Source organism: Aeromonas sp. s8 (genome assembly GCF_040907785.1).
GTDB classification, from domain to species: domain Bacteria; phylum Pseudomonadota; class Gammaproteobacteria; order Enterobacterales; family Aeromonadaceae; genus Aeromonas; species Aeromonas veronii.
On the sequence record NZ_JBFOCL010000026.1, the window covers coordinates 1 to 56,438 of the forward strand.

Genomic DNA, 56,438 nt, shown 5'->3' on the forward strand with positions numbered 1-56,438 from the left:
CCATGCCGAACTCAGAAGTGAAACGCGGTAGCGCCGATGGTAGTGTGGCATTCGCCATGCGAGAGTAGGACACTGCCAGGCACCCAATTAAACAGCGATGTGAAGAATCACGTCACTGGCTGCGAGGATGACACCTCACTGACGCGGCAAACAATTTAGCGCAAGCTAACCGAATGCGGAGCGGTAGTTCAGTCGGTTAGAATACCGGCCTGTCACGCCGGGGGTCGCGGGTTCGAGTCCCGTCCGCTCCGCCACTAATTTGAAGGCCTTCCCTACTGGGAAGGCCTTTTTGCTATGGGTGGTTTTTGCCCAGTGGCTCACCGATTTACGCACAGGAACTAACACAAAACTCGCTCTCACGACCGGGCTTTTGTATTTTTAGTGCGTTATATCGCCAATGTCAGGCTTTTACCTGTCGGAAGAATGGCCAGATAGCCGATTATTCCCACCATTTTCTGGCTATATCCGAGCCCTATCAGTTTCATTCACAGCAATTTGAACGACTCTGCAGGTGGTCAACTCAGCCTTCTGCCGCTTGCCGACTACAGGGCGGTTCCATATTGACCACCCCCTCTTCCATTTGCACGTCGATCTTGAAGCCCTGCAGCTTGGCTGGGTTGGGAATACCGAGATTGCCGGATTAATCAGGTACCGTTCAAGCAAAGAGGCCTTCCCGACGGGAAGGCCTCTTTGCTTTATCTATCAACTGATTACCATCACTCGGTCGATTTATCAGGGCTTCTCTTTGTTGCCAATGCTCAGGCCGAGCTTGATGGAGAGGGCTGCCAGTAGCAGCAGCATCATGATCAGGGAGAAGAAGTTGCTGCCAAGCTCTGGGTATTGCACCTTGAGCAGCGCGGAGTGGCCGAAGACACCGATAAAGAAGCAGAGCAGGGTGCAGATGGGAGTGTTGCCCACCATGGGTTCATGGCGATAGTGCTGGAACAGCTGATAGGCCGCCAGCCAGAGGGCAATCAGCGGGAAGAAGGAGAAAGGCACGACCGAGTTGGTCAGCACGGCCAGAGAGGCATCGCCACAGATACCAATCAGCATGGCCATGACGAGCGGTTTTTTCGGGATCATAAGCTGTTCAGTCATATCGTTCTCCATCCTGTGGTCATGGGTGAGGTTCACGGCGCTTCTGGTTTTGTACCTCGGCGCCCATGGCGATCATCCGCAGTTGGCGAATTGTTCGGTCGGAGAGTGCACGGCACTCTTCGCTGGTCATGTCGAGTGCATCGGCACCGGCACTGAAGACGATGGTGACCATGGCTTCTGCCTGGATGTAGGCATCTTCCCGTGGTGCTTCTGTGGTGGCTTCCAGATAATCGGTCAGCTCTGCGATAAAGTGCTGGATTTCGCGAGCCACCGCCTGACGAAAGGCGGCCGAGGTGCCGGAGCGTTCCCGCAGCAGCAGCCGGAAGATGTTGGGGTTGTTCTCGACAAACTCCATAAAGGTTTGCACCGAGGTGCTGATGACACTGCCACCACCGGCAATGCGCTGGCGTGCCTGGCGCATCAGTTGGCGCAGGGTGAGACCTCCTTCGTCAACCAGGGTCAGGCCCAGTTCCTCCATATCGCGAAAGTGGCGATAGAAAGAGGTGGGCGCGATACCCGCTTCGCGAGCGACTTCCCGCAGGCTGAGATTGGAGAAACTCCGATTGGCGCACAGTTGGCTGAATGCAGCATCGATCAATGTACGCCGAGTTTTTTCTTTTTGTTGAGCGCGAATACCCACGAAATCAGTCACCTTCAGCTTAACGAGGACAAATGATAACCCGAAGGCGCCTCAGGATCAGGTTTGTATCCTACTTTTTTACCATTGACCGTGAGGAAATCACCATAGAAAATGGCTAACAGCTGTTCGCTGAAAGGATGCAATGAGATGGCCAGACCCCCCATTATTTTGACTAATACCCTTCTGTTTTCCCTCTCCGGGATAGTGGCGTTGATTGTCGTACCCTGGTACGGCATGAGCCACGGTTACGATCTCTGGCAGTGGGCCAGTTTCCTGTTGTTGTTCTGCCTTAGTGGTCTCTCCATCACCGCAGGCTATCACCGGCTCTGGTCGCACAAGGCCTACAAGGCGCACCTCGCTTTACAGTGGTTGTTTGCCATCGGCGGTGCGTTGGCGCTACAGAATTCGGCCCTGCACTGGTCGGCCGATCACCGCCGTCACCATCGTCATGTGGATGACAACGATAAAGACCCCTACAGCGCGGGGCGCGGTTTCTGCTATTCCCACATCGGCTGGATGCTGCGGGAGCATCAGGGAGATCGCTATGGCGATTACAGCAATGTGCGTGATCTGCAGAACAACCCGGTGGTCGCGTTTCAGCACCGTCACTATCTGACGCTGGCACTGGCGGCTAATCTGGGGCTGCCGCTGCTGCTCGGCCTGTGGCACGGGGATATGCTCGGCATGTTGCTGTTGGCGGGCGTGCTAAGAATGGTGATGACTCACCACACCACCTTCTTCATCAATTCGCTGGCCCACATCTGGGGCAGTCAGCCCTATACCGACCACAATACCGCTCGCGATAACGGCATCCTGGCTTTTTTCACCTTTGGCGAGGGGTACCACAACTTTCACCACCTGTTCGAGAATGACTACCGCAACGGCATTCACTGGTGGCAGTTCGATCCGACCAAGTGGTTGATCCGGCTCGCCTCCTGGTGCGGTCTGGCGGGGGATCTCAGATCCTCGCCGGAGGAGCGTATCGAGCAGGCCCGGCTGCAGATGCAGCTGAAACGGGCACAAGCCAAGTTGCGCAAGCAGGAAGATCGCGAACTGTGGCAGGCGCTGCTGCAGGAGGAGTACGACAAGCTGAGCCAGCAGTTGCAACACTATTACGCCAGTCGCAAGCGGCTGCTGGAGCTGCGCAAGCGCAAGGCGCTGGCGCGCTATGACCGCCTCAGGCTGCAACTAGAGTACCGGGCTCTGCGGGATGGCTTTATCGCAGGTAAACGCAACTGGAGTCGTTTGCTGGCAGGTATTGCATGATGCCGTCCGGTTATCACAGAGACTAAAAGAGAAGACCGCCTGCTGGCGGTCTTCTCTTTGGTATGCGTGTTAGAACGGACTAGTTGGCTTGGCTCTGCTGTTGCTGCAAATGATCCAGTGCCTGCTGCTCCTGCTGGCTGAGACCCAGTTGTTCACAGGCCTGCTCAAAGCTGATCCCCAAATGGCACATCATGATATCGATGGCGGGCAGATAATTCTTCATAGCTTCTTCCATGGTGATCCTCCAGACCCGTCACTTATGCCCTGAACCACTCGGGGCGGCAATTAGACTTTAGGCTTAGTCTGTCCATTTGATCAGCACCCCTGCCACTGGGGTAGGGAATTTGTTACCCTGCATCATGATAAAAACGGTTGCCGTATGACTGCGAGCAACAGGTGAGGAGCAGGGCATGTTATTGAGTTTCTTGATCATCGCTTCAGGTTGGTGGCACATCCGTGCTGCCTACGGTTCAGACAGCCGCCAGTTCTATATCAGCAAGCCGCTGACCATGCTGCTTATCATCGCGTTGGCGTTCGGCTACCAGAGTTATGACCACGATGGCTCACACGCCTGGATCCTGCTCGGCCTTTGTCTCTCGCTGGCGGGCGATGTGCTGCTGATGCTGCCAAGTGATCGCTTCATTCAGGGGTTGGCGGCATTTCTTGTCGCGCATCTCTGCTATATCGTCGGCTTTGCCCAGGGGCCGCTGTTGCTCAATCTGGTGGATGGTTTGCTGCTGTTGCTGATCGCCGGCATGGTATTCGGCCTGCTGTGGGGCAAGCTGGGGGAGATGCGGATCCCGGTCTTCTGCTACATGCTGGTGATCATCGGTATGGCCTGGGTGGCTGCCGGTGCCTGGCACGCCTCTCTCACTGCCGGTTCGGCCGCCGCTCTGGTTGGGGCACTGATGTTCCTCTTCTCCGACAGCATGCTGGCGCTCGATCGCTTCCGCCGCCCCTTTCCCCACGCTCGAGCTTGGGTGATGAGTAGCTACTTCGCGGCGCAATTCCTGATTGCGGGGTCGCTGGCGGGATAACGTCTTCTGGTTGAGTGCAGGTAACAGATAACGAAAAACGGGCATTGGCCCGTTTTTCGTTTTATGCCCGGCGTTTTTCACGCCTCTAGCGGTGCGGCATCCGCAGCCCGTGGGGCGGGGGATTTGAGCAACAGCATCAGTGCGCTGGCGATCAGCAGGAAGATCCCCATGATGTAGAACACCTGGTTGTAGGCCATGATGGCCGCTTCCCGGTCGATGGTATTGGCCAGCATGGCGTGGGCTTGCTGCTGGGCAATCTCGGGGCCTGAACCCTGCGCCATCATGCTCTGGGCCAGTTGCAGCAGATAGCTCTGCCCCTCGATACTGCTGGCGGCCAGAGTGCTGCCAATCTGCAGCACATGGGTGCGGGTATCGTTGTCGAGCATGGTCGCGATGATGGCGATACCGAACGCACCACCGAGGTTGCGCAGCACGTTGAGCAGGGTCGAGGAGGAGGGGATCTCGTCGTGGCTCAGGCTGGCGGTGGCGACCAGGGAGAGCGGCACCATGATGAAGGGCTGCCCCAGCGCCCGCACGATAAGCGACTGGATCAGCTGCGGCCCGGCGTAGTCGGCACTCATGTTGACGTTCATAAAGCAGCTGACGGCGAAGATCAGGAAGCCGAAACTCACCAGATAGCGCGGGTCTATCTTGTGGGTCAGCCTGGGTACCAGCGGTAGCACCAGCAGTTGCGGCAGCCCCATCCACATCAGTACCTCGCCGATTTCCAGCGCGTTGTAGTTGTGGATCTGGGTCATGTAGAGCGGCAACACATAGATAGATCCCATCAACGCCATGCCGAGGATCAGATAGGCGAAGCAGGCCAGCGCGAAGCGCGGGTTGTGCAGCAGCCGCAGATTGACCAGCGGGTGACGGCGGATCAGCTGGCTGATAACGAAGAACACCAGCGCCACCGCCGAGATGACCGCCAGTCGCACGATGAAGCTTGAGCCGAACCAGTCCTCCCGGTTGCCCTCTTCCAGTACCACCTCCAGCAAGCCGAGGCCAAGCGCCATGGTGACAATCCCGATGAGGTCTACCCGCTTGATCACGGCCCAGTCCACTGGTTTTTTATCAAGCCCGTGGGCCAGCATGGCCATCACCAGCAGTCCCGGTGGCACGTTGAGATAGAAGATGTAGTGCCACGACATCTGCTCGGTGAGCCAGCCGCCGAGGGTTGGGCCGATGGCGGGGGCGAAGGTGGCGCAAAGGCCAAACAGCGCCATGCCGGTGGCCCGCTTCTGTAACGGCAACAGGGTGACGATGAGAGAGAAGGCCATCGGGATCAGCGCCCCGCCGGTGAAGCCCTGCAGCGCCCGGAAGACGATCATGCTGGTGAGGTTCCAGCTGAACGAGCAGAGCACGGAGGCGGCGATAAACGCACCGGTGGTCCAGAGTAGGTAGCGGCGCACGCTCAGCCCCCGGCTCAGCCAGCCGCTCAGGGGGATGGCGATCATCTCCGCCACCAGATAGGAGGTGGAGATCCAGGAGCTTTCGCTCAGGGTGGCCGACAGGGCCCCCTGAATATCCTTCAGGGAGGCATTGGTGATCTGGATATCGAGGATGGCCATGAAGGCGCCGATAAGCCCCCCCATGACCGCGATCCAGTTGCGACGTGGAATGGGTTCCATCAGTTGGCAGCCACCACGGGATCAGGAGTGCGGGTATCCACGATCACTTCGGTCGAGAGACCCGGCAGCAGCTTGCCTGCCAGCGGGCCCGGCTCGGGGATGCGGATCTTCACCGGTACCCGCTGCACGATTTTGGTGAAGTTGCCGGTGGCATTCTCCGGTGGCAGCAGGGCGAACTTGGCGCCGGTGGCTGGGGCCAGGCTGTCGATGACCCCCTCGACCGGTTGATCCGGGTAGGCATCGAGCACCACTTCGACCTTCTGGCCCGGCTGCATATGGGCGAGCTGGGTCTCCTTGAAGTTAGCCTCGACCCACACCTGCTGCAGCGGCACCAGGCTGGCGACCTGCATGCCGGACTGGACGTAGAGTCCTTCCCGCAGGCTGCGCTTGCCGATGATGCCATCGGCCGGCGCCCGCAGCTCGGTATAACCTAGCTCCAGCTTGGCCTGCTCCAGTTGTGCTTCGCTCAATGCCAGCTTGGCCAGATTCTGTTTGCGCTCGGCATCCAGTACCAGCAGTCGTTCACGGGCCGCCTGCAGGGCGGCTTGGGCCTCCCGGGCTTGCGCCTGATTGACCTGCAGGCCGGCCCGCACCTCGTCCAGACTGTCTTGCGAGCTGTAGTGGCGCTGGTTGAGCTGACTGATCCGGTTGACCTGCTGGCTGGCGCGCAGCTGTTCGGCATTGGCGGAGGCGACCTTGGCCTCGGCCTGCTGGATCAGGCTCAGTTGTTGGGTGCGGGTGGCAGCCAGATTTTCGGCCGTCGCCTGATTGAGGCGCAGGTCGGCTTCCGCTTCCGCGACCCTGGTCTTGTATTCGCGATCATCGAGCCGGGCGATCAGCTGGCCCGCTTTGACCGGCTGGTTGTCGGTAACCAGTACTTCGCGGATATAGCCGGGCAGCTTGGAGCTGATCCCGGTCACTTCACTTTGCAGATAGGCGTTGTCGGTGCTTTCAAAATAGCGGCCGTGAAGATACCAGTAACCGGCGAACAGCAGACCGAGCAGCGCCAATATCATGGCTGCCAGCAGGGGAATTTTCTTGTGTTGACTCATTTTTGTGATTCCTGAACTTAAGGGGCGCAGGCTAACACTGGTCAACTGTTTCGATTAGTATTGGTTCACGAGATATACAGTTTCACTGGTGCAACAATGGATCTCAATGCCGCGTTAATTCTGGTGCGTATCGTCGACAAGGGCTCATTTACGGGGGCCGCCCGCGAGCTGGGGATGACCAAGGCGATGGTCAGCCGCCGCATCGCCGAACTGGAACAGCGGCTCGGAGTGCGTCTGCTCTATCGCTCCACCCGTCAGCTCACCTTGACCGAGGAGGGGGAGAAGTACTACCTGCACTGCAGCAAGGCGGTCGATGCCCTGACCGAAGCCGAGCTGATGCTGAGCGCCAGCCAGCAGGAGGTGACCGGCACCCTCAAACTGGCGGTGCCCATCGAGACGGGGCAACTGGTGGTCGGGCGCTTGGTCGCCAAGTTTTTGCAGGCCTATCCCGCCCTGCAGGTGGAGCTGGAGCTGACCAACCGGGTGGTGGATCCCATCAGCGAAGGGCTGGATGCGGTGGTGCGGATTGGCGACATGAGCGACTCCAATCTGGCGGCGCGCCGACTCTGGAGCACCGGGAGGCTGCTCTGTGCCAGCCCGGACTATCTGGCCCGCAGCCCGGTCATCGAGCGGCCGGAGGATCTGGCTAACCTCGAGCGGGTGACGGTGAGCAGCGGGTTTCTCGCCTCTCACTGGTGCTTCGAGCTGGATGGTAGAGAGGTGCTGGTTGACCCCCCATCCCGTTTTCGGGTCAATAATATTACCTGTGCCCGGGAGGCTGCGAAGGCGGGGCTGGGGTTGGCCTCGTTACCCGCTATGCTCTGTCAGGATGAGCTGGCCAGCGGCGAATTGGTGATCCTGCTGCCAGAGTGGCAGCAACCCAGGGTGCCGATTTATTTGCTGTTTCCGGAGCGGCAACTGATGCCGCGCAAGTTGCGGGCATTCATCGATTTCATGATTGAGAACGGCGCCGAGTTTGGCATCGACAAGTTGTTGTAAGGGGGAGCTATGGATAACTGGATCAATCTCTATCGCGCCTCACACACCCTGGAGGCGCACGCGTTGAAAGGGGCGCTGGAGGCGGAAGGGGTGCTGGTGCGCCTCAATGGCGAGGGGCTGTCTGGCGCCCTTGGCGAGCTGCCGGTCGACATGTTGCAGGTGACCCTGATGGTGCGGGCCGAGGATCGCAGCAAGGCAGGACGGGTCATCGAGCGTTACCAGCAGCGTCAGGGTAACGGCTGGCTGTGCGGCCAGTGCGGGGAGGAGAACGGCGCCAACTTCGATGTCTGCTGGCGCTGTCATCACGATCCCCACGACAGCTGATCTTTCTTCCGCTAGCGCGGCGGGAACTCGATATCTTCTCCTGCGCTGGCATCGTGATAGGTCGCCAGATCCAGTTCGTTTTCGCTGCGGGCGATTAGCACCGACACCAGAATATCCCCCGAAACATTGACCGTGGTGCGCGCCATGTCGAGGATCCGGTCAATGCCCGCAATCAGTGCCACCCCTTCCAGCGGCAAGCCCACCGCCGTCAGGGTCAGGGTCAGCAGCATCAATCCGGTGCCCGGGGTGCCTGCGGTGCCGATACTGGCCAGGGTGGCGATGCTGATGATGGTCAGATAATCGACCATGTGCAGATCCACCCCGAATGCCTGAGCCACGAACAGCGCAGTCACTCCCTGATAGAGGGCGGTGCCATCCATGTTGATGGTGGCGCCGATGGGCAGCACCTTGGCTGTGATGGCGGGAGAGACTCCCAGCCGCTTCTCGGCGCAGGCCAGACTGATGGGCAGGGTGGAGTTACTGGAGCTGCTGGTGAAGGCCACCGCCTGAGCGTCAACGATGCTCTTGAAGTAGTGCAGCGGATTGAGCCGTGCCAGCAGGAGCAGCAGGGTGCTGTAGACCCCGAGCACGTGCAGCAGGCAGCCGAGGTAGACGGCGCCGATCACCTTGAGCAGCGGCAGCAGCAGGTCGAGACCGTACTTGCCGGTCATCCAGGCCATCAGGGCGCAGACACCGTAAGGGGCGAGCGCCATCACCATCTGGGTCAGTTTGAACATCCCCTCGGCCAGCGATGTGAAGAAGAGGATGGCGGGACGGCCACGGCGACCGCTGGCATTGAGGGCGACCGCCAGCGCCACCGCAAAGACGATCACTTGCAGGATCTTGCCATCCACCATCGCCTGTACCGGGTTGCTCGGTACCAGATGGCTCAGCACGCTGGCCAGGGTGGGTGGTTCCGACATACCGACCCGATCATAGGGGCCCATGTCGGCACCCATGCCGGGTTCCAGCAGCCAGCCCATCATCAGGCCGATGCAGATGGCGATGGCGGTCGAACAGAAGTAGAGGCAGATCGCCTTGCTGCCGATGCGATCGAGGGCCTTGCCCTTGAGCAGCGAGGTGAGACCGGCGATGACCGAGCAGAAAATGAGGGGCACCATCAGCATCTGGATGGTGTTGACGAACAGGACGCCAAGGGGCTTGAGCAACAGGGCTTGCTCTTCAAAGCCGACGCCCAGACCCACCCCTGTCAGCATGCCGATCAGGGTCTTGAGCCAGAGTGGTCGGCGGGTCCAGATCTGCCAGGGCTTGAGAGCCTCTCCATGGAACAGCATGACGCCAATATCCTTATACATTGTCTGCGATGGCCAAAAAGGGGCGCCAGTGTAGCGATCCCTGACGCGGGTTGCCACATTATCGACAAAGCGGTGGCGGTGACCACTCCCCTGACCAGGAAATGCGCAATTTATTGGCCTATATCAAGATCCCTCCGGACGGGGAGATATTTAATTGGCATTAAATATGTTCATTATTGAGGTGAGAGATGTCGCAATCGGTTCATGGTCACGAAGTGATGGAGATGATGTTGGCACAAGGGGGGCAATTTACCCGTGCCAGCCTGAAACAGGCGATGGCCGAGCGGTTCGGTGCCGAGGCCCGTTTTCATACCTGCAGCGCCAGCGAGATGGATGCGGAAGCGCTGATCGACTTTCTGGCTGCTCGCGGCAAATTCATCGACTCGGCCGAGGGTTTCCAGACCCGTGCCGACAAGATCTGCAACCACGGTTAATCCCGCTGCGAGCGCATCATGGCGCTCGCTCAATTCTTCGCCCTTTGCTATATTTCGCCCCCTCTCTTTTCCCTATTCAGGGCGTAGCCCGGGCGTTGTATGGATACTTTCTCTGCCGCAGTCATGCTGTTTCTGATCATGGACCCGCTGGGCAACCTGCCGGTCTTCCTCTCTATCCTGCGTCATATCGATCCCAAGCGCCGCCGCAAGGTGATGGTGCGCGAGCTGCTCTTCTCGCTGGCCATCATGATGCTGTTCCTGTTCGTCGGTCAGCAGATCCTCGGTTTCCTCAACCTGCGGCAGGAGGCGGTCAGCATTGCTGGGGGCATTATCCTGTTCCTGATCGCCATCAAGATGATCTTCCCGAGTGAGGGGGGCGTGACCGGGCTGGCGGCGGGCGAGGAGCCCTTCCTGGTGCCGATGGCGATCCCGATGATCGCCGGTCCTTCTATCTTGGCTTCTTTGATGCTGCTGGCCAATCAGGAGCCGGCCCGGATGGTGGACTGGTCGCTGGCGCTCTTTATGGCCTGGGCCGCCAGCGCGGTGATCCTGATGTTCTACGAGGTATTCAACAAGCTGCTGGGTGAGCGGGGACTCACTGCGGTGGAGCGGTTGATGGGCATGCTGCTGGTGATGATCTCGGTTCAGATGTTGCTGGACGGGGTACATCACTATCTGGCGGTGACCGGTCAGGGCTGACCGGTTTACATACCGAAATAAATGAAACGGGGCTACGCAGAGCCCCGTTCTTTTTTTCCTGCCGAGAGGGCGTGCCGTCACCCGTGAGTGGTCGCAGCGGGTTCCAGTTTGCTCATGATGAGGGAGAGCAACAATTCCCGCAGCCAGCGGTGGCCCGGATCCTCGCTGTGACGCTGATGCCAGATGAGCAGATGGGAGATGCTGTCCAACCCGATGGGCAGCGGCAACTGCAACAGCGGATAGACCTGGGTGGCGTGGCGGGCGTAGAGCCTGGAGAGGGTCACTATCATGTCGGAGTGCATCCCCATCCGCAGCGCCGCCTCGAAGGAGGGCACGGTTGCCTCGATACGCCGGTAGAGATCCTGCTCCGCCAGCTTGTGATCCAGCATCCAGCGGTCCCGTCCCTCGCAGTAAGTCTGCACATGGGGATAACTGAGGTAGTGCTCCAGATTCCAGTTGGGCTCTCGCAGCGCGGGGTGGTGCTGCTGCACCAGACAGGTGAGATCATCGACCGCCAGCACTCGCTGACAGATGCTGTCGGGCAGGGTATCGAGCCGATAATCGGAGCTGATGCAGTTCTCCCGCACCGCGAAGGCGATGTCCACCTGTCCCTGACTCATCTCGGTCAGACTGTTCTCGGTCCACTCCTCGTAACGCAAGCGGATCCTTGGTGCCTGCCGCTTCAGCTCGCTCAGGTAGAGCGGGGCAAACAGGGTGAAGGCGCTGTCCATGCTGGCGATGACGAACTCCCGCTCCGAGCTGGCGGGGTCGAACTCGGGCGGCTGGATCAGGTTATCCAGCGACAGCAGGATGGGTTGCAACTGCTGTTGCAGAGCAAGGGCGCGGCCGGTGGGTTCCAGCCCGTAGGCAGAGCGGATGAAGAGGGGATCATTGAAGGTATCGCGCAGACGGCCGAGGGCTTTGCTGACGGCGGACTGGCTCAGATGAAGGCGGCGTGCCGCCTTGCTGCCGTTGCGCTCCTCCAGCAGCACCTGCAGGATAATCAGCAAATTGAGGTCGATGCGACCCAGTTGTTCCAGCAGCATGATATGAATCCTCTTCAATTCTAAGATGAATTTATACCATTTGTTTTCATATCTTGGCGATCTTATCCTCGAATGGTCTCAGGTTCGCATGAACCACTGGTACAGGATGTAGCGGTTGAGGGGACATGTAGCACAATCAATATGGCGACCTTTGGGTCGCCCTATTTTTTGGCTATGATTTATTTGCTCACTTGCACCTGCCTTGATTTTGCCCAACAATCCCTGCGCTCTATTTTGATACAAGTAACAGATATCTCTTTGTGAGGGAGCATCCCTATGGGACTCGGTGGAATTCATATCTGGCATATGTTGATCCTCTTGCTGGTCGTTGTGCTGGTCTTCGGCAGCAAGCGTCTTGCCAGTGCAGGTGAGGATCTGGGTACCGCCATCAAAGATTTTCGCAAGGCGATGCGTGACGACGCAAATCATCCGAAATAAGCAGTAGGAGTAGAAAATGTCTGTAGACGAGAAAGTTGAACTGAACGAAACCTGTGACAGCTGCGGCTGTTTTGCCGAGATCGGCACTATCATCGGCGAAGGCGACGATGTGATGGATCTGGTGATTGAAGCCGCTGCCGAGGCTGATGCCCGCGCCAAGCTGGCTGCCTATGAAGCACTGGCCAAACAGGTCACTGCCGAAGCTCAAGTGAGCAGCGAACTGACCCAGGGCGCCAACGGCGTGATCCTGAAAGCCCGCCTGCAATTCACCTGCACTGCTGAAAAACTGATTTTCGAAATGCGGGCCCGCTCTATCTGAGTTGTCTGATAACGCGGCAGGTTTGCCTGCCGTGTTGACCCTTCTGCTGTGGGTCGGCGTTCTATAGTTACTCTATCCCACAGACGTTTTTGCCCGGCGCGAGTCGGCCAACAGAAGGCGTAAACATCATGACGCAGCGATGGATCTCTGCCCCCAATCCCACCCTCTATCGTGATCCGTGCTGCCAACAGGCAGCAGGTGTGACGTCAGCACAGGGGCAGCCATCGTGATGCGACGCTGGATCTGGGCTCTGCTGGCCCTCTGCTGTTTTCCCCTGCTCGCGGCTGAACTCAAGCCACAGCGTCTGCCCCAACCCGGTGACCTCGAAAGCATTCTGCAAAAGCACGAACTCAGGGCTCTGGTGGTCTATGAGCGCGGCTTCTACTTTCTCGATCGCGGCGCCCAGTACGGCATTCTGGTCAATCAGCTGCAAGGGTTCGAGCGCTGGCTGAACAAGACCTATCTCGCCAAAGAGAAGGTCAAACTCAAGGTGGTCTACATCCCGGTGCGGCAGGACAAGCTGCTGGACTATCTGACCGAGGGGCGCGGCGATCTGGTGGCGGCGACCATGACGGTGACCCCGACCCGGCGTGAACAGGTGGCCTTCTCCCGGCCGCTCATCTCTTCCATCGAGGAGTGGGTGGTGAGCCAGCAGAGCCTGCCCGCCTTCAGCCGCATTACCCAGCTCTCCGGCAGGCGGGTCTGGGTGCGCGCCAGCTCCAGCTACTACGAGAGTCTGCGCCAGCTCAACTGGCTGTTTCGCGAATTGGGGCTGCCCCCCGTCTATATCGAGACGGTGCCCGAATACCTGCAGGATGGCGATCTGCTGGAGATGGTGGCCGCTGGCATTATTCCCCTGACGGTGACCGACAGCTACAAGGGGCGGATCTGGCTGGGTGGCATGATCTCCGGCCTCAAGGCCCACAAGCTGATCCCCCTGCGCAGCAACGGCACCAGTGCCTGGGCGCTGCGCAAGAACAGCCCCGAGCTGCTCAAGGCGGTCAATGGCTATCTGGCGAGTGTCAGCCGCAACAGCCTTTACAGTGACATGACCCTGCGCCGGTTGCTGGTTCGCAGCGATCAGATGAGCAATATCCTGGCGCCGGATCCTATGGGGCGCCTCGCGACCATTCGCAAGGTGTTGGAGAAGTACGCCAATCAATACGATCTCGACTGGCTGATGCTGGCGGCGCTTGGCTACAAGGAGTCCGGCCTCAATCCCAAGGCGCGCTCGCCCAAGGGGGCCGTGGGCCTCATGCAGTTGCTGCCCAGTACGGGGCGGGAAGTCGGCATCAACGGCGCCAGACTCACCACGCTGGAGGGAAATGTGGAGGCCGCCTGCCGCTACATGCGGTTGATCCTCGATACCTACTTCAATGATCCCAAGCTGGATCGGCTCAACCGCCACCTGTTTGCCCTCGCCGCCTACAACGCCGGGCCAAACCGGGTGCAGGCGCTGCGAGGCAAGGCGGAGAAGTTGGGGCTCGATCCCAACGTCTGGTTCGGCAACGTGGATCAGCTGGTGGCCAACGAAGTCGGACAGGGGCCGATCAACTATGTCGGCACTATCTACAAGTACTACGTGGCCTATCGTTTCAGCCTGCCCCAGATCGAGGGCAAGGCTGCCGCTATCGAAGCGGCTCAGCCCTGAGCCGGTTGACCGGCAGGGTCGCCTGCACGGTCGGCAATTGCCAGCCACCGTCCCTGTGTTGCAAAAACCAGTGGGCGGGGCCGGTGGCCGGGATGAGATCTGGCTGGCTGAGCTGGCCCAGATAGCGCAACATCGGGGTATCATGCAGTTCCATCAGCAACTCCTTTTGAATATGTGAAGAGGCTCGCCAGCGTTATGACACCCGGCCATGACAGCAGGATGACACCATGATCCCCGGATCCTTTGCCCTGATCGATGATCCTCGGTTGGCACTCAAGGTGCGCTGCCACTGGATCCGCCATGCCCGCGAGCGGATCCAGGCGCAGTACTACAGCTGGGAGGAGGACAGTAGCGGCAAGTTGCTGCTGAGCGAGCTGCTCCACGCCGCCCGGCGTGGCGTCAAGGTACAGCTGCTGGTGGATGATCTCTATGCCGGTGACAACCGCTTTCTGGAGATGGTGGCTCACTACCCGGGGATCGAGGTGCGGCTGTTCAACCCCTTCTGGCTGCGTGGCTGGCGCCCGCTGGCACTGCTGCTGGAGGGGCTGCTCAGCTTTCGCCGCATCAACCACCGGATGCACAACAAACTGCTGCTGGTGGATGGCAAGCTGGCGCTGATTGGCGGGCGCAACATCGGCGATCGCTACTTCGGTCTGGATCCGCAAGCTCCCTTCGTGGATCTCGATCTCGCCTGTCAGGGGGGGCTGTGCCAGCAGATGGCGCAGGGGTTCGAGCAGTTCTGGCACAGCCGCTGGAGTCACCCCATCCGCCATCTGCTGCGCCGCGAGCTGCTGCCCGCCGAAATAGAGGTGGTCAACGACTTCCTGTTCACCATGACGGATCCGGCGGTAGCGACGGTCTACGATCTGCCCGCGGCGCTGTTTGACGAGAGCGATGTGCCGCTGCAATGGCATGAGGGGCGGGCCGAGGTGTGGTTCGACCGTCCCGGCAAGGGCCTTATATCCCGTCCCACCACTGCCCGTCAGCTCTGGCGCCAGCTGGCTGACAATCCCGGCTCGCTGGGGTTGGTGACCCCTTACCTCATCCTTACTCGCGGGTTCCGGCACCGTCTGGCGCGGCTGCGCCAGCAGGGGGTCGCCATCGACATTCTCACCAACTCGCTGGCCAGCACAGATGTGCCGCTGGTCTATGGCGCCTACCAACGTTATCTAGGCTGGTTGCTGCGGCGCGGGATCCGGGTCGCCGAGTTTAACCATGGCCACGGCAGCCTGCACGCCAAGCTGATCCTGCTGGGAGAGGAGCGGGCGCTGTTTGGCAGCCTCAACCTTGATCCCCGCTCGCTGTTTCTCAATACCGAACTGATGCTGCATTTGCATTGCCCGCCGATCTGCGAGGCGCTGCGAATGTGGCTGGCTCGCTGGCAGGAGCAGGCCGGTGGATTGCCGCGCAAACCCGAAGGGTGGTCAAGGCGGCTGATAGCCCGCCTGAGCGACTGGTTGCCACTGCGCCGTTGGCTGTAAGGTGGCACATTTTTTGTGCGAGATCTCGCAAAGCCTTGTAAGCCATTGCTGATACCCTTTGCGGGTGAATAACCACGCATGAATCTATCTTGCTGTTTTATAACGATTTAGTGGTGATGATAAGGCTGTTTTTTGTACTCTGATGTGAATGGAATGGGCATAAAAACGTTTTTTATTTTGTTTTTATGCGTAATATTTCAGTTGCAAGGACAAACACGGCGGCTTGTCTGCCGTGTGGACGAAGGTCGTAACGGGTTGCTGGCCAGTTGCATCGCTGCAATTGGCGCTCACTTCAGATGGGTCGCGAACTATCGGGAAGTGAAACAGAGACCCGGCGTGGCCGGACTCCAATATGGAACATGCTATTTGCGAGGGGGTGACATGGACATGTCACCCCACTTTTTTGGCCGCTCGCCACCGTTTACCTTTTTCCATGACTGTTGCTCATCGCAAGAGCCGCAGAGGGCAAGGCAATAAAAAGAGGGCCGCAATAGCGGCCCTCGGTCTCATCTGCCCGGTGGGTTAACCGGCCTTGACGCTGCGGCGACGCTGCAGCCAGACGATCGCCCCGAACAGCAGGAAGCCCGGGATCCACATCCACTCCTTGGTCCAGCGCTCGGTCGGCGCCTTGACGGTGAGGATCTCCTGATCGAACTCCAGTCCCATGGTGGCGGCCGGGCTGCCAAAGGCGACGTTGTCGATCAGCGTCTTGCCATCCTGCTCATAGAGGCTCAGCCCCAGATTGGCCAGCCGCTCTTCGCCATTTGCCCCATCCGGTACGGCGACCAGCAGGGTGAACTTGCGTGGCTTGCCCACGGCATCTTCACCGAGGATCCGCAGCCGCAGGGTGCTCTCCGCCTCCACTTCACCCATGGTTTGGGCCAGCTGGGCAGGCGGGGTCTCGCGATAGGGGTCGTGCACCATGTCCATCCAGAAACCCGGGCGGAACAGGGTAAAGGCGACCAGCAACAGCAGCACGCTCTCGTACCAGCGGCTCTTCACCAGGAACCAGCCCTGGGTGGCGGCGGCGAAGATCAGCATGGCGATGGTCGCCACGATGAAGATCAGCACCCCGTGGGCGAAGTCCACATCGATCAGCAGCAGATCGGTGTTGAAGATAAACAGGAACGGCAGCGCCGCGGTACGCAGGCTGTAGTAAAACGCCGTGATCCCGGTCTTGATGGGATCGCCCTTGGAGACAGCCGCTGCCGCGAAGGAGGCCAGCCCCACCGGCGGCGTCACATCCGCCATGATGCCGAAGTAGAAGACGAACAGGTGCACCGCGATCAGCGGCACGATCAGCCCGTTTTGCTGCCCCAGCGTCACCACAACTGGCGCCAGCAGGCTGGAGACGACGATGTAGTTGGCAGTGGTCGGCAGCCCCATGCCGAGGATCAGGCTCAGCAGGGCGGTGAGCAGCAGCATCAGCAGCAGGTTGCCCATGGAGAGGAACTCCACCAGATCCGCCAGCACCAGACCGACCCCGGTCTGGGAGACCGCACCCACGATAATCCCCGCGGTGGCGGTGGCAATGCCGATACCGATCATGTTGCGGGCACCGGCAACCAGCCCTTCCCGCAGATCCACCACGCCATCAGCGACGGTGCCGTAGTCGTGCTTGCCGTCCTTGCGCAGCCAGTTGAGCAGCGGGCGCTGGGTCAGCAGGATGATCACCAGCATCACGGTACCCCAGAAGGCCGACAGCCCCGGCGAGAGGCGTTCCACCATCAGGCACCATACCAGTACCACCACCGGTAGCAGGAAGTGCAGGCCGGAGAGCAGCACGGCGCGGGTGTTGGGCAGCTCGGTGAGCGGCTTGTCGGGATCTTCGGCAGGCAGCGGTTCATTGCTGGCGGCGATCTTCAACAGGGCCACATAGGTGGCAGCCAGCAGTACCGAGATCCCCGGCAGAGCGTAGTCACCCAGTGCAGGTTTGAGCCAGCCGAGGCCATAGTAGACCGCCAGTGACAGGCCGCTGATGAGGGCCGCGCCAAAGGCAAAGCCGGTCAGGCGACGCAGCCAGGGTTTGGGTTGATGGTTGCCGATGGGCTGCATGCCCAGTTTCAGCGCCTCCAGATGGACGATGTAGAGCAGCGCTATGTAGGAGATGGCGGCAGGCAGGAAGGCGTGCTTGATGATCTCCACATAGGGGATACCCACGTATTCGACCATCAGGAAAGCCGCAGCCCCCATCACCGGCGGCATGATCTGGCCGTTGACCGAGGAGGCCACTTCCACTGCCCCCGCTTTCTCTGAACTGAAGCCCACCTTCTTCATCATCGGGATGGTGAAGGTGCCGGTGGTCACCACGTTGGCAATTGACGAGCCGGAAATCAGACCGGTGAGGCCGGAGGCGACCACTGCTGCCTTGGCTGGGCCGCCGCGCAGGTGACCGAGCAGGCTGAAGGCGAGCTGGATAAAGTAGTGACCGGCGCCGGCCCGCTCCAGTAGGGCGCCGAACAGCACGAACAGAAACACGAAGCTGGTGGAGACGCCAAGGGCGATGCCGAACACCCCTTCGGTGGTGATCCACTGGTGGTTGGCCAGCGCGGTGAAACCTACCCCGCGGTGTGCCAGCAGTCCCGGCATCCAGGGGCCCGCCAGGCTGTAAACCAGAAAGACGATGGCGATGACCGCCAGTGCCGGCCCCAGGGCGCGGCGAGCCGCTTCCAGCAGCAGCGGAATGCCGATGCAGGCGGTCACCAGATCGGCGGTGGTGAGGGTGCCGGGACGCAGCGCCAGTGCTTCATACATCACGAACAGGTAAGACGCGGCGCCTGCAGCGATCAGACCGAGGGCGATATCACCGAGGGGGACCCGATCCCGCGGCGAGGAGCGAAATGCCGGGAACACCAGAAAAGCCAGCAACAGGGCAAAGGTGAGGTGAATGGAGCGGGTTTCGGTGTCATTGAGTACGCCAAACCCCACCATGAAGGGGAGTGGCGAGGCGATCCAGAGCTGGAACAGGGACCAGGCCAGCGCCAGCGCTGTGATGAGCCAGCCCATGATGCCCAGCGGCAGGCGAGCGCCCACATCTTGAGCGATCAGTTCCTCGGTAGAGAGTTGTTTATCTTGCATAGGGTTAACTTGTGCCAACGAGTACAACAAGAGCGACACCCGCCCCCGCAATCAGGCGGCAGACGGGTGTCGAAGAGAGTGACAAAGGCCCCGGGGCCTTCAATCAGAGCCAGCCGCGCTCTTTGTAGTAGCGGGCAGCCCCTTCATGCAGCGGTGCAGAGAGACCTACCTTGATCATGTCGGCCTCTTTCAGGTCGGCAAAGGCAGGGTGCAGGCGCTTGAAGCGATCCAGGTTGTCGAACACCGACTTGACCAGCTGATAGACCACTTCCGGATCGGTTTTGGCGCTGGTGGAGAGCACCGCTTTGCCACCGATGGAGGGGGTCGGCTTGTCGCTGCCCTTGTAGATGCCGCCCGGGATCTCGGCCTTGCTGTAGTAGCTCTTCTCGGCCAGCAGCTTGTCGATGTCGGCGCCGGTCACAGGTACCAGTACTGCATCTGTGGTGGTGGAGGCTTCCTGAATGGCACCGTTCGGGTGACCGACGAAGTAGCTCATGGCGTCGATGTTGTTGTCACCGAGGGCGGAGGCCTGTTCGGCCGGTTTCAGCTCGGAGACCAGACCGAAGTCACCCTTCTTCCAGCCTTTGACCGCCATGATCTCTTCCATGGTGTCACGCTGGCCGGAGCCCGGGTTGCCGATGTTGACGCGCTTGCCTTTCAGGTCGTCGAAGCTGGCGATCTTGGCATCGCGGCGAGCCAGGATGGTGAACACCTCGCTCTGCAGGGAGAAGACGGCGCGCATGTCGTCCATGGCCCCTTCGGCCTGGAACGGTGGCAGTCCCTTCATCGCCTTGAACTGGTGGTCGGATTGCATGATGCCGAAGTTGAATTCACCGCTGCGGATGCCGTTGACGTTGGCAACACCACCGCCACTTGCCGGGGCGTTGCACTTGATCTGGTGATCGGCGGCGCCGCGATTGAGGAAGCGGCAGATGGACTGGCCAGCGACATAGTAGACGCCGGTCTGACCGCCGGTGCCTATGGTCACGAAGCGCTCCTGCGCTTGTACCGGACCACCGAACGAGACACCGACCAGAGCCGCCGACAGGGCGCATGCCAAAGTTAATCCTTTCATTTTTTCTCCCTTTTCTTTGATTTTGTTTATCCGATCCCCGGATAAATTGATGGCAATCCCGTTCTGCGCCGGGCTTGCCCGCTCTTCTCGTTGCGCGAAAGCGGGGGGGTGATTCCCCCCTTTTCCGGCAGTCACCCTCATCCTGTGGTGAGGCTACCGACCTCCTGTCGGTCGAAGATAAATTGGCCCCTGAGGGGCCAAATAAAAAGTTGCAAGCACTCCGATTAAGCACATTCACCCAACATAAATCAAACGAAATGGCAAAATAGCGGAGTTAAATCTTGAGAAACATGACCTCGATCATTCATTTTCTTGCCGAAGATTAATTTGATATGGAGGGAAATGGAAGAGGGAAAAACTACGAGAGGATTCTTATGCGGCCCTTGAATGACAAGGGCCGGAGTCATGAGAGATCAGTTGGCCGGGGTGGCCAGATCCAGGATAAAGGCGTATTCCAGCGCGATATCCTCGTAGGCTTTGAAGCGGCCCGACTTGCCGCCGTGGCCGGCATCCATGTCGGTGTTCAGTAACAACTTGTTATCATCTGTCTTCAGTTCGCGCAGCTTGGCGACCCACTTGGCGGGCTCCCAATACTGCACTTGCGAGTCGTGCAGCCCGGTGGTGACCAGCAGGTTGGGGTAGGCTTGCGCCTTGACCTGATCGTAGGGGCTGTAGCTCTTCATGTAGTCGTAGTAGCGCTTCTGGTTCGGGTTGCCCCACTCGTCATACTCCCCGGTGGTGAGGGGAATGGACTCGTCCAGCATGGTGGTGACCACATCGACGAATGGCACCTGCGCAACCACGCCGCGATAGAGTTCGGGCGCCTGATTGATGACGGCCCCCATCAGCAGGCCGCCGGCGCTGCCGCCCATGGCGTAGACCTGATCCCTGGCACCGTAGCCTTGCTCAACCAGAGCCTTGGTGACATCGATAAAGTCATTGAAGGTGTTCTGCTTTTTCAGCAGTTTGCCATCTTCGTACCAGTGACGGCCCAGCTCTTCACCACCCCGGATATGGGCGATGGCGTAGACGAAGCCTCTGTCCAGAAGGCTCAGGCGCGAGCTGCTGAAGTCGGGATCCATGCTGGCGCCGTAGGATCCATAGCCATAGACCAGCAGCGGATTCTTGGGCGCATCGGCCTGCTCTTTCTTGAACTTGTCCTTGCGATAGACCAGCGAAACCGGCACCGATACACCGTCGCGGGCGGTCACCCAGAGCCGCTCGCTGGCGTACTGGTCGGCCTTGAAGCCTGCCACCGGCTGCTGCTTGAGCAGGGTGCGCTTGCCGCTCGCCATATCCAGCTCATAGGTAGAGGCGGGGGTGGTCATGGAGGAGTAGCCATAACGCAGGGCGCTGGTATCCGGCTCCGGGTTGTAGGCGAGCCAGGTGACATAGGCGGGATCGTCGAAGGCGATCTCCTTCTCGTCGCCGCTCTGCCAGTTGATCTGGCGCAGTCGGGTCAGCCCCTTGTTGCGCTCTTCCAGTACCAGCCAATCCTTGAACAGGGCGTAGCTCTCCAGCAGCACGTCCGGATTGGGGGCAATCACCGCCTTCCAGCGATCGACCGGGCTCTCCTTGGTCTCGTAGAGGCCGAAGTTCTTGCCATCCTTGTTGGAGCGCACATAGAAGCGGCCGCGGTAGTGATCCAGGCTGTATTCGTGATCCACCTGGCGGGGCAGGAACAGGCGGGGGGCGTGCTCCGGCTGGTTGGCATCGATCAGCCGCGCTTCGCCGGTGGTGGTGCTGGAGAGGGCGATGACGATGAAATCTTCCGAGGTGGTGGCGTAGAGGCTGATGTAGAAGGAGTCATCCTTCTCTTCATAGACCAGCTTGTCCGTGGCCGGATCCGTACCGAGCGTATGGCGATAGACCTGATAGGGCAGCAGGGTCTGCGGGTGCTTGCGCACATAGAAGACGGTCTTGTTGTCGTTGGCCCACACCAGATTGCCGGAGGTATTTTCCAGTTTGTCGGTGGCCCACTGGCCGCTCTCCAGATCGAGGAACTGGATCTGGTACTGACGACGGGAGAGGAAATCTTCCGCCACCGCCAGCCAGCGGTTGTTGCGGCTTACCTCAAGGGCGCCGAGGGCATAGAACTCGTGCCCTTCAGCCCGCAGGTTGCTGTCGAGCAGCAGGCTCGCCTGCTCTTCACCGAGCTTGGTGCGCGAGTAGATCCCGTACTCCTTGCCCGGCTCATAGCGGGTCTGGTAGCGGTAGCCATTCTTCACATAGGGTACCGACTCATCCTGCTGGGGGATGCGGGCGACCATCTCTTTGTAAAGCTGTTCGCGCAGGGGTTGGGTCGGCTTGAGCATGGCCTCGGTATAGGCGTTCTCGGCCTTGAGATAGTCCAACACCTCGGGCTTCTGCCGCTCGTCGTCACGCAGCCAGTAGTAGTTGTCGATGCGGGTATCCCCGTGTTTTTTCAGAGTGCGGGGATGTTTGGCGGCCACGGGCGGCTGGATTGGATGTTCGCTTGTCAGCATGGCGGGCTCTTCATTGGCATAAGTGGGGGGGAGAACTGTCAGAAAGGCTAGCAGCAGAACTCCTCGGGAAAAGGTAAACATGTCGCATCCTTGGCGCTGGAAAGGGTTGGTAGACCTGAGCATCGGCTCCATGAATTGGCGTTAAATCTGCCCCTTGTTGCCGGTGGTTGCAAGCAATCCCTTGTTATTGCAGGAAATGTAATCAAAAAAAGCCGCTATCTCGCGATAGCGGCCCTCTTTCTGGCCATGAGCGGCAAGAGTCCGCTCAGGTGTGCCTCACATGATATGGGAGTGCCCTCTCATGGCCAGTTTTCGTCAGCCGGGGTAGCTCGACCAGCGGTTGGTCGCGCCCTCGTTGCTGATACTCAGTACCTCATAGGGATGGCCAGGAATATCCATGCCCGGCGCACTCTGGGGCATGCCCGGAATGGTCAGGCCACGGATTGCCGGTTTTTCCCTGAGCAGCTTCTGCACATCGGCGGCCGGTACATGCCCCTCGATCACATAGCCATTTACGATACCGGTATGGCAGGAAGCCAGTTCCGGCGCGATACCGTATTGCTGCTTCACTGCGCCGAGCTGTTCGGTTTCGATGACCTCCAGTTCGAAGCCATTCTGCTCCATGTGCTCGTTCCAGCTTTGGCAGCAGCCACAATATTTGGATTTGTAGACGGTCATCTTCTCGGCCGCGAGAGCCGAAAAGCTGACGGTACCGGCCAGCATGGCCAGTAACAGGGGTTTGTACATCACTCACCTCAGATTGAAAGAAAAGATGCCCGATACGGGATGCGTTTCAGATCTGGGTGCGTGGGGGACGTTCGAGCCGCTCGCACGGGGCGTCCGGCATAAAGAGAGAGGGGGAGGCGAAGTCGGGGGTATCCGGTTCCAGCACGGCGACCGTCAGGCTGTCGCTGCCTACCAGCGTCATCGAGAGGGCGGTGGTAAAGCTGCCGCAGGGCATCGCTTTTTCCAAGGTACGCTCGCTCTGGCTGCAGTGGGTAGTCAGGGTACAGAGGTCGGTTGCGGCCCGGCTGCCAAACGACATCAACACCAGCACCAGACTCCACAAGGGGAGCCAGCGACGGGCGTGAGCGAGTTGGCGACGGGTGAGAACCATGGAATGACTCGGAAATAACAAGGGGCACATGGTAACCCTGTGCCCCGGGGGAGGGTCAAGCCCTCCCCATGGTGTCAGTCAGCCAGGATTAAGGTTGCTGACGGGTGGCCGCCAGCACGATCTCGCGCACGCAGACGTTGGCAGGCTGGTTCCAGGCGTAGAGCACGGCATCGGCGATAACTTCCGGCGCAATGACGCCACCCATCTGATCTTTCCAGTCGTGGTAACCGGCCTTGATGCTCTCGTCAGTGGTGTGGCTGAGCAGCTCGGTCTCGACCGCACCCGGGGCAATGGTCACCATACGCACGCCGACATCGGCCACCTCTTCGCGGATGTTCTCGGTCAGGGCGTGCACGGCGAACTTGGTGGCGCAGTAGGCGGCATGGTTCGGGAAGGTCTTGCGACCGGCGATGGAGCTGATGTTGATGATGGTGCCGCTGCGGCGCTCCTTCATGCCTGCCAGCACTGCGTGGACGCCGTTCAGCACCCCCATCACGTTGATGTTGAGCATCTGCTGCCACTCGGCGGGATCCTGCACATCGGCCTGACCCAGCAGCATGACACCGGCGTTGTTGACCATGCAGCCGACTGGGCCAAATTTGGCTTCTGCCTGCTGGACGGCGGCCTTCATGGCAGCGGTGTCGGTTACATCGACCCCGATGCAGAGGGTATCGGGCAGGTTCAGTGCCTGCATCGGCTCGACCCGGCGGGCCAGCAGTAGCAGCGGATGACCGGCGGCAGAGAAGGCACGGGCGATGGCGGCACCGATCCCGGCGGAGGCACCGGTGATCACGACGAGAGATTTGGACATGGGTCTTTCCTTCTGATTCAAGAGTCGGTTTGAGCAAACAGGTGGCTGGCCAGCACGGAACCCAATCACTATAGTCACTGCATCTATAAGTGATAAATATTGTTTTCCGCTGGTTATCATCTGAAAAAACTATGGTTGGTTTATGCTGGACTTGAGATTGCTGCGTTTCTTCATCGCCATCTATGAAGAGAAGAACATCACGGCGGCGGCCGAGCGCTGCCACGTCAGCCAGCCCTCCCTCTCGGCGGGGCTGCGCCAGCTGGAAGAGGCGCTCGGTGACAGCCTGTTTGTCCGGGGCAAAAAGGGGGTGGTGGCGAAAGATCCGGCCCACTATCTCTATCCTCACGCGGTCAAGCTGGTGGAGGAGGCGCGCCGTTTGCCAGAGCTGTTTCGCCAGAAAGCGACGCGTGCGAGGCTCAATATCGCCATCATGCCGGACTTGAGTCGCCGCCGGGTGGCCGGGCTGTTGCAGCAAGTACAGCGCGTGTTGCCGCAACTGGATCTCACCCTCTCCGACTACACTACGCCCGCCGACTGCCGCTTGACGCTGGATGCCTTGCGCCGGGAGGACGAGATCTTCCTGCCGCTGTGGGAGGAGGATTACGTGCTCTGCGTACCGGTCGACCATCCCCTTGCCAGTCGCGAAAGGATCGAGCTCGCCGAGCTGCAACATTATGATTTTATTGAGTGCCCGCCCTGCGAAGCCCATCAGCAGACTATCGGCCTGCTGGCCTGTGACCGGCTTACCCTCAATCTGGTGGCCAAGGCCGAGAGCAAGGGGCTGGTGATGGCGCTGGTGCTGGCGGGAGTCGGCATCAGTTTTCTGCCGGACGGGCTGGTCGAGGATGAGGCGGGGCTCTGTACCCTGCCGGTGAGCGGGCCGCGGATGTTTCGCCGGATTGGGCTCTGCTATCCCGCCCACCAGACCCTCAATCCGGCGCTGCGGGAGCTGATCCCCGAGTTGGCAGGCTATGGCGCTTCCTGATAAGGTCGCTCTCCTGTGCACCTTTACGATGCAGCTCCCCAGACTCCCCTTTTCTGGTTACCTCGCCTTGCACCGCAAGGCTTTGTTCGGGTGATGTGGTCATGAAACGCATTCTGGTTATTTTTTCCCATCCCGCGCTGCAGAGTTCGCGGGCCAACAAGCAGCTGTTGCAGGCGATTGAGGGGCTGGAGGGGGTCACGGTTCACGACCTCTATCAGCACTATCCCGACATGTTTATCGATGTGAAGCGGGAGCAGGCGCTGCTCTGTGAGCACGATATCATCGTCTTCCAGCACCCGTTTTACTGGTACTCCTGCCCGGCCATCATGAAAGAGTGGATGGATCTGGTGCTGGAGTATGGCTATGCCTATGGCCCCGAGGCCCACGCCCTCAAGGGCAAGCAGTGGTTGAGCGCCATCACCACCGGCGGGGCGCCGGAGTCCTACTGCAGCGAGGGTTACAACAGCCGACCGCTGCTCGATTTTCTGCTGCCATTTCAGCAGGCGGCCACCTTGTGCGGCATGAACTGGCTGCCCCCTTTCGTGCTGCACTCCTTTCACAAGATCAAGGATCCCGCCGCCCTGCGCCGCTGTGGTCAGGACTATCGCCAGCTGCTTTGCGCCCTGCGTGACGATCAGCTGACTCCAGAGCAACTGGCCGGGCGCCCCTATCTACGCGACTTGCTGGAGGTACTCTGATGACACACGGGCAGTTTGTTGGCCGAGCTCATGAGCCGGATCAGATGTTCATGCGGAGGGCCGACTGATGGGCCACGGGATCCTGTTTGATGCCTTTATCTATCTCTCCGCCGCCGTTATCGCGGTGCCGCTGGCCAAACGCTGGGGGCTGGGCTCGGTGCTCGGTTATCTGCTGGCGGGGATCATCATAGGCCCCTTTCTGCTGGGGCTGGTGGGGGAGCAGAAGGATGTGATGCACTTCGCCGAGTTTGGCGTGGTACTGATGCTGTTTCTGGTCGGTCTTGAATTGCGTCCGGCCCTCTTGTGGCAGCTGAAAGGGCCGATCCTCGGCACCGGTGGCCTGCAGGTGCTGCTCACCACGGCGGTGCTGACCGGCGTGGCGCACCTGATCGGTCTGCCGCTGCAACAGGGGCTGGCCATCGGCCTCATTCTGGCGCTCTCCTCCACCGCCATCGTTCTGCAGAGCCTGCAGGAGCGCAAGCTGATGCAGAGCGAGAGCGGTCGCTCCGCCTTTGCGGTGCTGCTGTTTCAGGATATTGCGGTCATTCCGATCCTGGCGCTGCTGCCGCTGCTGGCCATGGCGCCGGTCGCCAGCAATGGCGGCTCCGAGCTGGCGGGGTGGCAACATGGTCTGCTGGTGGTCGCGGCCATCTCCGGTATCGTTCTGGGCGGTCATTACCTTATGCGGCCGGTATTTCGTGCCATCGCCCAGTCCCATATGCGGGAGATCTTCGTCGCCGCCGCTCTGCTGCTAGTGATCGCCATCGCGGTGCTGATGGAGTCGGTGGGGCTCTCGCCCGCTCTTGGCTCTTTTCTCGCCGGTGTGGTGCTGGCCGACAGCGAATATCGCCACGAGCTGGAGGCCGACATAGAGCCGTTCAAGGGCTTGCTGCTCGGCCTGTTCTTTATGTCGGTGGGGGCGGGGATCGACTTCGGGCTGTTTGCCGAGCACCCCTTCCTGATACCCACTCTGGTGGTTGGCCTGATGGTGCTCAAATGGCTGGTGTTGATGGCGCTCGGCTTCATCATCCGCATCTCGCCGAGTCAACGCTGGACCTTCGCACTGGCGTTGGCGCAGGGGGGCGAGTTTGCCTTCGTGCTCTTTTCGTTTGCCGCGCAAAACCGGGTGCTGCCCGGTGAGACCATCTCGCTGCTGACGCTGGTGGTGGCGCTCTCCATGGCGCTGACCCCGCTGCTGCTGATCCTCAACGATCGGGTGATCCAGCCCTGGTTCGATTACCGTAACCAGAGCGACGCACCGCAGCATGAGCAACCTGAGCTGGTGGAGCATCCGGTGATCATCGCAGGCTTCGGCCGCTTCGGTCAGATCGTGGGGCGTCTGCTTCATGGTCACGGCATCGGCACCACCATCCTCGAGCAGGATGCCAGCCAGATAGAGACCCTGCGCAAGTATGGCTATCAGGTCTTCTATGGCGATGCCAGCCGGATCGATCTGCTCCATGCCGCAGGGGCGCACAAGGCGAAGCTGCTGGTGCTCTCCATCAATGATCCGGCCACCTCGCTGGCGGTGATCGAGATGGTGCAGAAGCACTTCCCGCACCTGAAGATCCTGGCGCGAGCGCTGGATCGACCCCATGCCCACGAGATCCTGCGCCACGGGGTCGAGAGCGTGCACCGGGAAACCCTGGGCTCGGCAGTCGATCTGGGGGTGGAAGCCCTGACCCAGCTCGGTTTTCGGGCCAACCAGGCCTGGCGGGCGGGGCAGACCTTCAAGCAGCACGATAACTGGCTGTTGCGCGAGCAGGTCAACTATCTGGACGACGAACACACTTATATCAACAAGAGCCTGCAATACCGGGAGATCCTCTCCGATCTGTTGCAAGACGACGAGGAGGGGCAGGAGCGTATCCATGCCCACAACTGGAATAGCGGGCTACCCGACGACGACAAGGAAGCAAAATGATTGCCTATTACCCCATGTTCAAACACCTGCATATGACGCTGGCGCTGGTCAGTCTGCTGCTCTTTATCTATCGCTGGAGTCTGGCGCTGGCCGGCAGCGATCGGTTGCAGCAGAAGTGGCTGAAAATCCTGCCGCATATCAACGATACCTTCCTGCTGCTGTTTGGTGTGTTGCTGGCGGTGGCCTTGCAGTTGAGCCCTGGCCAACAACCCTGGCTGATGGCCAAGCTGATTGCACTGGTGCTCTATATCGGTCTGGGTGTCATGGCGCTCAAGCGCCCGGCCCGCGGTCAGAAGCTGGTGGCCGGTGTGGCAGCGCTGGCGGTATTTGGCTACATGGTCGGTGCGGCCATCACCAAGTCAGCCTGGTCGTGGCTGATGTGAGCAAAAGGGGAGAGTCATGCTCCCCCCCCCTGAAATCATATTCTAAGATGAATTAATTAATCGGAGTTTTATGCTAACAATAAATCGCAGCATAGAACTTTCATTTGAGGGATTTTTGGCTAATTTTAGCCTCTGCCGGCTCCTTTTTTGAGTGTATTGTTTTTGTAAATCAATTGGTTAGTGTGTTTTGTATGAAAATGGCGACAGTTGTCGCAGTAAAACTTGCGACATAGACTGTCGCAAGTCACGACTAGCATACAGTCAACGCTAAACCAGTGAAGGCAAGCACCATGAGCAAGAAGCTGTTACGACAACTGACCTTGGCGCGTTGCATCCCGCACCGCCCTTACAAGCTGACCGCCAGCCAACTCCAGGTAAAACTGGAAGAGGAAGGCATCCACGTCAGTCTGCGTACCGTGCAACGGGACCTGGAGGAGATGTCCGGCATGGGACTGTTCGACCTCACCTCGGACGAGCGCAGCAAACCCCATGGCTGGTGCTTCGAGCGCCACGGCCTCAACGACTTTGCCAATATCATGCCGCTCTCGCTGGCGGTGGCCCTGAAAACCTGGAGTGATCAGGCGAGCCAACTGTTGCCGGCGAGTGTACTGACCGAATTGAACCCGCTGGTCGACAAAGCGAGCCAGGTGATCCGCGACAGCCAGAGCGAACTGGCCGAACGCTGGCTGGAGAGTGTCCACCAGTCACCGCGTCCGTTTGCCGGCAACCCGGAGATCCGCCGAAGCACCCTGATCCGCGATGCGCTCTGGCGTGGTCGCAAGTTCAGTGCCGAGATCCAGCGCGTGATCAAAGAGCGCACCGTATGGCTCTGCTACGACCGTATCAACCCGCTCGGCATTCTCAATCAGCCGGACGGTCCGATCCTGCTCTGCACTCTGTCCGAGCTGGATCCCAAGGTCTACGGCATCCCGTTTGACCATATCAAGAACGTGGAGCTGACCAACTTCAGCGCCACCCAGCCGAAGGATTTCAATATCCAGAAGCTGATCCGCGATCAGGGCTATCAGGATGTGAGCGGCCCGATCCGCTTCGTCGGCCGGATCGATGCCAACAGCCAGTCGCTGGTGGATAACCAGATCCCCGGCAATAATCCGCGCATGACCCGCTATGACAAGCGCAGCGTGGTGGTGGAGACCGAAGTGCAGGATACCCCGGAGTTTCGCAGTTGGTTGAACAACATCGGCGGTGAACTGGAAGTGCTGGCACCGGAATCGCTACGCAAGGCCTATCTCAATCCGGCCAACCGCTTGAGCTGATTAAAAAATTGGAATGTTGAAGAGTCGAGCCTGGTCTCGGCTCTTTTTTTGCGGTTTTTTTAAGCATATTTATTCAACTAATTTTTAAGTCTTAACGTCAGGATTGAACCGTTTTCCTGCCCCGTTTTTGGGGGCGAAACCCGTGTAAGAGATCTGCCATAGCGACTGTAAGAGGCTGGCGCTTTGAGCCGTACGCGAAGCCATGCCAGAATGATCGAGCTTTCCAGTGAAACTAAATAACTAACTGATATTAAAGGGTTAGTTTTTAAGTTCGTTTTTTGAGATGGGAGCTGCATCGGATCTTTATCATCGGATGGCCCTTGTTCGGGGGGCGCATTTCCTTAGTATGGGTCTCACAAGGACGGAGCTGGTCCGGCAGGATGCAGGACAGCGCATAAAGATGGAATAGTCCGCAGGATGTGGACAAGGGACACCTCAGGATGAGCTCGATAATCAGGATGATTATCGTCACGGATGAATAAAGGAACACCGCGGGATGCGGCAGGACACTCTCGGGATGGGAGCAGAACGAACGGAACCTCGTTCTTCAGGATGAACAGGACCTCGCCGGATGCGAGAGGAATACTTCAGGATGAAGTGAGATAACCCGGATGGTTATCTGTCAGGAAGACGCAAGGAACCCCACAGGACGTGGTAATGGACACCTCCAGGATGGAGACAGGGAAGCAGTTCAGGATGAATTGCCAGGCTAGGAACGCCGCAGGACACGCCAACGGATTGGAAAGGGGATATTCCAAAGGATTAGGATAACGTCAGGGATTGCAGGGAGCATTGCAGTTCTACGGACAGGACGACACGACTCTAGGGGACGGCTACCGCCGTCCCCTTTTCTTTTATTGTTTGTCCGAGAGATTGCCGCGCTGGGCGGCGTTGACGATCTCTTGCAGGCGCTGACGAATGTCGACCATGCCAAACACGCCAAATATCAGCACAGTGACAAATTCGGCCTTGGTGACAGCGAAGTAGCGTTTGCAAGCTGCCTTGATCATGCTGGCCTGCAGCCAGTGCAGCAGGGCGACGATCACGCCGCAGACCGGCAGAAAGCCGTTGAGTTTGCCGGGCAGCGGGGCAATCAGGCTCACCAGCACGCCAAACCAGAAGAACAATATCAGCCCCATCGCCAACAGATTAAAGACTCGCTTCATTGTTTACCTCTCTTAGATAGAGTTGATAGCAGACCTGACCTGCTTGTTTGTCCTTGAGTAACTGCCAGTTGGCGGGCAGCGCCAGATCGGCCATCTCTTTTTCCCGTTCCAGATAGATGAGGGCGTCCGGTGCCAGCCAGCCGCGCTGCTCCAGCAGTTCGCACACTTGCGGCAGCAGCTCGCGGCGAAACGGCGGGTCGAGGAACACCAGATCGAACGGGGTGGCCGGGCCTTGCAGCCAGCTCACCGCATCAGACTGGATCACCTGACCCTGACTGCTGCCGAGGGCGGTCAGGTTCTTCTTGATCTGGTCGGCGGCCCCTTTGTCCATCTCGATCAGGGTCACCTGCTCGGCATAGCGCGACAGTGCCTCCAGTCCGAGTCCGCCGCTGCCGGCAAACAGATCCAGGCAGCGGGTGCCGCGAATGTGGGGGGCCAGCCAGTTGAAGATGGTCTCCTTGACGCGATCCGTGGTGGGTCTGAGCCCCTCCACATCCTTGACCGGCAATTTGCGGCCTCGCCACTGGCCGCTGATGATTCTTACAAAGCCCGATTTTCCTTGCGGGGCGGGACTCTTGCTCGGGTTGCTACGGCTGGATTTCACTCTGGGCATCGCGTTTCATCGTCAGAAAATAAAGTGGTAGTATAAGGCGGTTCATTTTTATGCCGACCCGCCAAGGGACGGCTATCTTAGCAGTCAGCCTTTGATGTGAGTATTTTTAGATGGCAAAAGGTTTGTTTTCCTGGCTGGGTTTCGGCCGCAAGAAAGAAGAGGCTGAGGCTGTCCAACCACAGACACCCCAAGCCACCCCCGTTACCGTTGAGCCCGAGGTCACTGCTACCCCCGCTCCCGTTTCTGATACCACTGTTTCCGATAGTACGCCGGCCGTTGCCCCCGAAGTGCCTGCCAGCGCACAGAATTCCGTTTTGCAAGATGATTGCTGCCTGCCGACCGAGCTGGACGATCACGGCCCGCTGGTGGTGGAGGAGTGCGCCTCCGATCTGGAGCCGGTGATCGTCAACGAAACGCTGATCGCCGAAGAGGAGCGTGCCGCTGAAGCCGCTCGCACTGCCGCAGAGGCGCAAGCCGCTGAGGTCAAGGCAGCCGAAGAGGCTCGTATTGCTGCCGAAGCTCGTGCTGCGGAAGAGGCTCGTATTGCTGCCGAGGCTCGCGCCGCGGAAGAATCTCGCATTGCCGCCGAAGCTCGCGCTGCAGATGAGGCTCGTATTGCTGCCGAGGCTCGCGCTGCAGAGGAGGCTCGTATTGCCGCCGAAGCCCGTGCTGCGGAAGAAGCTCGCATTGCTGCCGAAGCCCGCGCCGCAGAAGAGGCCCGCATTGCCGCCGAAGCTCGCGCTGCGGAAGAGGCCCGCATCGCCGCCGAAGCTCGCGCCGCGGAAGAATCTCGCATTGCCGCCGAAGCTCGCGCCGCGGAAGAAGCTCGCATTGCCGCCGAAGCCCGCGCTGCGGAAGAGGCTCGTATCGCTGCCGAAGTCCGCGCCGCGGAAGAGGCCCGTATCGCTGCCGAGGCGCGCGCCGCGGAAGAAGCTCGCATTGCCGCCGAAGCTCAGGCTGCTGAAGAAGCCCGTATCGCCAAAGAGGCCCAGCGAGCGGAAGATATGCGCCTGGTCGCCGCGATGGAGGCTGAGGCCGCCGCCCTGGCAGCCCTGCCGCTGGCCGCCAAGGTAGACGATGACACCCAGGACAAACCGCAGCGGGAGGGCTTCTTTGCTCGTCTCAAGCGCAGTCTGGTGCGCACCAAGGAGAATATCGGCTCCGGTTTCTTTGGCCTGTTCCGTGGCAAGAAGATCGACGACGAGCTGTTTGAAGAGCTGGAGACCCAGTTGCTGACCGCCGATCTCGGCGTCGACACCACCACCCGCATCATCGAGGGGCTGGTGCAGCACGCGGATCGCAAGCAGCTCAAGGATGCCGAGGCGCTCTACGGCCTGCTCAAGCAGGACATGGGCGAGATGCTGGCCAAGGTCGAGCAGCCGCTGGTGATCGACACCAGCAAGAAGCCTTATGTGATCCTGATGGTCGGCGTGAACGGCGTCGGCAAGACCACCACTATCGGCAAGCTGGCCAAGCAGTTCCAGGCTGAAGGCAAGAGCGTAATGCTGGCGGCGGGTGACACCTTCCGTGCCGCTGCGGTCGAACAGCTGCAAGTTTGGGGTCAGCGCAACAACATTCCGGTGATTGCCCAGCACACCGGTGCCGACTCCGCTTCCGTCATTTATGACGCCATCGAGGCCGCCCGCTCCCGCGGGGCTGACGTGCTGATCGCCGACACCGCCGGTCGCCTGCAGAACAAGAGCAACCTGATGGAAGAGCTCAAGAAGGTGGTGCGGGTGATGAAGAAGCTGGATGAAGAGGCGCCCCACGAGATCATGCTGACGCTGGATGCCGGCACCGGCCAGAACGCCCTGAGTCAGGCCAAGCTGTTCAGCGAGGCGGTGGGCCTGACCGGTATCACTCTCACCAAGCTGGATGGCACGGCCAAGGGCGGCGTCATCTTTGCGGTAGCCGACAAGTTCCAGATCCCGATCCGCTATATCGGGGTGGGCGAGGGGATCGACGATCTGCGTCCCTTCGTTGCCAACGACTTCATCGAGGCGCTCTTCAGCCGCGATGAATAAGTCCGGCCGCGATGAGTCAGCTCAGCCGTGATGAGTAAGTGTTCCATACCCCGACTCCGGTCGGGGTTTGTCAATTTCAGGGAACCGTTATGATTCGTTTTGACAAGGTCAGCAAGGTATACAGCGGCGGCCATCAGGCGCTGCAAAAGGTCAGCTTTCACCTGCGCAAGGGGGAGATGGCTTTTCTGACCGGGCACTCGGGGGCGGGCAAGAGTACCCTCCTCAAACTGATCAGCGTGATGGAGCGTCCGACCGATGGTCGCGTCTTCTTCCATGGCGACGATGTCAGCCATATCCAGCGCAGCCAGATCCCCTATGTTCGCCGCCAGATCGGGATGATCTTTCAGGATCACCGCCTGCTGATGGACCGCACCGTGTTCGACAACGTGGCGCTGCCGCTGGTGATCGATGGCTACAGCCATGCGGACATCAACAAGCGGGTGGCGGCGGCGCTGGACAAGGTAGGGTTGCTCGGCAAGGAGCGTTACCAGCCGCGCATGCTCTCCGGTGGTGAGCAACAGCGGGTCGGCATCGCCCGTGCCATCGTCAACAAGCCGCCGCTGCTGCTGGCGGATGAACCGACCGGCAACCTGGATCCCCAGCTCTCCATGGATATCATGCGGCTATTTCAGGAGTTCAACAATTTTGGGGTCTCGGTGCTGATTGCCACCCACGATCTGGGGCTGATCGCTCGCATGCGCTATCGCACCCTGACCCTCAAGGCGGGTCGCATGTATTCGGCCGGGGAGGAGCTCTGATGGCTATCGTTCGTCATAAACAACCGCCGCTGCGCCGTCTGATGATGTACGGGGTTGATCATGTGCGGCAGGCGTTTGCCAGTCTCGGGGAGTTGTGGCGCAATCCGCTCGCCTCACTGATGACGCTGGCGGTGCTTGGCGTCAGCTTGGCACTGCCCTCCTGTTTCCATGTGCTGCTGAAAAACGCCGAGGTGGTGGAGGGGAGCTGGCAGAGCAGTTCCCAGATCTCCCTTTACCTGCGCAAGGATCTGCCGGAGCAGAGCATTCTCGATCTGCAGCACCGGATCCTGCTCTATCCCGAGGTGGATTCGGTCACCTACCTGAGCCGTGACGATGCGTTGCGGGAGTTTCGCGAGATCTCCGGCTTCGGCGATGCGCTCGATTATCTGGACAGCAACCCGCTACCGCCTGTGCTGAGCGTCATTCCGGATCCACGCTGGCAGAACCCTGAAGGGGCCGCCGAGCTGCTCAGCAAGCTCAATAACGAGGTGGGGGTCGAGCAGGGCAAGCTGGATCTGCAGTGGCTGACCCGGTTGCAGGGGATCATGAACCTGCTGCGCCACACCATTACCGGTATCGCGGTGCTGCTACTCTCCGCCGTGTTGCTGATCGTCGGCAATACCCTGCGTCTCAATATCCTCAACCAGCGTTCCGAGATTGAAGTGCTCAAGCTGGTGGGGGCGACCGACTCCTTTATTCATCGTCCCTTCCTCTATACCGGCATCTGGTTTGGGGTGATCGGCGGCATGCTGGCCTGGTGGCTGACCGAAGTGATGGTGATCTGGAGCGAAGGGGTGGTGAAGGAGCTGGCGGGCTTGTATAACAGTAAATTCCGGCTGGTTGGCATGGGGGCGGTAGACGGGATCAATCTGATCTTGCTGGGCGCCCTGCTGGGGCTGATTGCCTCCTGGTTCTCGGTCCATCGCCACATTCGCGACATCGAACCATCCTGATTACTTTGTCATCAAAGTAAATCGCTGGATTTTGAGAGGCGGATCAAGTAAAAGAGGGGCCGTTTCTGGCTTGGCCCCCATAGTCAGAGTATTCTGAATAACAATGATCTTCCGGATCTTCGCTAGATCCAGTGAACCTTCTGATTTATAAGCAGTCTATTAAAGCTGAAGCATTTATACGGGTGTGGCCCCTCTGCCTTGCTCGTCAGACTTGGCAAGCATGTGAAGGTTGCGAGCTCCGCAACAATGGACTTAGCATGCTACTTTTCGGGGGTCCTTCATTGTGACCCCCTTTTTTTGACTGTTCATTCATGATTCATCCTGCAGGCTTAAGATAAGCCGGTCTAAAACTGGGCATGTTCTTTGATACACGCCGCAGAATGGCATCCGGTCAGTAGACAGACCCTCTCAGGGTGTTAGACTGATTCGATTGAAAAGTAAGAGGTAACAGATGGGAACTTCATTGCAGCGCACTATGGCTCTGATTCCGCAAGGTAGTCTGGAAGGCTATATCCAGGCAGTAAACTCTATTCCTGTGTTGAGCGCAGAGGAAGAGCGTGAACTGGCTGAGCGTTTGCAGCAGGATGGCGATCTCGAGGCTGCCCGTCAGCTGGTTATGTCGCACCTGCGCTTTGTCGTTCATGTCGCCAAGAGTTATGCCGGTTACGGTCTGCCTCAGGCCGATCTGGTTCAGGAAGGCAACATCGGCCTGATGAAGGCGGTCAAGCGCTTCGACCCGACGGTCGGCGTGCGTCTGGTCTCCTTTGCCGTGCACTGGATCAAGGCCGAAATCCACGAATATGTCCTGCGCAACTGGCGCATGGTCAAGGTGGCGACCACCAAGGCCCAGCGCAAGCTCTTCTTCAACCTGCGCAAATCCAAAAAGCGTCTGGGCTGGCTGAACCACGAAGAGGTTCAGGCCGTGGCGGCCGATCTCGGCGTCTCTGCCGCTGACGTGACCGAGATGGAAGCGCGGATGGCCAACTACGATCAGGCGTTCGATCTGGTGGGTGACGATGAGGAAGAGGGCGGTTTCGCTCCGGTTCACTATCTGGAGGACAAATCCTCCGATCTGGCCGCGACCATCGAGAACGACAACTGGGACGATCATGCGACCCGTCGTCTGAGCTCGGCCCTCGCCACCCTGGATGAGCGCAGCCAGCACATCATCCGCGCCCGCTGGCTCGATGATGACAGCAAGACCACTCTGCAGGAGCTGGCCGATACCTACGGCGTCTCTGCCGAGCGTGTGCGTCAGCTTGAGAAGAACGCACTCAAGAAGCTGAAAGATGCCATGGAAGCCTGATGCTTCCTCTCATAAAAACAGGGCCTGATGGCCCTGTTTTTGTTTCGCAGGGATCTGGTCGGCCTTGCTTTGGTTACCCTTGAGTGTGTTATGTTGCCGCCACTGCCACATTAGGGAGAGCAGAAGTGAAACTGTTGAACGACCTGTTTACCAACAACCGTGAGTGGGCCGAACGGATCAAAGCCGAAGATCCCGCTTTCTTTGCCACTCTTTCTGCCCAGCAGGCCCCCGAATACCTCTGGATTGGTTGTTCCGACAGCCGGGTCCCCGCCAACCAGCTGATGGGGTTGCTGCCGGGGGATGTCTTCGTCCACCGCAACGTCGCCAATCTGGTGGTACATACCGATTTCAACTGCCTCTCCGTGCTGCAATACGCGGTAGAAGTCCTCAAGGTGAAGCACATCATTGTCTGCGGTCACTACGGTTGCGGCGGCGTCAAGGCCGCGATGCAGAACCAGGAGCTGGGGCTCATCGACAACTGGCTGCGCAACATCAAGGATGTCTACTTCAAATACGGTGAAGAGCTCGAGGCCATCGAGGATGAGCACGAGCGCTTCGACTATCTGTGCGAGCTGAACGTGGCCGAGCAGGTTGCCAACGTCTGCCACACCACCATCATCCAGAACGCTTGGCGCAAGGGGCAGGAGCTGGCGGTGCATGGCTGGATCTACGGGATCAAGGATGGCTTGCTGCACGATCTCGATCTCTGCATCAGCGGCCCGGATCAGATCCCCGATGTCTATCGCGCCTGGCCGGACATGCGTCCGCCCCACCGTCGGCGCTAGGGAGCTTCATGGTGGCGCCAGCTCTCTATCTGCAGATCAAGCAGCACATTCTGGACGGGATCCGCGAACGCCACTATCAGGCGGGGGACAGGATCCCGACCGAAGCGGCCCTGTGCGAGCAGTTCACCGTGAGCCGGATGACGGTCAACCGGGCGCTGCGGGAGCTGGTGGCTGAGGGGTGGCTGGTGCGTACCGCCGGTTCCGGTAGCTTCGTGGCGGACAGGCGCACCGAATCGCCGCTGCTGGCTATTCGCAATATTGCCGACGAGATCGCCGAGCGTGGCGGCCAATACAGTGCCCGGGTTATCCGGCTGCAGCGACTGGCCGCCGACGAGAAGGTGGCGGTACAACTGGGGCTGCGGGTTGGCGCCCCCATCTTTCACAGCCTGATCGTCCATCAGGCCGATGGGGAGCCGTTGCAATTGGAGGAGCGCTTCGTCGATGCCGGGCGCTTGCCTGGCTATGGCGAGCAGGATTTTACCCAACAGACCCCCAACCGCTATCTGATGGATGTCTGTCCCCTCTCCGAGATGGAGCACGTGGTGGAAGCCGTGTTGCCCAGCGCCGGTGAGGCGGGATTGTTGCAGATCCGCGTAGATTCCCCCTGTCTGTTGTTGCACCGGCGTACCTGGTCGGAGGGGCATCTGGTCTCCTACGCCCGTTTGCTCTCCCCCGGTTCCCGCTACAAGCTCAGCTCCAAGACTCAGCTGGAGTAAATGTCTATACAACTCGATTTTGCAAAGCCCACCTCCTGGTGGGCTTTTTTGTGCTTAAACTCTAAGTTTGATGCTGTTATCAGGATGTGAATTTCGCTCTTCCTTTCGTCATAGAGATCGACTATAAGAATATGTATATACATTTGAGGTCGCTATGAACAAGGAACTGTTGAACTGCGAGCGGGTCTGGCTCAACGTGACGCCCGCCACCCTGAATGATGAGCTGGCCGACTACGGCCTGCTGCCGCTCCACGCCATCGGCGTGCAGGATGGCAAGATCCACGCGCTGGTGCCGATGACCGAACTGAAGGGGCCGTATCCTGCTCACTGGCAGGATATGCGGGGCAAGCTGGTCACCCCCGGCCTTATCGATTGTCACACCCATCTGGTCTTCGCCGGTAGCCGTGCCGAGGAGTTCGAGCTGCGCCAGCAGGGAGTGCCCTATGCCGAGATCGCCCGTCGGGGCGGCGGCATCATCAGCACGGTGCGTGCCACCCGTGCCACCAGCGAAGAGCAATTGTTCGAGCTGGCGCTGCCGAGGGTGAAATCCCTGATCCGCGAAGGGGTCACCACGGTGGAGATCAAGTCCGGCTATGGCCTGACGCTGGATGACGAACTCAAGATGCTGCGGGTGGCCCGCCGACTGGGAGAGGCGTTGCCGATCCGGGTCAAGACCACTCTGCTGGCGGCCCATGCGGTGCCGCCTGAATATCGCGACGATCCCGACAGCTGGGTCGAGACCATCTGTCAGGAGATCATTCCGGCTGCCGCCGAGGCGGGTCTGGCCGATGCGGTGGATGTCTTCTGCGAGCACATCGGCTTCTCGTTGGCCCAGACCGAGCAGGTCTATCTGGCGGCGGATCAATATGGCCTGCCGGTGAAGGGGCATATGGATCAGCTCTCCAATCTCGGTGGCAGCACCCTCGCAGCCAACTTTGGCGCCCTCTCGGTGGATCATCTGGAGTATCTGGATCCGGAAGGGATCCTGGCGCTGGCCCACCGTGGCGTGGTCGCCACCCTGCTGCCCACCGCCTTCTACTTCCTCAAAGAGACCAAGCTGCCGCCGGTTGCCGCCCTGCGCAAGGCGGGTGTGGCGATGGCGGTCTCCTCCGACATCAACCCGGGTACTGCCCCCATCGTCTCGCTGCGGATGGCGATGAACATGGCCTGCACCCTGTTTGGCCTGACCCCGGTGGAGGCCATGGTCGGGGTGACCCGTCACGCCGCCAAAGCGCTCGGCGAGCAGGATCGCCTTGGCCAGCTCAGGGTCGGCATGGCGGCCGATTTTCTGATCTGGCACTGCGCCCATCCGGCCGAGCTGAGCTACATGGTTGGCGTCGATCAGCTGGCAAGTCGCATCTTCAACGGCGAGGAGACCCTTCATGGATAAGTTCAACCTGGTCGATATGTCGCTCTGGCAAGGGCGGCAGGATCCGGAAGATGGCGAACTGGCCCTGCGCTGGCATGACAAGGTGCAGCCCTGGACCGCCGGGGCACAAGAGGCTGCCGGTGTAGTGCTGCTCGGGTTTTCTTGCGATGAAGGGGTACGCCGCAACAAGGGGCGTGTCGGTGCCGCCGGTGCGCCGCAAGCGGTGCGCAAGCTGCTGGCCAACACCGCCTGGCATCTGAGTCGCCCCGTCTACGATGGTGGGGATGTGAGCTGTACCGATGGGGATCTTGATGCCGCCCACGGCCGTCTGGCTGAGCTGGTCGCCGCTGCGCTCGAACTGGGCCATTTCCCGCTGGTGCTGGGGGGCGGTCACGAGGTGGCCTTCGGCAGCTGGAGCGGCCTCAACTTGCATCTGGCGGGTCAGGGGCGAGTCGGCATTATCAATTTTGACGCCCACTTCGACCTGCGGATGAAGCAGGAGCTGGCGAGCTCCGGCACCCCCTTCTTCCAGATCGCCGAGCAGTGCGCCGCTCAGGGCACACCGTTTCACTACGCCTGTCTCGGGGTGGCCGAGACCGCCAATACCCAAGCCCTGTTTGCCCGTGCCAAGGCGCTGGGTGTGTGGCATGTGCTGGACGAGGCGATGACCCAGACCGGGTTGCCAGTCTTGCTAAGCGGACTGGATGCCTTTATCGCCGATTGTGATCACCTCTATCTGACCATCGATCTCGATGTGCTGCCTGGCTCCGTGATGCCGGGAGTGAGCGCCCCCGCCGCCCGCGGCGTGGAGCTGGTGGTCATCGAACCGCTGATCGCCCATATCCGGGCCAGCGGCAAGCTCAGGCTCGCTGATCTGGCCGAGTACAACCCGACGCTGGATCAGGACAACCGCAGTGCCCGCGTGGCCGCGCGACTGGTTCATCTGTTGACCCGTTAACCCCTTTGGCCGCACATCGCCGAAGGCACCCTATTGATACAACAAGGAGTGTGTATGTCTGTACAACAGCAGGATCCCCGTCATGATCCGAACCGCGTGATCCGTGCCCCGCGCGGCACCGAACTGACCGCCAAGAGCTGGCTCACCGAAGCGCCGCTGCGGATGCTGATGAACAACCTGGACCCCGAGGTGGCCGAGCATCCCCAGTCGCTGGTGGTCTATGGCGGCATCGGTCGCGCCGCCCGCAACTGGGCCTGCTTTGACAAGATCGTCGAGGTGCTGACCCGGCTCGAGGAAAACGAGACCCTGCTGGTGCAATCCGGCAAGCCGGTCGGGGTGTTCCAGACCCACAAGGATGCGCCGCGGGTGCTGATCGCCAACTCCAATCTGGTGCCGCATTGGGCCAACTGGGAGCACTTCAATGAGCTCGATAAGAAGGGCCTGATGATGTACGGCCAGATGACTGCGGGTTCGTGGATCTATATCGGCACCCAGGGGATCGTGCAGGGCACCTACGAGACCTTCTTCGCGGTGGCTAATCAGCACTTCAACGGTGAACCCAAAGGGCGCTGGATCCTGACCGGTGGTCTCGGCGGCATGGGCGGTGCCCAGCCGCTGGCCGCCACCATGGCCGGCTTCTCGATGATCGCGGTGGAGTGCGACGAGACCCGCATCGATTTTCGTCTGCGCACCCGTTATGTGGACAAGAAGGCTCACACTCTGGATGAGGCGCTTGCCATGATCGAAGAGGCCAAGCAGAGCGGCAGCGCCATCTCCGTCGGTCTGCTCGGCAACGCCGCCGACGTCTTCGCCGAGCTGGTGGCCCGGGGTATCACCCCGGATGTGGTGACCGACCAGACCTCCGCCCACGACCCGGTGCACGGCTACCTGCCGCAGGGTTGGAGCGTGGCAAAGTGGCGCGAGCTGCAGCAGAGTGCCCCGCAGGAGGTGAATCTGGCCGCTCGTCGCTCCATGGCCCGTCAGGTGGAGGCGATGCTGACCCTGCAAGAGCGCGGCGCGGCGACTCTGGATTACGGCAATAACATCCGTCAGATGGCGCTTGAGGAGGGGGTGAAAAATGCCTTCGACTTCCCCGGCTTCGTCCCCGCCTATATCCGCCCGCTGTTCTGCGAGGGGATTGGGCCATTCCGCTGGGTGGCCCTCTCCGGCGATCCGGAAGATATCTACAAGACCGATCAGAAGGTGAAAGAGCTGATCCCCGATGATCCTCACCTGCACAACTGGCTCGACATGGCCCGCGAGCGCATCGCGTTTCAGGGGCTGCCGGCGCGGATCTGCTGGGTCGGGGTCAAGGATCGGGTACGCCTCGGTCTGGCCTTCAACGAGATGGTGAAAAACGGTGAGCTGAAAGCCCCCATCGTCATTGGCCGCGACCATCTGGATTCCGGCTCGGTGGCGAGCCCGAACCGCGAGACCGAGTCGATGATGGATGGCTCAGATGCCGTCTCCGACTGGCCGCTGCTCAACGCCCTGCTCAACACCGCTGGCGGCGCGACCTGGGTTTCCCTGCACCACGGCGGCGGGGTCGGCATGGGCTTCTCCCAGCACTCCGGCGTGGTGATCGTCTGTGATGGCTCCGATGACGCGGCTCGCCGCGTCGGTCGGGTGCTGCGCAATGACCCGGCCACCGGGGTGATGCGCCATGCGGATGCGGGCTACGAGATTGCCATCAACTGTGCCCGCGAGGCGAAACTGGATCTGCCGATGATTGACGGCGCCAACGGTGTCAAAGGAAAGGTGTAACACCATGTTTGAATTGACTATTACCCCGGGCAAGCTGGATCTTGCCACCCTGCGCCGCGTCAGCCGCGAGCCGGTACATATTGCACTGGATCCGGCTGCGTTGCCGGCGATCCACGCCTCTGCCGCCACTGTCTCCCGGGTGATTGAGCAGGGACGCGTGGTGTACGGCATCAATACCGGCTTTGGCCTGCTGGCCAATACCCGGATCCCGGTGGATCAGCTCGACGAGCTGCAGCGATCCATCGTGCTCTCCCACGCTGCGGGCATTGGCACCTATATGGATGACGCCACCGTGCGGTTGATGATGGTGCTCAAGCTCAACTCGCTGGCGCGGGGTTTCTCCGGCATCCGGCTGGAGGTGCTGGAGGCGCTGATGAAGCTGGTCAACGCCGAGGTTTATCCGCTGGTGCCGAAGAAGGGATCCGTCGGCGCTTCCGGCGATCTGGCGCCGCTGGCCCATATGAGCTGCCTGCTGATCGGTGAAGGCAAGGCTCGTCACGACGGGCGCGAGATCGATGCGAGCGAAGCGTTGCGGATCGCCGGGCTTGAGCCCATCGCGTTGGCACCGAAAGAGGGGTTGGCGCTGCTCAACGGCACCCAGGCGAGCACCGCCTTTGCGCTGGAAGGACTGTTCCACGCCGAGGATCTGTTCGCCGGAGCCATCACCATCGGTGCCATGAGCGTGGAGGCTGCCCTTGGCAGCCGCCGTCCGTTCGATGTCCGCATCCACGCGGTGCGCGGTCAGCGTGGCCAGATTGATGCGGCTACCTGCTATCGACATCTGCTGGGGGATCTCAGCGAGATCGGCATGTCCCATCACAACTGCGAGAAGGTGCAGGATCCCTACTCATTGCGCTGCCAGCCGCAGGTGATGGGTGCCTGCCTGACCCAGATCCGTCAGGCGGCCGAGGTGTTGGTGTGCGAAGCCAACTCTGTCTCCGACAACCCGCTGGTGTTTGCCGATGACGAAGAGATCATCTCTGGCGGTAACTTTCACGCCGAGCCGGTGGCCTTTGCGGCCGATAATCTGGCGCTGGCCATCGCCGAAATCGGCTCGCTCTCCGAGCGGCGGATGGCACTGCTGATCGACTCGCGGATGTCCGGCCTGCCGGCGTTTCTGGTCAACAATGGCGGGGTCAACTCCGGCTTCATGATCGCTCAGGTCACCTCGGCGGCGCTCGCCTCCGAGAACAAGACCCTGGCCCATCCGGCCTCGGTAGACAGCCTGCCCACCTCCGCCAATCAGGAGGATCATGTCTCCATGGCGACCTTTGCCGGCCGCCGGCTGGCGGATATGGCGGAAAACACCCGTGGCATTCTGGCAGTCGAACTGCTGGCGGCGGCGCAGGGGCTAGATTTCCGTGCTCCGCTGCGGGCCAGCGAGGGGGTGGAAGTGGCCAAGGGGCGGCTGCGCGCTCATGTCCCCTTCTACGACAAGGACAGGTACTTTGCCCCTGATATCGAGGCTGCAGCCGCGCTGCTGGGGCGTGCCAGCTACAACGATCTGATCCCGGCCGGGGTGCTGCCCAGCCTGTAAGCCATGATCCCCCTTCTCCCCTGGCGGGAGAAGGGTATGGGATGAGGGGGAAGACGCTTCACTGGTGTCCGTGAGATCCCGGAGCAGATAACAAAAGACCGCCCATCGGGCGGTCTTTGCATTTCTGGTGTTGGCTGGATGTGGTTATTCGTGCTCGAACATCAGGAACAGATAGACCACGAACAACACCAGATGGGTCGCACCATGGAGCACATTGGTGCGGCCGCTGCTGAAGGTCACTTTACAGACCATCAGGGTCGTGACCAGCAGCACCATATCGGCGGGGGAGAGGCCAAGGCGTACCTCCTGACCCAGCATGGAGCCGATAAAGAGCACGGCAGGCACGGTGAGGGCGATGGTGGCCAGCACAGAGCCGAAGTAGAGGTTCATTGCCCGCTGCAGCTGGTTGTTGAAGGCGGCTTTGATGGCGCCGACTGCTTCGGGTGCCAGCACGATGCAGGCGACGATAAAACCGCCCAGTGCGGCGGGTGCTTCCATCACATGCACCCCGTAGTTGATGGGGATGGCCAGGGTCTTGGCCAGCAGGATCACCACCAGCAGGTAGGCGAGCAGCAGGATGGTGTGATAGACGTTGCTCTGCAGCGGGCCGTGGTGCTCCTCGTAATCCTCGTGATCGCTGTCGACGAAGAAGTGGCTGTGGCTGCGGGTCTGGATCAGCAGAAAGACCCCGTAGAGCAGGATCGAGATGATGATCAACATCCACGACATGGCGCGCGACATACTGCCGATTGCACCACCCTCGGTGAAGTTGGGCAGCACCAGACAGAGCAGGGCCAGCGGGATGATGGCCACCAGATAGGATTTCACCCCGTCCAGATTGAAGCTCTGGGTGTGGTACCGCCAGCCGCCAAACAGCAGGGTGAAGCCCACCAGACCGGTACTCACCAGCATCACTACCGCAAACATGGTATCGCGGGCCATGGTGGGGTTGGGCTCACCGGTCAGCATCACCGAGGAGATCATCACCACCTCCAGCGAGATGACCGAGAGGGTGAGGATCAGGGTGCCGAAGGGCTCGCCCAGCTTGATGGCGAGGGCATCGGAGTGGCGCACCACCGAGAAGATGGCCCAGGTGACGATGGCCAGTAGTGCCGCCGAAACCGGAAGATAGATCCCGAGCGGAGTTGTCTCTGTCAGCAGGTCACTGCCCAGGGTCTTGAAAAAGAGCAGGGTCAGCAGGCCAACGGGCAGGGCAATCTCTTGCCGGATAACTGTCTTCATAGGCAATGGTTCTCTATTGGGGGTCTTGACGACCGGATGACATAAACAGGCTGCACGGTTATCGGTTGCGCAATAACCGGCTCCTTATGATAAAGGTTGTTATCCCCGTCAGGGCAGATCATTTTGTTGCTGAATGTAAATAAGGGGTGGCAGGAGGCGGTTCGACTTCACCATGGCGCCGGGCTAAGGCCAGTAGGGGGATTTACCCGCCTGGTGGCCGGAGCGCTACCGCCAGCATCAACCTGATGATGTCGAGCCGATGACCAAACTGTTTCGCGGCCAGATCCTGCCATATCTGCGTTAGCTGGCCTTCTGGTGTTGCAACTGCCACTCCCGTTGCCAGTGGGTCAGTATCTTCAGCGGCATGGGCTTGCCGAAGAAGTAGCCCTGGATCAGATAGACGCCGTGCTGGCTCAGATAGTCGACCTGCAACTGGCTCTCGACCCCTTCGGCGATCATCTCCATGCCCGATTCCCGACCGAAGACGATGATGGCATCCAGTACGCTGCGCTTGAGGTCGTTGGTGCCTATGGTATCGACGAACATCTTGTCGATCTTGATTTGGCGGATCCCCAGGCTCTGCAGGTAGGCAAAGCCGCCGTAGCCGGTACCGAAATCATCCAGCTTGAAGTGATACCCCATCTGTTGCAGCAGGGTGATCTCCTCGGTGGCCGCCTTGATGTCGAGGATCGGCTTGCGCTCCGTCAGCTCGAAGGTGAGCCGGGTGGGTGAGGGGTTTTGGCTGTGAGCGAGCAAGGTGCGCAGCAGGGGCTGCTCGATATGGGCCGCCACCAGATTGACGCTGACCCACTGCTCCGGTGCCAGCTGCGGCAGGTCGGTGATCACCTGCTCCAGCAACTGTTCGGTCATCGGCAGGATCAGTCCCTGCTCCTCTGCATATTCGATAAAGGTGCCCGGGGGGATCAGCTCGTTTCCCCGCTGCCAGCGCAGCAGCGCCTCGAATCCCACCACTTGGTGGGTACGGGCATCCACTATCGGCTGGTACAGGGGAATAAATTCCCTGCGTATCAATCCTGTTTGCAGCAGTCCCTTGAGGGAGCGCCGATAGCTGCGCAGCAGCCAGTATGTGACGCTTAACAGGGCGCCGAGCGCGATACCGAACCAGAGACCGTAGTGATTGAGTTGGTCATGGGCATATTGCTCCAGCGCTTTACCCGCCCAGACCGTCTGTTTGGTGAGTTCATTGGGATCGAAGAAACTCAGGCTGATATTGCTCTCTTCCTGTTTGATCTCCTTGTCGCCACGGGGAAAGTGGACTGTGCTTGCATCGGCATCCTGTCGGCTGAACTCCAGATAGAAGCAGTGGCTGCAGGGGTGTTGCAGCAGGTCGTGGCTCCAGCTGTTATCCAGCACCCAGTAGGCGAGGTTGTCGCCGGATCGGTAAAAAGCCACCAGCTCCTGCTCGGTATTGTATTTGGCCACGGTGGCGGTAATCCCCAACTTGCCAAACTTCTGCCCGCTGTTCTGGAGCTCTTTGATCAGCGGGATCTCCACCCCCAGGCTGGAGCAGCTGTTGCCGGAAGCGAGCTCCAACCCTTGCAGTCGGATATGAGCGCTGTAGAAGCGCGGATCGCGCAGCAGCTCCATGTCTTTGGCGCCGCAGTTGAACTCAAATTGTGCCAGTTGTTTGTTGATGGCAGCATCCAGCTCCCGGTGGCGTACGGCCATGGCTCCCTTGAGCTCGGCAACCTTCTCTTCCAGCATATGAAAGGCCATCGGCTTGGCAAACCACAGGCCGAGAAACTGGCTGCCCACGACAGGCAGGACGAACAGCAACAGAGCGATCCAGACGGGTGATTTACGCAAAGGAAGTACCTGCCAGTTTCATGAGACACAAATGGACTTTGCCATCATAGAGCATTAGTGCAATCAATTTGAGTCCGAGTTGTCACACTTGTTGATTGATTTTTTAACTGCATGATTTTAAATGTGTTTATTATTAACTTTGGCTAGATTCAATCGCTGACCTGTCATAAATGACAATTGCTCAGCTTATCCGAACTGCATTAGAGTAGCCCTGCGGTTTGACTCACCGTGTGTTCAATACTCCTGTATCTGTTTTTTGTCAGTAGCACAGAGTGTTAGTTTTGATATGAGTGTTCCTTTTGGTCCCCTTTGAGGGACCATTTTTCTGTCTGTCATCCCGCCCTTTCCCGCGTCTGCAGCCCGTCATCCTTGGTATTCTCCCTCTGCTTTGGGTTATGCTTGCCCGCTTAAATTGCAGAAGCGGGATCTTCATCCATAGCTGTGGCCCGATCGCCGCTGCTACCATGAGGCGACATGGATGATGCTGGGCATACGGAAAGGCGCATGAAACTCACTACACAGCTTGTCTCATTTATCACCCTTTGCGTGATCGCAGCCATGGCGACCGTGCTGATTGGCGGGGTGTTCAGCTTTCGCGAGCTGGGCATGGAGTTGCAGCAAAAGAAGGTCGATGCGCTGGTCGAAGTGATCGACAAGCAGCTCGATGTTGCTCACGATATGGAAGATATGAGCCACTGGCTGCCCACCCTGCTGCGGGCTGCCCATGTAGTCGAGCTGGAGGTGCGCCAGAATAACCAGCGGGTCTACTGGTTCCGCGATGTGCGCAATCCGGTCGACGAGCAGCTGCTGGTGCCATACAGCCACCCCCTGCCCCATCAGGCCGGCATGCAGGCCAACTTCAAACTGGAGCGCCCCTTCAAGGAGGCGGAATACTCCATCAAGGCAATGTCCGGCATCTCGCTGGGGATCTTTATCGTGGTGTTCGGTCTCTGGTACTCCATCCGCTGGCTGCGCCAGCAGTTGCGCGGGGCCGAGCTGCTGGGCATTCGTGCCCAGCTGATCCTCGATGACAAGCTCTCCAAACTGAGTCATGACCCCGGCGAAGAGTGGCCGGTGGCCGCCAGTCAGGCCCTCGATCATCTGCTCGCCGAGCTGGCGGATGCCCGCAAGGAGCGCAGCCGCTTCGACAACTTCATTCGCAGCAACGCCTTCGTCGACAAGATGACCGGCATCGGCAACCGGCTGTTTTTCGACAACCGGCTGGAGAGCGCCATCATGGAGGCGAGCGTGATGAGCGGCGGCGTGCTGCTGATCGATCTCGCCTGTCTGGAGGAGCTGGAGGCCGATCAGTTCGAGCTGCTGGGGCACGATTTGATGATGGAGGCGAGCGCCACCATAGGTGCCTTCGTGCGCAAGCATAACGGCGCCCTGCAGGCCCGCTACGCCGGTCAGGTCTTTGCGGTGTTGCTGCCCAATATGTCCGAGAGCGAGATGGTGGATAGCGCCAGCCAGCTGCTGAAGAGCCTGCAACGGCTGCATTGGCCGCAGGAGGTCAATCCGGAGACTGCGGTCTATCTCGGCGCCGTCTGTTATCAGGCACAAGACAGCCTGCTCAAGGTGCAGGAGGAGGCGGAGCTGGCCCTCAAGAGCGCCCGTCTGCAAGGGCACAACGGCTGGTTCCTCTACGAGAAGCAGTTGGATGAGGAGCAGAGCAGCAAGGGCACGGTACGCTGGCGCACCCTGATCAGCCGCCGTCTCGAAGAGCACGGCATCGAATTTTACACCCAGCCGATCCAGCAGGATCGGGGGCAGGTGGTGTTGCAGCAGGAGCTGCTCACCTATCTGCACGATGAGCAGGGGCGTGCCCTGCAGGCGGGGATCTTCATGCCGATGGCGGAGAAGGTGGGCTTGTTGCTGCAACTGGATCGGCTGGTGGCGGAGCAGACCCTCGCCCTGCTGCGCCAGCGCTCCGAGCAGAGCTGCCCCATCAGCCTGACCCTCAGTGCCCAGAGCCTGCTCAACCGCGAGTTCCAGCGCTGGCTCTTCTTCGCCCTGTTTCAGCTGCCGCGCAGCACCAACGAGCGGTTGATCCTGCAACTCTCGGAATCCCAGGTGACCCGCCACTTCGAGGCGCTCAAGCGGCCGCTGCGCTCCCTGCGGATGCTGGGCTGCCAGCTGGCCATCGATCATGCCGGTCAGGATGTGGTGAGCACCCAGTACATCAAGGAGTTCGAGATCAACTTCCTCAAGCTGCACCCCAGCCTGGTGCGGGAGATCCATGCCCGTCAGGTCAACCAGATGGCGGTGCGCAGTCTGGTGGGGGGCTGCGCCAACACCCGCACCCGGGTGCTGGCAGTGGGGGTGGAGAGTGGCGACGAGTGGAAGATGCTGCGCCACCTCGGGGTGCATGCCGGGCAGGGGCCCTGGTTTGCCGAGCCCCAGCGCCTGGTGCTGGAACCGGCTGGTGATTGAGATAAACGAGAGAGGGTCGCCTTGGGGCGACCCTCTGTTGTTTGCGGTACTGTTTGCGGTTGCCGTCAGGCGGGGATCACAGTCGCCCCTGCTCCCGCAGCCCGGCGAGCCCTTGCATGCCGCCAGTGTGGATAAAGACTATTTTGCTGCCGGTGGCGATGCGGCCCGCCGCCAGTTCGCGAAAGAGCCCCCACATCGCCTTGCCGCTGTAGATGGGCTCAAGGGGCAGATCGGTCGTTGCGCTGAAATTCTGCACCCACTGCCAGAGGGCCGGGCTGAATTTGGCGTAGCCACCATCGTGGTGATCGAGCGCGATGCGCCAACCGGGGATGCTGGCTGCCGCGGGATGGAGGCGACACACCTCGTCAGCGATAAAGTCGCCTCCTTTCAGTACCGCAATGGCGAGGATCTGCTCCCGATCCTGCTTGCCAGCGATCAGGCCCGCCAGAGTGCCGCCGCTGGCGCAGGGCAGTACCCAGAGATCCGGTGAGAAGGGCACTTCGCCTACCAGTTCCGCCACCCCGGGGATGGCCAGCGGGCTGCTACCCCCTTCCGGCACGATCAGGGTATCGGGAGCATCGAATTGGGCCAGCCAGTCGGGATCCTGCCGTCGCCGGTAACTCTGGCGGTCGACGAAAACGAGATCCATGCCCCAGTGCCGGGCATCCCGAAGGGTAGAGTTACTGACGGCGTCATATTCGCCCCGTATGATACCGGTAGTACGAAGACCAGATTGGCACCCCGCTGCCGCCAGCGCGTGGATATGATTGGAGTAGGCGCCGCCAAACGAGAGCAGATGCCGTTTGTCGTGCTCTTTGGCATGCCGCAGGTGGTACTTGAGCTTGCGCCACTTGTTGCCGGAGATGGCCGGATGGATCAGATCATCCCGCTTGCACCACAGCTCGACGCCATAGCGGGTCAGCAACGGATGGTGGAGGCGTTGCAGGGGGGAAGGGAGGATGGCTTGACCCTCTGACTCGGCGGAAAGGCTGGCTTGCAATGGTGAGTCCGTCTTTTAATCTGGAGGCTAATCTGCTGTTTATGTTAATATTTCATACATTTAATCAATATTGATGGGCGGGCTTACATGAAACAACTGTTCAGACGGTCGACGCCAAGCCGCCAGGTCGGGCTCTTGCTGGCCAATGACAGGATCATGCTGGCTGCGGTGGGCAATCCCCCCGTCTTCGCGACGCGCACCATCAACGGCCCACAGGAGTGGGCAGTGGCCATGAACGAGCTGTTCAGCCGTCACGGGCTGGCCAAGTCTACGGTGCGGGTGGCCCTCGCCGCCAGCCTTTATCAACAGATCCAGATCGACAAGCCTGCCGTGCCTGACGCCGAGATGGCGGGGGCGCTCCCCTGGGCCATCAAGGATTATGTCAGCGAACCCGTGCTGCAACTGGCGATGGATTATGTGGACTTGCCCACCCCGCCTGCCGGTCGCCCGCGCATCAATGTGATCTGCTTGCCCAAGAGCCGGGTGCAGCAGCTAGCCGATGCCATCAACGGCATCGCGACCCTGCAATCCATCATCAGCGACGAATTGGCGCTCACCTCTCTCTATGACGCTGACGAGACGGTGCGCATGCTGCTGTGGCAGCCAAAGGGGCAGGATCTGCAACTGCTGGTCTTCCATCAGGGCGGGCTCTGCTTCTCCCGCCAGCTGCGCGGTTTCACCAGCCTGACTGGCGAACATGAGCCGGACAGCATGCTGCTCGATTCATTGGCGCTGGAGATCCAGCGCTCCCTCGACTATCTGGCGGGCCAGCTGAAATTGCCCGAGCTGGGGCAGATGCAGTTTGCCGTCGCCTCGCCCTTTATCGGTACCCTGGTGCGCCACATGGAGCAGACCTTTGGCTTTGCCGTCTCCGCCATGGCCAACAAGGCGGTCCTGGCCGGCGTCGAATACCTGTCGGCCTATGCAGCCGCCATCGGGGAGGATGCGTGATGAAACGTCAGATAAACCTCTATGGCGCCGAGTTTCGACCCAAGCGGCAGTGGGCCAGCCTCAATCAGATGGCGCTGGTATGGGGCTTTGCGCTGCTGCTGATCCTGTTGACGGGTGTCGGTTACGGCTGGCAGCAGCAGCAGGTCAGCCGTGCGCTGGCGCAGCGCTCTGCCGAGCTGGAGAACAAACGCAGTGAGGCGCAGCGGCTCGATGCCGAGCTGGCGCGCCATCAGGCGGATCCCCGGCTGCAACAGCAACTGGTCAACAAGCAGGATGAGCTGACGGCCAAGCAGGGGCTGATGCGCCAATTGGGCAGCCTGACCCTGCAAAAATCCCAGGGCTATGCCAGCGTGATGGCGGATCTCTCCCGCATTCGCAACAGCAACCTCTCGTTGCAGCGCATCGAGATCAACGAAGGGCGGATCAACCTCTCCGGCTTTGCCGGACGCAGTCAGGATGTACCGGCCTGGGTCAACCGCTTCAAGCAGACCCCGAGTCTGGTAGGCAAGGAGTTTGGTGAACTGACCCTCGGCCGTGACAAGGAGGGTCGCCTGACCTTCCAGTTGAGCGGCATTGCGCGGGAGAAACCCTGATGAACCTGAAAACACAATGGCAGGCATGGGGCCAGCGTATCGCCGTGTTGAGCCAGCGGGAGCGGGTGTTGATCCTGCTGACTGGTCTGGTGCTGCTGGGCGCGGCCGGACTCTACGGCTGGCTCGATGGCGCCGATACCCGCCTGCAGCAGGATCGTATGGCCCTGAGTGCCGCCGAGCGCGACCTCGAGATCATGGAGCTGGAAAACCTCGGCAAGCAGGCCCGGCTCAAGCGGGATCCCAATCAGGGAGTTCGCGACCAGCTGGCGCAGGTCGAGGCGGATCTGGCCCGGATCGACGATGAGCTGAAGGCCCAGACCGTCGATCTGATCCCGGCGCACGAGATGCCGCTGGTGCTGGAGGCGCTGCTCTCCCGCTCCGCCAACCTTCACATGCTGGCCCTCAGTTCGCTGGAGCCGACCCCGCTGATGGCGGGAGAGCAGAAGGTCAATCTCTACAAGCATGGTATCCGGCTTCAGCTTGAAGGCGGCTATTTCGATGTGTATCAATATCTTAAAGCGCTGGAAGCCTTGCCGCGTCACTTCTACTGGAAGCAGTTCGACTATCAGGTCAAAGCCTATCCCGGCGCGGTGGTGGAGATGGAGATCTACACCCTGAGTACCAGCAAGGAGTTTATCCGTGGCTAGAGTGTTTGCGTTGTGCTGTTGCCTGTTCAGCTTGCTGGTACAGGCGGAGCAGGTCGAAGTATTGCAGGATCCCACCGCGCCACTGGCGGATGTGGCGGTTGGCGCCCGTGCGACCGGCGAGAGCAGCGCCGGTTTGCCGAAGCTGCAGAGTGTGGTGCTGGGCAATGGCCCGGCACTGGCGGTACTCAATGGCAAGAGTTATCGGGTCGGGCAACAGGTGGACGGCTATACGCTGGTGGCCATCAATGCCGATGCCGTGGTGCTGGAAAAGGCGGGAAAACGCCATGCGCTAACACTGTTTGCCAGCAAGATCCGGGTTTGAGTCGTGCTTGCCTCTCGAGAGGTGAATCGGCTTTATCGAGTTTAATTGCAAGTCAGGGTGCCCTAATTACATGAAAAAACACCGTCTCTGTCTGATCACCGTGGCCATGATGGCTGCAGGCTGTACCACGTATCAGCACCCCGAGCCGACCCAGGCCAAGGATGCCCTCAAACAGGCCATGAACGAACAGCAGAAACAGGCTGCCCCTCTGACCGCGTTGCCTAAATCGGTGCAAAGTGAATTGCTGCAGCTGAACCGGCCGCAGATGCCGGTCGGCATGCCGGAGAAGCGGCTGCGTATCGCGGCTCACGACGTGGAGGCGGTAGAGTTTTTCGGTTCCCTGTTCAAGGGCTCCCGCTACAGCGTGGCGGTTCACCCCGGGGTGGCCGGGCTGGTCTCCGTCGAGCTCAAGGATGTGACTCTGCCAGAGGTGCTGGCTGTGGTGGGCGACATGTACGGCTTCGACGTGCAGCGCAAGGGCAATGTCTTCCATATCTATCCGGCGGGTCTGCGTACCGAAACCATCCCGGTCAACTACCTGATGATGTCCCGTCGTGGCCTCTCCCGCACCTCGGTCAGCACCGGCGGGGTGACGGCCAATGACAGCAATAACAGCAGCGACAGCAGTTTTGACAGTGCATCGAACAACAACAGCACCAATAACTCCTCCAGCAACAACTCGAACGGCGACAGCAGCAATGGCACCCGTATCGAGACCGATACCAACAGCGACTACTGGACCGATCTGCGCGACTCCCTGCAGACCCTGATTGGCACGGGTGATGGTCGTGCGGTGATCACCAGCCCGCAGGCGGGTCTGGTCACCATTCGCGCCTACCCGAAAGAGCTCAAGGCAGTGCGTGAATTCCTGAATCAATCCGATAGTCACCTCAAGCGGCAGGTGGTGCTGGAGGCGCGGATCATTGAAGTTGCCCTCAACGAAGGGTATGAGCAAGGAGTGGACTGGAGCGGTCTCTCCGCCAGCTGGGATGGCAACAAGGGGATTACCGGTGGCGGTTCACTGGCCAATACCCAGTTACCCACCACCCCTAATCAGATCTTCACTGCACTGGGTGGCGGCGCCGGTTTCAAGGTCTCTGACGGCAACTTCAATGTAGCGGTCAACCTGCTCAAGACTCAGGGCGATGTGAATACCCTCTCCAGCCCCCGTGTCACCGCGACCAACAACCAGAAGGCGGTGATCAAGGTGGGGACGGACGAATATTTCGTCACCAATGCATCGACAACAACCGTGAGCACGACGAGCGGTGATCGAACAACTCCCAATGTAGAGTTGACCCCTTTCTTCTCAGGTATCTCTTTGGATGTAACACCACAGATCGATGAAGAGGGGAAGGTGCTGCTGCATATCCATCCCTCCGTTATCGATACTGAAGAGCAAACCAAGACCATAAAGGTGACAGACAGCGATACGCTGGTGTTGCCGTTGGCGAAAAGCTCCATTCGAGAGTCCGATACCGTGGTGCAGGCCAATAACGGTGACATTATCGTTATCGGCGGCCTGATGAAGACCGACAAGCAGGAGATCGTCAGCAAGGTGCCGCTGTTGGGGGATATTCCCTGGGTGGGTGAAGCCTTTACCAACCGCCGCGAGAGCACCAAGAAGGTGGAGCTGGTGATCATGCTCAAACCGACCGTGGTGGAGAAAGATACCTGGCAAAACGAGCTGCAACGCTCCTCCGAGCTGCTCGACAAGTGGTATCCGGCCAAGGGCTGACCCATGACACCAGATACGGTCACCCTTATCCCGAACGGCCTGTGCTGCCTTGCCAGCACAGGCTGCTTGCTCGCTGTGGCAGGCGAGGTCTCATGTACCTGACCCACTTCGGCCTGCAGGAGGCACCGTTCAGCCTCACTCCCAATACCGGCTTCTACTACGGCCTGCCGCCTCACGAAGAGGCGCTGCAGGTGCTGAACTGGGCGCTGGCGCAGGGGGAGGGCTTTATCAAGGTGACCGGCGAGGTGGGTACCGGCAAGACCCTGCTCTGCCGCAAGCTGCTCAGCGAGCTGGGCTCGGAAGCGCGTCCGGTGCGGCTTGCCTGGTTGCCCAATCCCCACCTCACTCCGGCCGAGCTGCGCATCGCGCTGGCGCTGGAGCTGGGGTTGGCGGTAAGGGATCAGAGCGAGCTGGATCTGACCGATCGCATCCATCGTCACCTGATCAGCCTGCACCAGCAGGGCAGTCGGGTGGTGGTGCTGATCGACGAGGCGCAAGCGCTGCCGGACGAGACACTGGAGGCGATCCGCCTGTTCGGCAATCTCGAGACCGAATCGAGCAAGCTGCTGCAGATCGTGCTGTTCGGCCAGCCGGAGCTGGATGCCAGACTGGCCAAGCCGCATCTGCGCCAACTGCGCCAGCGGATTGGCTTCTCCTACTGCCTTCGGCCGCTGCGTTTTGACGAGACCCGCGCCTATCTGGAGCACAGATTGCAGGTCTCCGGTTACCGCGGGGCACCGCTGTTTGCAGGTCGAGCCATGCGTCTGTTGTGGCGCGCATCGCGAGGGATCCCGAGACTTATCAATATCCTGGCGCAGAAGTGCCTGATGCTGGCCTATGGTCAGGGTGTGCGTCAGGTCGATAGCCGTCTGGTACGGCTCGCCATTCGCGATACCGACGATGCCAGCCGCTTTGCGCCACGGCGCTGGTGGCCCCTGTTACTGTTGCTGGGGTGCGCCCTGGCTTATGGAGTCTGGCCATGAGCGTTATCAACCAGATGCTGAAAGATCTGGATCGGCGCCAGCAAGGATCCGAAGGTGCTGCCGTCTATATTGCCCCTGCGCGCCAGCAGGGATGGTGGATGTTGCTGTTGACCTTGATCTGCGGTCTGGCACTGGGGATCCTCGGTTGGCGAACCTGGATCTACTGGCAGCAGACCCATACCGTAACGGCTGCCAGTGAAGTGATCGCCCCCGATGTGGTGGCAAGGGCCGCCTCGCCAGTCAGCCAGCCCGAGCCGGTCGAGGTGGCGGCCGCGCTGCCGCTGCCAAGTCAGGACGAGGTGAATGATGAGGTTGGGGAATATGACTCTGGCGACACGACCGACGGTGCGCCCTTTGATGCCTCCAGCGATGTTGACGAGACGGAGCCGACCGATGAAGAGCTGCAGCCCGAGCTTTACGCCGAACTGGCGGCAGAGCAACAGGCCGTCGCCAGCGCACCGCGCAAACCGAGTGTATTAAAGATCGAGACGGTCGAGCTGTCGGCCAAGGAGCTGGCGGCGCTGGCGGAGCGCAAGGCGACCACCGCCATGGCCAAGGGAAGCCTGCGGGATGCGCAGGACAACTACTATCAGGTGCTGGCCCACGATCCCTACAATCAGGGGGCGCGCGAGCAGCTGGCGGGGCTGCTCTACGGCGAGGGCCGCCTGACCGAGGCGCGTCAGCTGCTGGAGGAGGGGATCCGGCTCGATCCCCAACAGGCCGATTTTCGTCTGCTGCTGGCCCGCCTTGCCATCAGCGAGGGGCAACAGCAGCAGGCGCTTGGCTGGTTGTCCGGTTATCAGCCGGATCTCGCCAGCAACATGGACTATTACGCGACCTGGGCCGGGTTGACTCAGGAGCTGGGCCAGAATGCCGATGCGGCGGCGCTCTATGTGAAGCTGCTGCGTCAGCAGCCGGATCAGGGCCGCTGGTGGCTTGGCCTCGGCGTGGCCGAGGATGGTCAGGGTCACAGCCAGCGGGCGCTCGATGCCTATCGCAACGCCCTGTTGCACGGCAACCTCGGCGAGGCATCGACCAACTGGCTGGAACAACGAATTGGCCAACTAACCCCTTGATAAACAGCAGGTTCGATTAGCTAAGCCTAATCGGATGCGGCAACGGGTGTGAAGTAACAGAGATCGGAGCAAACATGGCACAACCCAGACTGAAAATGCGCCTCGGCGACCTGCTGGTACAAGAGCAGATCATCTCTGATGATCAGCTGCAGCTTGCCCTGCAGCAGCAGCGTCAGACCGGCCGCAAGCTGGGCACCACCCTCATCGACCTCGGCTTTATCAGCGAGGTGCAGCTGTTGCAGTTTCTCGCCCGCCAGCTGGATGTGCCCTTCTTCGATCTCAACAACCTGACCATCGACGCCGCTGCGGTGCCACTGCTGCCCGAAGTGCAGGCGCGCCGTTATCGGGCACTGGCGGTCAACCTTACCGACGACAAGGTGACGGTGGCCATGTCGGATCCGGCGGATCTGAG

General features: G+C 60.2%; 53 protein-coding genes and 1 tRNA gene (1 of these 54 running past the window's edge). 35 read left to right on the top strand and 19 right to left on the bottom strand.

Going from position 1 to position 56,438, the window contains the following annotated elements:
• The first annotated feature begins 177 nt into the window (after positions 1-177).
• A tRNA-Asp gene (locus tag AB5Y86_RS08340) sits at positions 178-254 on the top strand.
• A 478-nt stretch (positions 255-732) separates the two neighbouring features.
• Here the strand turns inward: AB5Y86_RS08340 and AB5Y86_RS08345 are convergent.
• Together AB5Y86_RS08345 and fabR are read right to left on the bottom strand one after the other, a co-directional pair.
• On the bottom strand, positions 733-1,098 hold the full coding sequence (locus tag AB5Y86_RS08345) for a YijD family membrane protein (RefSeq protein WP_368192573.1): 366 nt from the start codon (positions 1,096-1,098) through the stop codon (positions 733-735).
• A 19-nt stretch (positions 1,099-1,117) separates the two neighbouring features.
• The gene (gene fabR, locus AB5Y86_RS08350) at positions 1,118-1,738 is read right to left on the bottom strand and encodes an HTH-type transcriptional repressor FabR (protein ID WP_005339921.1); all 621 of its coding nucleotides are present in this window, start codon (positions 1,736-1,738) and stop codon (positions 1,118-1,120) included.
• A 147-nt stretch (positions 1,739-1,885) separates the two neighbouring features.
• Here fabR and AB5Y86_RS08355 point away from each other — a divergent pair, with 147 nt between their 5' ends.
• A complete protein-coding gene (locus AB5Y86_RS08355; protein WP_368192575.1) occupies positions 1,886-3,004 on the top strand; it encodes a fatty acid desaturase in 1,119 nt (372 codons plus the stop codon).
• Positions 3,005-3,083: 79 nt separating this feature from the next.
• On the opposite strand, the gene AB5Y86_RS08360 is transcribed toward AB5Y86_RS08355, so the two are convergent.
• Positions 3,084-3,239, bottom strand: coding sequence for a hypothetical protein (locus tag AB5Y86_RS08360; RefSeq protein WP_368192577.1), 156 nt, complete (start codon positions 3,237-3,239; stop codon positions 3,084-3,086).
• 175 nt (positions 3,240-3,414) lie between these two features.
• On the opposite strand from AB5Y86_RS08360, the gene AB5Y86_RS08365 reads away from it, so the two are divergent.
• On the top strand, positions 3,415-4,041 hold the full coding sequence (locus tag AB5Y86_RS08365) for a lysoplasmalogenase (protein WP_005348507.1): 627 nt from the start codon (positions 3,415-3,417) through the stop codon (positions 4,039-4,041).
• A gap of 77 nt (positions 4,042-4,118) precedes the next feature.
• On the opposite strand, the gene AB5Y86_RS08370 is transcribed toward AB5Y86_RS08365, so the two are convergent.
• Together AB5Y86_RS08370 and AB5Y86_RS08375 are read right to left on the bottom strand one after the other, a co-directional pair.
• Positions 4,119-5,672, bottom strand: a complete 1,554-nt coding sequence (locus tag AB5Y86_RS08370) for a DHA2 family efflux MFS transporter permease subunit (RefSeq protein ID WP_368192579.1) — start codon at positions 5,670-5,672, stop codon at positions 4,119-4,121.
• A complete protein-coding gene (locus AB5Y86_RS08375) occupies positions 5,672-6,724 on the bottom strand; it encodes an HlyD family secretion protein (RefSeq protein ID WP_368192580.1) in 1,053 nt (350 codons plus the stop codon). Before AB5Y86_RS08375 ends, AB5Y86_RS08370 begins: the two co-directional genes overlap by 1 nt.
• Before the next feature lie 96 nt (positions 6,725-6,820).
• On the opposite strand from AB5Y86_RS08375, the gene AB5Y86_RS08380 reads away from it, so the two are divergent.
• A complete protein-coding gene (locus AB5Y86_RS08380; protein WP_157161571.1) occupies positions 6,821-7,723 on the top strand; it encodes a LysR family transcriptional regulator in 903 nt (300 codons plus the stop codon).
• A 9-nt stretch (positions 7,724-7,732) separates the two neighbouring features.
• A complete protein-coding gene (locus AB5Y86_RS08385) occupies positions 7,733-8,047 on the top strand; it encodes a DUF2007 domain-containing protein (RefSeq protein WP_005339933.1) in 315 nt (104 codons plus the stop codon).
• 11 nt (positions 8,048-8,058) lie between these two features.
• Here AB5Y86_RS08385 and AB5Y86_RS08390 read toward each other — a convergent pair whose 3' ends face one another.
• A complete protein-coding gene (locus AB5Y86_RS08390) occupies positions 8,059-9,342 on the bottom strand; it encodes a dicarboxylate/amino acid:cation symporter (RefSeq protein ID WP_216954768.1) in 1,284 nt (427 codons plus the stop codon).
• A gap of 209 nt (positions 9,343-9,551) precedes the next feature.
• Between AB5Y86_RS08390 and AB5Y86_RS08395 the strand changes: the two genes are divergently transcribed.
• Together AB5Y86_RS08395 and AB5Y86_RS08400 are read left to right on the top strand one after the other, a co-directional pair.
• Positions 9,552-9,797 (top strand): YecH family metal-binding protein, encoded by a 246-nt coding sequence (locus AB5Y86_RS08395; protein ID WP_005357633.1) that lies wholly within the window; start codon positions 9,552-9,554, stop codon positions 9,795-9,797.
• A gap of 99 nt (positions 9,798-9,896) precedes the next feature.
• Positions 9,897-10,496 carry a YhgN family NAAT transporter gene (locus AB5Y86_RS08400; protein WP_041202392.1) on the top strand — a complete coding sequence of 200 codons (600 nt, stop codon included), beginning with the start codon at positions 9,897-9,899 and terminating at the stop codon, positions 10,494-10,496.
• A gap of 77 nt (positions 10,497-10,573) precedes the next feature.
• Here AB5Y86_RS08400 and AB5Y86_RS08405 read toward each other — a convergent pair whose 3' ends face one another.
• Positions 10,574-11,542 (bottom strand): LysR family transcriptional regulator, encoded by a 969-nt coding sequence (locus AB5Y86_RS08405; RefSeq protein WP_005357635.1) that lies wholly within the window; start codon positions 11,540-11,542, stop codon positions 10,574-10,576.
• 276 nt (positions 11,543-11,818) lie between these two features.
• Here AB5Y86_RS08405 and tatA point away from each other — a divergent pair, with 276 nt between their 5' ends.
• The 3 genes from tatA (at position 11,819) to AB5Y86_RS08420 (ending at position 13,950) form a co-directional block, all read left to right on the top strand.
• Positions 11,819-11,980 carry a twin-arginine translocase TatA/TatE family subunit gene (gene tatA, locus AB5Y86_RS08410; RefSeq protein WP_005339944.1) on the top strand — a complete coding sequence of 54 codons (162 nt, stop codon included), beginning with the start codon at positions 11,819-11,821 and terminating at the stop codon, positions 11,978-11,980.
• Between the two features lie 16 nt (positions 11,981-11,996).
• Positions 11,997-12,299, top strand: a complete 303-nt coding sequence (locus AB5Y86_RS08415; RefSeq protein ID WP_005339945.1) for a YfcZ/YiiS family protein — start codon at positions 11,997-11,999, stop codon at positions 12,297-12,299.
• A 229-nt stretch (positions 12,300-12,528) separates the two neighbouring features.
• The gene (locus AB5Y86_RS08420; protein WP_368192581.1) at positions 12,529-13,950 is read left to right on the top strand and encodes a transporter substrate-binding domain-containing protein; all 1,422 of its coding nucleotides are present in this window, start codon (positions 12,529-12,531) and stop codon (positions 13,948-13,950) included.
• Here AB5Y86_RS08420 and AB5Y86_RS08425 read toward each other — a convergent pair.
• Complete coding sequence (locus tag AB5Y86_RS08425; protein ID WP_005339947.1) at positions 13,928-14,104, bottom strand: hypothetical protein; 177 nt, start codon at positions 14,102-14,104, stop codon at positions 13,928-13,930. The two genes, AB5Y86_RS08420 and AB5Y86_RS08425, sit on opposite strands and share 23 nt — an antisense overlap.
• Before the next feature lie 73 nt (positions 14,105-14,177).
• On the opposite strand from AB5Y86_RS08425, the gene AB5Y86_RS08430 reads away from it, so the two are divergent.
• Positions 14,178-15,431: a phosphatidylserine/phosphatidylglycerophosphate/cardiolipin synthase family protein gene (locus AB5Y86_RS08430; protein ID WP_368192582.1), complete on the top strand. Its 1,254-nt coding sequence runs from the start codon at positions 14,178-14,180 to the stop codon at positions 15,429-15,431.
• Between the two features lie 522 nt (positions 15,432-15,953).
• Here AB5Y86_RS08430 and AB5Y86_RS08435 read toward each other — a convergent pair.
• The 6 genes from AB5Y86_RS08435 to AB5Y86_RS08460 form a co-directional block, all read right to left on the bottom strand.
• Complete coding sequence (locus tag AB5Y86_RS08435) at positions 15,954-18,509, bottom strand: TRAP transporter permease (protein ID WP_047434608.1); 2,556 nt, start codon at positions 18,507-18,509, stop codon at positions 15,954-15,956.
• 103 nt (positions 18,510-18,612) lie between these two features.
• Positions 18,613-19,584 (bottom strand): TAXI family TRAP transporter solute-binding subunit, encoded by a 972-nt coding sequence (locus tag AB5Y86_RS08440; RefSeq protein WP_005339950.1) that lies wholly within the window; start codon positions 19,582-19,584, stop codon positions 18,613-18,615.
• Positions 19,585-19,997: 413 nt separating this feature from the next.
• Positions 19,998-22,151, bottom strand: a complete 2,154-nt coding sequence (locus AB5Y86_RS08445) for a S9 family peptidase (protein ID WP_064338918.1) — start codon at positions 22,149-22,151, stop codon at positions 19,998-20,000.
• Between the two features lie 234 nt (positions 22,152-22,385).
• Positions 22,386-22,817: a DUF411 domain-containing protein gene (locus AB5Y86_RS08450; protein ID WP_005339953.1), complete on the bottom strand. Its 432-nt coding sequence runs from the start codon at positions 22,815-22,817 to the stop codon at positions 22,386-22,388.
• A 46-nt stretch (positions 22,818-22,863) separates the two neighbouring features.
• Positions 22,864-23,187 (bottom strand): hypothetical protein, encoded by a 324-nt coding sequence (locus AB5Y86_RS08455; RefSeq protein ID WP_005342845.1) that lies wholly within the window; start codon positions 23,185-23,187, stop codon positions 22,864-22,866.
• Between the two features lie 88 nt (positions 23,188-23,275).
• Entirely contained in the window at positions 23,276-23,998 is a 723-nt protein-coding gene (locus AB5Y86_RS08460; RefSeq protein ID WP_005348556.1) for an SDR family oxidoreductase, read from the bottom strand.
• A gap of 142 nt (positions 23,999-24,140) precedes the next feature.
• Here AB5Y86_RS08460 and AB5Y86_RS08465 point away from each other — a divergent pair, with 142 nt between their 5' ends.
• The 5 genes from AB5Y86_RS08465 (at position 24,141) to AB5Y86_RS08485 (ending at position 29,265) form a co-directional block, all read left to right on the top strand.
• Positions 24,141-24,983: a LysR family transcriptional regulator gene (locus tag AB5Y86_RS08465; RefSeq protein WP_005339957.1), complete on the top strand. Its 843-nt coding sequence runs from the start codon at positions 24,141-24,143 to the stop codon at positions 24,981-24,983.
• Between the two features lie 101 nt (positions 24,984-25,084).
• The gene (locus AB5Y86_RS08470) at positions 25,085-25,681 is read left to right on the top strand and encodes an NAD(P)H-dependent oxidoreductase (protein WP_005339958.1); all 597 of its coding nucleotides are present in this window, start codon (positions 25,085-25,087) and stop codon (positions 25,679-25,681) included.
• 67 nt (positions 25,682-25,748) lie between these two features.
• Positions 25,749-27,605: a monovalent cation:proton antiporter-2 (CPA2) family protein gene (locus tag AB5Y86_RS08475; protein WP_100647027.1), complete on the top strand. Its 1,857-nt coding sequence runs from the start codon at positions 25,749-25,751 to the stop codon at positions 27,603-27,605.
• A complete protein-coding gene (locus AB5Y86_RS08480; RefSeq protein ID WP_042081419.1) occupies positions 27,602-27,988 on the top strand; it encodes a SirB2 family protein in 387 nt (128 codons plus the stop codon). The genes AB5Y86_RS08475 and AB5Y86_RS08480 overlap by 4 nt, the downstream gene beginning before the upstream one ends.
• A gap of 290 nt (positions 27,989-28,278) precedes the next feature.
• Positions 28,279-29,265 (top strand): YafY family protein, encoded by a 987-nt coding sequence (locus AB5Y86_RS08485; RefSeq protein ID WP_005339987.1) that lies wholly within the window; start codon positions 28,279-28,281, stop codon positions 29,263-29,265.
• An 854-nt stretch (positions 29,266-30,119) separates the two neighbouring features.
• Here the strand turns inward: AB5Y86_RS08485 and AB5Y86_RS08490 are convergent.
• Both AB5Y86_RS08490 and rsmD read right to left on the bottom strand, forming a co-directional pair.
• Entirely contained in the window at positions 30,120-30,431 is a 312-nt protein-coding gene (locus tag AB5Y86_RS08490; RefSeq protein ID WP_167565653.1) for a DUF1145 domain-containing protein, read from the bottom strand.
• On the bottom strand, positions 30,415-31,044 hold the full coding sequence (gene rsmD / locus AB5Y86_RS08495; protein WP_088870315.1) for a 16S rRNA (guanine(966)-N(2))-methyltransferase RsmD: 630 nt from the start codon (positions 31,042-31,044) through the stop codon (positions 30,415-30,417). The genes AB5Y86_RS08490 and rsmD overlap by 17 nt, the downstream gene beginning before the upstream one ends.
• 110 nt (positions 31,045-31,154) lie before the next feature.
• On the opposite strand from rsmD, the gene ftsY reads away from it, so the two are divergent.
• The 10 genes from ftsY (at position 31,155) to hutH (ending at position 43,214) form a co-directional block, all read left to right on the top strand.
• The gene (gene ftsY, locus AB5Y86_RS08500; RefSeq protein ID WP_368192584.1) at positions 31,155-33,068 is read left to right on the top strand and encodes a signal recognition particle-docking protein FtsY; all 1,914 of its coding nucleotides are present in this window, start codon (positions 31,155-31,157) and stop codon (positions 33,066-33,068) included.
• Between the two features lie 89 nt (positions 33,069-33,157).
• Positions 33,158-33,826 carry a cell division ATP-binding protein FtsE gene (gene ftsE, locus AB5Y86_RS08505; RefSeq protein ID WP_005339995.1) on the top strand — a complete coding sequence of 223 codons (669 nt, stop codon included), beginning with the start codon at positions 33,158-33,160 and terminating at the stop codon, positions 33,824-33,826.
• Positions 33,826-34,779 (top strand): permease-like cell division protein FtsX, encoded by a 954-nt coding sequence (gene ftsX / locus AB5Y86_RS08510; protein ID WP_368192585.1) that lies wholly within the window; start codon positions 33,826-33,828, stop codon positions 34,777-34,779. Before ftsE ends, ftsX begins: the two co-directional genes overlap by 1 nt.
• Before the next feature lie 451 nt (positions 34,780-35,230).
• Positions 35,231-36,085 (top strand): RNA polymerase sigma factor RpoH, encoded by an 855-nt coding sequence (gene rpoH, locus AB5Y86_RS08515; protein WP_005339997.1) that lies wholly within the window; start codon positions 35,231-35,233, stop codon positions 36,083-36,085.
• Positions 36,086-36,210: 125 nt separating this feature from the next.
• Positions 36,211-36,870 carry a carbonate dehydratase gene (gene can / locus AB5Y86_RS08520; protein WP_005339998.1) on the top strand — a complete coding sequence of 220 codons (660 nt, stop codon included), beginning with the start codon at positions 36,211-36,213 and terminating at the stop codon, positions 36,868-36,870.
• 11 nt (positions 36,871-36,881) lie between these two features.
• A complete protein-coding gene (gene hutC, locus AB5Y86_RS08525) occupies positions 36,882-37,586 on the top strand; it encodes a histidine utilization repressor (RefSeq protein WP_144716013.1) in 705 nt (234 codons plus the stop codon).
• 154 nt (positions 37,587-37,740) lie between these two features.
• A complete protein-coding gene (gene hutI, locus AB5Y86_RS08530; protein WP_368192586.1) occupies positions 37,741-38,976 on the top strand; it encodes an imidazolonepropionase in 1,236 nt (411 codons plus the stop codon).
• Entirely contained in the window at positions 38,969-39,913 is a 945-nt protein-coding gene (gene hutG / locus AB5Y86_RS08535) for a formimidoylglutamase (protein ID WP_368192587.1), read from the top strand. The genes hutI and hutG overlap by 8 nt, the downstream gene beginning before the upstream one ends.
• 54 nt (positions 39,914-39,967) lie before the next feature.
• The gene (gene hutU, locus AB5Y86_RS08540) at positions 39,968-41,677 is read left to right on the top strand and encodes a urocanate hydratase (protein WP_368192588.1); all 1,710 of its coding nucleotides are present in this window, start codon (positions 39,968-39,970) and stop codon (positions 41,675-41,677) included.
• Between the two features lie 4 nt (positions 41,678-41,681).
• Positions 41,682-43,214: a histidine ammonia-lyase gene (hutH, locus tag AB5Y86_RS08545; RefSeq protein WP_368192589.1), complete on the top strand. Its 1,533-nt coding sequence runs from the start codon at positions 41,682-41,684 to the stop codon at positions 43,212-43,214.
• 144 nt (positions 43,215-43,358) lie between these two features.
• On the opposite strand, the gene AB5Y86_RS08550 is transcribed toward hutH, so the two are convergent.
• Together AB5Y86_RS08550 and AB5Y86_RS08555 are read right to left on the bottom strand one after the other, a co-directional pair.
• Positions 43,359-44,456, bottom strand: a complete 1,098-nt coding sequence (locus tag AB5Y86_RS08550; RefSeq protein WP_040069504.1) for a calcium:proton antiporter — start codon at positions 44,454-44,456, stop codon at positions 43,359-43,361.
• A gap of 300 nt (positions 44,457-44,756) precedes the next feature.
• A complete protein-coding gene (locus tag AB5Y86_RS08555; RefSeq protein WP_252656696.1) occupies positions 44,757-46,283 on the bottom strand; it encodes an EAL domain-containing protein in 1,527 nt (508 codons plus the stop codon).
• Between the two features lie 504 nt (positions 46,284-46,787).
• Between AB5Y86_RS08555 and AB5Y86_RS08560 the strand changes: the two genes are divergently transcribed.
• Entirely contained in the window at positions 46,788-48,716 is a 1,929-nt protein-coding gene (locus tag AB5Y86_RS08560; RefSeq protein WP_042052544.1) for an EAL domain-containing protein, read from the top strand.
• A gap of 76 nt (positions 48,717-48,792) precedes the next feature.
• Here the strand turns inward: AB5Y86_RS08560 and AB5Y86_RS08565 are convergent, their stop codons facing one another.
• Positions 48,793-49,716 (bottom strand): 1-aminocyclopropane-1-carboxylate deaminase/D-cysteine desulfhydrase, encoded by a 924-nt coding sequence (locus AB5Y86_RS08565; RefSeq protein ID WP_368192591.1) that lies wholly within the window; start codon positions 49,714-49,716, stop codon positions 48,793-48,795.
• A gap of 87 nt (positions 49,717-49,803) precedes the next feature.
• On the opposite strand from AB5Y86_RS08565, the gene AB5Y86_RS08570 reads away from it, so the two are divergent.
• The 8 genes from AB5Y86_RS08570 to mshE form a co-directional block, all read left to right on the top strand.
• Positions 49,804-50,667: a hypothetical protein gene (locus AB5Y86_RS08570; protein ID WP_005340015.1), complete on the top strand. Its 864-nt coding sequence runs from the start codon at positions 49,804-49,806 to the stop codon at positions 50,665-50,667.
• Entirely contained in the window at positions 50,667-51,260 is a 594-nt protein-coding gene (locus tag AB5Y86_RS08575; protein WP_368192593.1) for a PilN domain-containing protein, read from the top strand. Before AB5Y86_RS08570 ends, AB5Y86_RS08575 begins: the two co-directional genes overlap by 1 nt.
• On the top strand, positions 51,260-51,907 hold the full coding sequence (locus AB5Y86_RS08580) for an MSHA biogenesis protein MshJ (RefSeq protein ID WP_113740377.1): 648 nt from the start codon (positions 51,260-51,262) through the stop codon (positions 51,905-51,907). The genes AB5Y86_RS08575 and AB5Y86_RS08580 overlap by 1 nt, the downstream gene beginning before the upstream one ends.
• Positions 51,900-52,229, top strand: coding sequence for an MSHA biogenesis protein MshK (locus tag AB5Y86_RS08585; RefSeq protein WP_368192594.1), 330 nt, complete (start codon positions 51,900-51,902; stop codon positions 52,227-52,229). The genes AB5Y86_RS08580 and AB5Y86_RS08585 overlap by 8 nt, the downstream gene beginning before the upstream one ends.
• A 70-nt stretch (positions 52,230-52,299) precedes the next feature.
• Positions 52,300-53,967, top strand: coding sequence for a pilus (MSHA type) biogenesis protein MshL (mshL, locus tag AB5Y86_RS08590; RefSeq protein WP_368192596.1), 1,668 nt, complete (start codon positions 52,300-52,302; stop codon positions 53,965-53,967).
• Positions 53,968-54,059: 92 nt separating this feature from the next.
• Entirely contained in the window at positions 54,060-54,950 is an 891-nt protein-coding gene (gene mshM, locus AB5Y86_RS08595; RefSeq protein ID WP_019446483.1) for an MSHA fimbrial biogenesis protein MshM, read from the top strand.
• On the top strand, positions 54,947-56,026 hold the full coding sequence (locus AB5Y86_RS08600; protein WP_368192598.1) for a tetratricopeptide repeat protein: 1,080 nt from the start codon (positions 54,947-54,949) through the stop codon (positions 56,024-56,026). The genes mshM and AB5Y86_RS08600 overlap by 4 nt, the downstream gene beginning before the upstream one ends.
• Before the next feature lie 74 nt (positions 56,027-56,100).
• On the top strand, positions 56,101-56,438 hold the beginning of the coding sequence (gene mshE, locus AB5Y86_RS08605) for an MSHA fimbrial ATPase MshE (RefSeq protein WP_005348611.1). Its footprint extends 1,372 nt past the window's final position; only the first 338 of its 1,710 coding nucleotides appear in the window; it begins with the start codon at positions 56,101-56,103; its stop codon lies beyond the right edge, outside the window.

Bases quoted from the DNA above. Each gene is read 5' to 3' on its own strand.
- AB5Y86_RS08420 (WP_368192581.1), top strand. From the start codon at position 12,529: ATGCGACGCTGGATCTGGGCTCTGCTGGCCCTCTGCTGTTTTCCCCTG.
- AB5Y86_RS08455 (WP_005342845.1), bottom strand. From the start codon at position 23,187: ATGGTTCTCACCCGTCGCCAACTCGCTCACGCCCGTCGCTGGCTCCCC.
- mshM (WP_019446483.1), top strand. From the start codon at position 54,060: ATGTACCTGACCCACTTCGGCCTGCAGGAGGCACCGTTCAGCCTCACT.
- AB5Y86_RS08580 (WP_113740377.1), top strand. From the start codon at position 51,260: ATGAACCTGAAAACACAATGGCAGGCATGGGGCCAGCGTATCGCCGTG.
- AB5Y86_RS08575 (WP_368192593.1), top strand. From the start codon at position 50,667: ATGAAACGTCAGATAAACCTCTATGGCGCCGAGTTTCGACCCAAGCGG.
- hutU (WP_368192588.1), top strand. From the start codon at position 39,968: ATGTCTGTACAACAGCAGGATCCCCGTCATGATCCGAACCGCGTGATC.
- AB5Y86_RS08450 (WP_005339953.1), bottom strand. From the start codon at position 22,817: ATGTACAAACCCCTGTTACTGGCCATGCTGGCCGGTACCGTCAGCTTT.
- AB5Y86_RS08395 (WP_005357633.1), top strand. From the start codon at position 9,552: ATGTCGCAATCGGTTCATGGTCACGAAGTGATGGAGATGATGTTGGCA.
- AB5Y86_RS08365 (WP_005348507.1), top strand. From the start codon at position 3,415: ATGTTATTGAGTTTCTTGATCATCGCTTCAGGTTGGTGGCACATCCGT.
- AB5Y86_RS08440 (WP_005339950.1), bottom strand. From the start codon at position 19,584: ATGAAAGGATTAACTTTGGCATGCGCCCTGTCGGCGGCTCTGGTCGGT.
- AB5Y86_RS08465 (WP_005339957.1), top strand. From the start codon at position 24,141: ATGCTGGACTTGAGATTGCTGCGTTTCTTCATCGCCATCTATGAAGAG.
- AB5Y86_RS08460 (WP_005348556.1), bottom strand. From the start codon at position 23,998: ATGTCCAAATCTCTCGTCGTGATCACCGGTGCCTCCGCCGGGATCGGT.
- AB5Y86_RS08445 (WP_064338918.1), bottom strand. From the start codon at position 22,151: ATGTTTACCTTTTCCCGAGGAGTTCTGCTGCTAGCCTTTCTGACAGTT.
- AB5Y86_RS08345 (WP_368192573.1), bottom strand. From the start codon at position 1,098: ATGACTGAACAGCTTATGATCCCGAAAAAACCGCTCGTCATGGCCATG.
- AB5Y86_RS08375 (WP_368192580.1), bottom strand. From the start codon at position 6,724: ATGAGTCAACACAAGAAAATTCCCCTGCTGGCAGCCATGATATTGGCG.
- AB5Y86_RS08390 (WP_216954768.1), bottom strand. From the start codon at position 9,342: ATGCTGTTCCATGGAGAGGCTCTCAAGCCCTGGCAGATCTGGACCCGC.
- AB5Y86_RS08415 (WP_005339945.1), top strand. From the start codon at position 11,997: ATGTCTGTAGACGAGAAAGTTGAACTGAACGAAACCTGTGACAGCTGC.
- AB5Y86_RS08480 (WP_042081419.1), top strand. From the start codon at position 27,602: ATGATTGCCTATTACCCCATGTTCAAACACCTGCATATGACGCTGGCG.
- AB5Y86_RS08570 (WP_005340015.1), top strand. From the start codon at position 49,804: ATGAAACAACTGTTCAGACGGTCGACGCCAAGCCGCCAGGTCGGGCTC.
- AB5Y86_RS08485 (WP_005339987.1), top strand. From the start codon at position 28,279: ATGAGCAAGAAGCTGTTACGACAACTGACCTTGGCGCGTTGCATCCCG.
- AB5Y86_RS08425 (WP_005339947.1), bottom strand. From the start codon at position 14,104: ATGGAACTGCATGATACCCCGATGTTGCGCTATCTGGGCCAGCTCAGC.
- rsmD (WP_088870315.1), bottom strand. From the start codon at position 31,044: ATGCCCAGAGTGAAATCCAGCCGTAGCAACCCGAGCAAGAGTCCCGCC.
- hutG (WP_368192587.1), top strand. From the start codon at position 38,969: ATGGATAAGTTCAACCTGGTCGATATGTCGCTCTGGCAAGGGCGGCAG.
- tatA (WP_005339944.1), top strand. From the start codon at position 11,819: ATGGGACTCGGTGGAATTCATATCTGGCATATGTTGATCCTCTTGCTG.
- AB5Y86_RS08475 (WP_100647027.1), top strand. From the start codon at position 25,749: ATGGGCCACGGGATCCTGTTTGATGCCTTTATCTATCTCTCCGCCGCC.
- AB5Y86_RS08560 (WP_042052544.1), top strand. From the start codon at position 46,788: ATGAAACTCACTACACAGCTTGTCTCATTTATCACCCTTTGCGTGATC.
- ftsY (WP_368192584.1), top strand. From the start codon at position 31,155: ATGGCAAAAGGTTTGTTTTCCTGGCTGGGTTTCGGCCGCAAGAAAGAA.
- AB5Y86_RS08360 (WP_368192577.1), bottom strand. From the start codon at position 3,239: ATGGAAGAAGCTATGAAGAATTATCTGCCCGCCATCGATATCATGATG.
- AB5Y86_RS08490 (WP_167565653.1), bottom strand. From the start codon at position 30,431: ATGAAGCGAGTCTTTAATCTGTTGGCGATGGGGCTGATATTGTTCTTC.
- AB5Y86_RS08400 (WP_041202392.1), top strand. From the start codon at position 9,897: ATGGATACTTTCTCTGCCGCAGTCATGCTGTTTCTGATCATGGACCCG.
- AB5Y86_RS08370 (WP_368192579.1), bottom strand. From the start codon at position 5,672: ATGGAACCCATTCCACGTCGCAACTGGATCGCGGTCATGGGGGGGCTT.
- AB5Y86_RS08435 (WP_047434608.1), bottom strand. From the start codon at position 18,509: ATGCAAGATAAACAACTCTCTACCGAGGAACTGATCGCTCAAGATGTG.
- AB5Y86_RS08600 (WP_368192598.1), top strand. From the start codon at position 54,947: ATGAGCGTTATCAACCAGATGCTGAAAGATCTGGATCGGCGCCAGCAA.
- mshL (WP_368192596.1), top strand. From the start codon at position 52,300: ATGAAAAAACACCGTCTCTGTCTGATCACCGTGGCCATGATGGCTGCA.
- AB5Y86_RS08385 (WP_005339933.1), top strand. From the start codon at position 7,733: ATGGATAACTGGATCAATCTCTATCGCGCCTCACACACCCTGGAGGCG.
- ftsE (WP_005339995.1), top strand. From the start codon at position 33,158: ATGATTCGTTTTGACAAGGTCAGCAAGGTATACAGCGGCGGCCATCAG.
- AB5Y86_RS08355 (WP_368192575.1), top strand. From the start codon at position 1,886: ATGGCCAGACCCCCCATTATTTTGACTAATACCCTTCTGTTTTCCCTC.
- hutH (WP_368192589.1), top strand. From the start codon at position 41,682: ATGTTTGAATTGACTATTACCCCGGGCAAGCTGGATCTTGCCACCCTG.
- AB5Y86_RS08405 (WP_005357635.1), bottom strand. From the start codon at position 11,542: ATGCTGCTGGAACAACTGGGTCGCATCGACCTCAATTTGCTGATTATC.
- rpoH (WP_005339997.1), top strand. From the start codon at position 35,231: ATGGGAACTTCATTGCAGCGCACTATGGCTCTGATTCCGCAAGGTAGT.
- AB5Y86_RS08430 (WP_368192582.1), top strand. From the start codon at position 14,178: ATGATCCCCGGATCCTTTGCCCTGATCGATGATCCTCGGTTGGCACTC.
- ftsX (WP_368192585.1), top strand. From the start codon at position 33,826: ATGGCTATCGTTCGTCATAAACAACCGCCGCTGCGCCGTCTGATGATG.
- AB5Y86_RS08380 (WP_157161571.1), top strand. From the start codon at position 6,821: ATGGATCTCAATGCCGCGTTAATTCTGGTGCGTATCGTCGACAAGGGC.
- hutI (WP_368192586.1), top strand. From the start codon at position 37,741: ATGAACAAGGAACTGTTGAACTGCGAGCGGGTCTGGCTCAACGTGACG.
- AB5Y86_RS08470 (WP_005339958.1), top strand. From the start codon at position 25,085: ATGAAACGCATTCTGGTTATTTTTTCCCATCCCGCGCTGCAGAGTTCG.
- AB5Y86_RS08550 (WP_040069504.1), bottom strand. From the start codon at position 44,456: ATGAAGACAGTTATCCGGCAAGAGATTGCCCTGCCCGTTGGCCTGCTG.